Genomic DNA, 56,284 nt, shown 5'->3' with positions numbered 1-56,284 from the left:
CGTCGAGCACCAGCACGCGGGGCGACAGGGCGAGCAGCCGCGCGAGCAGGACCTTCTGCTGGTTGCCCCCGGACAGCGTCCCGACGGGGCGGTCCAGGTCGGGTGGCCGGATGTCGAGCGCGTCGACCCAGCTCGCGGCGAGCTCGCGGCGGCGCGCTGGCGGGATGCGGCGGAACACGCCGCGCTCCGACTGCAGCGCCAGCGTGATGTTGTCCACGACGCTGAGCTCGGCGACGATCCCGTCCCGGCGACGGTTCTCGGACGAGTAGACGACGCCGAGCGAGATGGCGTGGCGAGGCGAGTCGAGGCGCGCGTCGGTGCTCTCGATGCGGATCACGCCGGACTCGAGGTGCGCGACGCCCGTGAGCGCGTGCGCGAGCGAGGTGCGGCCCGAGCCGAGCAGCCCCGCGACTCCGAGCACCTCGCCCTCGGCGAGGTCGACGTCGGCGCCGGCGACGCCGTGCGCGACCGACACCCCGCGCGCACGGAGCACCGCCGCGGACCCGTCCTCGGCATCGTCCTCGGAGACGCGGCCCCGCGCGCGGACCTCCCCGATCTCGCGGCCCAGCATCTTCTGGACCAGGTCGATGCGCAGCAGCTCGCCCGTGAGGTACTCCCCCACCAGCTCGCCGTCGCGCAGCACGGTGATGCGGTCCGCGAGCTCGTACACCTGGTCGAGGAAGTGCGACACGAACAGGATCGCGACGCCGCGCGCCTTGAGCTCGCGGATCACACGGAACAGCTCGGCGACCTCGTCGAGGTCGAGGCTCGACGTGGGCTCGTCGAGCACCAGCACGCGGACGTCCGCCGAGATCGCTCGCGCGATCGCCACGAGCTGCTGCACCGCCACGGAGTGCGTGCCCAGGAGCGAGGCGGGGTCGAGCGTGAGGCCCAGGTCCTCGAGCACGGCCGCGGCGCGCTCGCGCATGAGGCGCCGGGACACGACCCCGCCGCGGCGCGGCTCGCGTCCCAGGAAGACGTTCTCGGCCACGGAGAGGTTGGGCAGGAGCTCGATCTCCTGGTAGACGGTGCTGATCCCGGAGGCCTGCGCCTCGTGCGGCGTCGCGAAGGAGACCCTCTCTCCCGCGAGACGCAGCTCGCCCTCGTCCATCGCGAGCGCGCCCGTGATCGCCTTGATGAGCGTCGACTTGCCCGCGCCGTTCTCGCCCATGAGCGAGTGCACCTCGCCGGGGTAGAGCCGGAAGTCGACGCGATCCAGCGCCGCGTCGGCGCCGAAGCGCACCGTCGCGCCGGTGAGCTCGAGCAAAGGCCGCACCTCGTCCACGCGCCCATTATCGGGGCGAGGACGAGGTGCGGCGTGCAACGTGGCTGGAAGAGGGCTAACGACGACCCTCCGCACGCGCCACGATCGCGCGCTGGACCACGATGAAGAGCAGCAGGAGCGAGCCCACGATGATCTGCATCCACGCCTGCTCGGCACCCATGAAGTTGATGATCGTCTTGATGGTGCCGTACACGAACACACCGATCATCGACCCGAGCACATACCCCCGCCCGCCGGTGAGCAGCGTGCCGCCGATCACCACCGCGGCGATGGCGTCGAGCTCCGTGCCGATGCCGTTGCGGGGGTAGCCCGCGTTCGAGTACGCCGTGAGCAGCAGCCCGGCGAGGCCGGCGCAGGTGCCGGAGATCACGTACGCCGCGATCTTCGTGCGTCCCACCTTGAGGCCCATGAGGCGCGCCGACTGCTCGGACCCGCCGATCGCGTAGATGGTGCGCCCGAACCGGGTGAGATGCAGCACGAAGGCCGCGATCGCCACCGTGATGAGCGCGATGATGCCCGTCGGGGTGATGACCCAGTCGCCCACCTTGATGCGGGTCGACTGGAGCCACAGGACCGCCGGGTCCTCCACCTTGATGGAGTTCAGGCTCACGATGAAGGCGAGCCCGCGTCCCAGGAACAGGCCTGCGAGCGATGCGATGAACGGTTGCACCCCGAAGTACTGCACCAGGATGCCGATGAACAGGCCGATCGCGGCTCCGCCCAGCAGCATCGCGGGCACGGCGATCCCGACGGGCAGCCCGTCCGCGAGGAGCTTGGCCCCGAGCATTCCGGTGAAGGCCATGACCGACCCGACCGAGAGGTCGATGCCTCCCGTGAGGATCACGAAGGTCATGCCGACCGCGAGGACCAGCAGGTACGCGTAGTTGATCAGCAGGTTCGAGATGGTGAGCGGCTTGATGAAGTCGCCGCGCAGGAAGATCTCGCCGCCGATGAACAGGAGGATCAGGATCGCCACCGCCGCGAAGGTCGGCATCATCCCGCCGTGGCGGCTCAGGAACGTCTGCACCACGGACGGCCTGCCCTCGCTCGGGCCGCTCTTGGGCCGCGCCGTCGTCATCGCGGCCATCACGCCACCTCCACCTTGTCGTCGTTGCGGGCCCCTGGTCCGCGTGATCGCATCCTGCCGCTCAGGGCGGCCAGGCCCTCCCTCATGCGCGGCGACTGCACCACCACCACCAGCGCGACCACGAAGCCGAAGAACACCGGGCTCTGCGCCGACGAGACGCCGAGGAACAGGATGGACGACTCGAGGGTCTGGATGATGAGCACGCCGACCACGGTGCCGGCGATCGAGAACTTGCCGCCGTTGAGCGAGGTGCCGCCGAGCACCACCGCGAGGATCGCGTACAGCTCGATGAACACGCCCGCCGCGTTCGCGTCGGCCGCCCTGATGTTCGAGGCGTAGATGAGCCCCGCGACGCCGGCCAGCACGCCGCTCACCATGTACGCGCCCCAGATGATGCTGCGGGAGCGCACGCCCGCGAGGCGGCTCGCCTCGGGGTTGATGCCGACCGCCTCGGTGAGCACGCCGAGAGCGGTGCGCCGCTCCACCAGCGACATCACGACGATCGCGACCACGCCGATGAGGAACGCGAAGGGCAGCGCGACGAGGTAGCCCGACGCGATGAACGCGAACGGCTCCGAGTTGACCGTGGTGATGAAGCCGCCCGTGATGAGCAGCGCGACGCCGCGTCCGGCGAGCATGAGCACGAGCGTCGCGATGATCGGTTGGATCCCCACCACCGAGACGAGGAAGCCGTTCCAGGCGCCCAGGACCAACGACACGAGCAACGCGACGACGCACGCGGTGAGCACCGTGCCGAGGTTGCCGGGGTCGCCCGAGCCGTCGATGATCGTGAGCGCGACGGCCCCGGACACCGCCATCGTGGCGCCCACCGACAGGTCGATGCCGCGGGTGGCGATGACGATGGTCATGCCGAGCGCGACGAGCATGAGCGGCGCCGACTCGCGCAGGATGCTGATGAGCGGCCCGTAGAGCTCGCCGTCGCGCATCGTGATCTTGATGAACTGCGGCCTCGCGATCGCGTTGATCGCGATGAGCGTGATCAGCGAGACGATCGGCCAGAACAGCCGATGCTTGTAGACGGCGGTCATGCCGCGCTCCCCTCACCCGCGTTGGCGATGTAGTCGATCAGGTCGTCGAGGTCGGTGGTCGCCGCCTCGAGCTCGCCGATCTTCTTGCGATCCCTGAGTACCACGACGCGCTGCGCCATGCGGAGCACCTCCTCGAGCTCCGACGAGATGAAGATCACGGAGAGGCCCTGGGCCGACAGCTCGGCGACCTTGCGCTGGATGTCGGCCTTCGCCCCCACGTCGATGCCACGGGTGGGCTCGTCGAGCACCAGGAGCTCCGGCGCCGTGGCGAGCCAGCGCGCGAGCAGCACCTTCTGCTGGTTGCCGCCGGAGAGGTTGCCCACGAGCGCGTTGGGGTTCGCGGGGCGCACCCCGAGCGCCTCGATGTACTCCTGCACCACCGCGTCCTGGTCCTTCTTGGGGATCTTGCGCAGCCACCCCTGGCGCGCCTGCATCCCGAGGACGATGTTCTCCGCGACGGTGAGGTCCGCGACCACACCCTCCTCGCGGCGGTTCTCCGAGGACAGCGAGATGCGGTGCTCGATCGCTTGGCGCGGCTGGTGCAGACGCACGTGCCTGCCATGCACCTCCACCGTGCCCTCATCGGCGCGGTCGGCGCCGTACAGGAGGCGGACGAGCTCGGTGCGCCCGGACCCGAGGAGGCCCGCGATCCCCACGACCTCGCCCTCGTAGATCTCGAGGTCGGCGGGCTCCAGCACGCCGCGCTTGCCCAGCCCGGTCGCCTTCACCACCGGCGTGCCGGTGCGGTCGATGTCGCGATGCGAGGTGCTCGCGATGGAGGCGAGGTCCTCGAGCTCGCGACCGATCATCTTGGTGACGAGCGCATCGCGCGGAAGCTCCGCGATCGGGTGCTCGCCCACCAGGGCCCCGTTGCGCAGCACCGTGATGCGGTCGGAGATCTCGTAGACCTGGTCGAGGAAGTGCGAGACGAAGAGGATCGCGACGCCCTTGTCGCGCAGGTCGCGCATGATGCCGAACAGCTGCTCGACCTCTCCTCTGTCGAGGCTCGACGTCGGCTCGTCGAGGATGAGCACCTTCGCGTCGAGCACCATCGCGCGGCTGATCGCGACCAGCTGCTGGATGGCGATCGAGTGGCTCGCGAGGATCGACCGCGTGTCGAGCGTGAGGCCCAGGCTCGCGAGGTGGCGAGCCGCCTCGGAGTGCGTCGCCTTCCAGTCGATGCCGGTGCTGCGACGCTTCTCGTGGCCCAGCATGACGTTCTCGCCGACGCTGAGGTTCGCGCAGAGGTTGACCTCCTGGTACACCGTCGAGATGCCGGCGTCCTGCGCATCGGCCGCGGTGGAGAAGGTCTGCCGCTCACCCACGATGGAGATCGACCCCGAGTCGATCGCGTAGACGCCGGTGAGGGCCTTGATGAGGGTCGACTTCCCCGCGCCGTTCTCGCCCATGAGCGAGTGGATCTCGCCGGGTCGCAGCGTGAAGTCGACGTTGTCCAGGGCGAGCACGCCGGGGAACCGGATGGTGATCCCGCGCATCTCGACGATCGGAGGGACGTCGGTGTCCGCATTCATGAGGGTGCAGCTTTCTGCTCGGTGCCGCGGGACCCCTGCGGGGGCCGGCCTGAGCCGACCCCCGCAGGGGGAGCCCGCGCCTACAAGGTCATGATCCCGGCAGGATCAGTACTTGCGGTCCGGCAGCGCCGCCTCGGCCGCGGCCTGGTCGAACGCCAGGTCCTCGACGTACTGCACCGCCTCGACCTCCTCGCCGTTGACGACGGCGGAGACGGCCGCGGCGACCAGGTCACCGAGGAGCGGGTTGCACTCGACGATGTAGTTGATCTCGCCGTCGACGAGCGCCTGCATGCCGTCGTGCACCGCGTCGATCGAGATGATCTTGATGTCCTCGCCCGGCACCGCGCCGGCCGCCTTGATCGCCTCGATGGCGCCGAGCGCCATGTCGTCGTTGTGCGCGTACACCAGGTCGATGTTGTCGACGCCGTAGTTCTGGATGAAGCCCTCCATGACGGACTTGCCGCCGTCACGGGTGAAGTCACCGGTCTGCGAGTCGATCTTCTCGATCATGGTGCCCTCGATGGCCGCATCGAAGCCGGTCGCGCGGTCGTTCGCGGGAGCCGAGCCCGTGGTGCCCTCGAGCACCACCATCTTGGTCTCCTCGCCGCCGTACATCTCGGCGGCCCACTCGCCCGCCTTGACGCCCTCCTGCTCGAAGTCGAGGCCGATCCAGGCCGCGTAGAGGTCGTCCGATGCGGAGACCGTGCGGTCCTCGAGGATCACCGGGATGTCCGCGTCCGCGGCCTCCTGGAGCACGTCGTCCCAGCCGTCCTCGACGATCGGCGCGATGACGATCGCGTCGACGCCCTGGCTGATGAAGCCGCGCACGGCCTCGATCTGCGCAGCGGTGTCGTTGTCGGCCGCGTTGAAGATGAGCTCGAAGCCGTTCTCCTCGGAGAACGCGGTCTTCATGGACTCGGTGTTGGCCGAGCGCCAGCCCGACTCCGAGCCGGTCTGAGCGAAGCCGACGACGATGGTGTCGCCGCTGCTGCCGCCGTCACCGGATGCGTCGCCGCTGCTGCCGGCGTCGCCGCCGTCCGAGGAGCATGCGGTCAGTGCGAAGGCCGCGGCCCCCGTGAGTGCCATGCTGGTGAGAAAACGCTTCTTCATTGCCAGAACCTCCCTGTCCTGCCCGGCATCGTTGCCGGATCGAGCGCGTTGCCCCACGGTGCCCACGTTGGCACCGTGCATTCGCATATTAGCGCTCACAATGTGAGGGTTCACAAGCACGCCAGGGTCACGTTTCCGTAACAGAAGCCGTGATGTGGACCGCTGAGGCATCGTCCCAGGTCACCATGGTGGCACGCGGAATGTGAATGCTCACTTTTCGCGGCGCTGAGGGGGACGCGACGGGCCCGCGCATCGTCGAGGGGGGACGATGCGCGGGCCCGTTCGTGTGTCCGCGCGGGGCGGCGGCCGGTCAGGCGCGGGTGGGCGCCCTGCGGATCACCAGCCATCCGAGAGCCGCGAGCGCCGCGCTGAGCGGCAGCGTCCAGGCCATCACGACCTCGATCGGGTTGTCGCGGAAGAACGCCACCAGCGAGTCCCCCGCGTCGAGCGCCCACCACACGAACGCCACCACCGCGAGCGCGAGCCCGGCGAAGTACAGGTACAGACCCGCCGCGCGCCACCTCACGAACAGCGCCCCGATGAGCGCGCCCATGGCCGTGAACAGCAGGTACAGCGCGAGGTAGTGGAACGCGATCACCGCGTAGGGCTCGTCGTAGAGGTACGCCGGCGCATAGAAGGAACCGTCCAGGCCCCACCCGTCCGTCGCACGCTCGACCATCGCGAGCACCCCGAGGCCGAGCGCGTAGACCACGGCCATCGCCGCGAAGAACGCGACGGTGCCCGCGTAGTAGTCGCGGCGCGTGGCGGAGAAGCCCATCGCGAAGCGGAACCCGGCGTTCATGGCCTGGATCGCGATCACCATCATGTAGATGACGAGCCAGGACACCCCGCCGGCGTAGCGGAACGCGTCCGGTTCGAGCGAGTCGCCCGCGTAGTGCGTGATGAGCGCCCAGATGGACCACGTGATCCCGTGGACCCCGAACAGCACGAGCCACGGCAGGATCGCGGTGGGCCACGGGTTGGCCACATGGATCCGCATCACGGACGCGATGCGGCGCGGAGCGGGGATCTCTGCGGTGAGGGCGGTCATGACGCCACCTCCTCGTGGACGGGCGCACCGGTGCGGTGCACGATGAGCTGCTGGAGCGAGACCGGGGCGACCTCGAGCCCGGACGATGCGGCGCGCGCCCGGTCCTGCGCGTCGAGCCCCGCGACGGTCGCGGAGGCGATGCCCGCGATCGACTCGCGACCCAGCACCTCGCGGCCCGCGACGAAGGCCTCGACGTCCGCCGCGCGCCCCACGAGCGTCGCGGCGGTCCCGCGCAGGTCCTCGGTCGCGGCGTCGATGAGGAGGCGACCCTGGTGGATGACCAGCACGTGGTCGAGCAGGTCCGCGGCCTCGTCGATGAGGTGCGTCGACAGCACGATGGTGCGCGGGTGCTCGGCGTAGTCCTGGAGGAGGCGGTCGTAGAAGACGTGGCGCGCCACGGCGTCCAGGCCCGCGTACGGCTCGTCGAGCAGGGTGAGCTCGGCGCGCGACGCGATTCCCACGATGGCCCCGAGCGCGGAGCGCTGGCCTCGCGACATCTTCTTCACCATGCGGTTGACCGGCACATCGAAGTCCTCGACCAGCTGCGCGGCGAGCGCTGCGTCGTACCGCGGGAAGAAGTGCGGGGCCATGGCGAGCACGTGGCGCCCGCGGTAGGCGTCCGGGTAGCTCTGAGACTCCTTGATGAAGCACGTGCGGGTGAGCACGCGCGCGTTCTCGACGGGGTTCTCGCCGTCGACCCGCACCGTGCCGGAGGATGCGAAGTCCTGTCCGGTGATGAGGTTCATGAGCGTGGTCTTGCCGGCGCCGTTGCGGCCCAGCAGTCCCGTGATGCTCCCCTCCTCGACGGCGAAGGTGACGCCGTCGACTGCACGGACGGCGCCGAAGCGTCGGCTGAGGTCCGTGGCCTCGATGATGGCGGTCACTGTGCCGCCTCCTTCCTGATCATCTCGATGAGCTGCTCGGGGGTGATCCCGAGCGTGACGGCCCGCGACACGAGCGGGCCGATGTAGGCGTCGTGGAACTCGTCGCGTCGCGACGCGAGCAGCGCGGCCCGCGCCCCCGTCGCGACGAACATCCCGATGCCTCGGCGCTTGTAGAGGACCCCGGCGTCGACCAGGCGGTTCACACCCTTGAGCGCGGTCGCGGGGTTGATGCGGTGGAACGCGGCGAGCTCGTTGATCGACGGCACCTGGGCCTCCTCCGGCATGGAGCCGTCGAGGATCCTCTCCTCGAGCTGCTCCGCGATCTGCTGGAAGATCGGCCGACCGTCGTCCACGACACCTCCCTGGTTCCCCGCTCAGTTCCTTGGTTAGTTACTTCACCAACTAACCAACCATCCTTGGGCGAGCCTGTCAACCCCTCGCCCCACCCGTGTCGCACCGCGTCGGTAAGGTGTGGGCCATGACCGACACCCCTCTCGTCTGGATCGACTGCGAGATGACGGGCCTCGATGTGGGCAGCGACGCCCTCGTCGAGGTCGCGTGCCTCGTCACCGACTCGGACCTCAACATCCTGGGCGACGGAGTCTCCGTCGTGATCAAGCCCTCCGAGCAGGCGCTTGCCGGCATGGGCGACTTCGTGCGCACCATGCACGAGACCTCGGGCCTGCTGCCCGAGCTCGAGCACGGCACCACCATGGAGGACGCGCAGCAGCAGGTGCTCGCCTACATCAAGGAGCATGTCCCCGTCGCCGGCAAGTCGCCCCTCGCGGGCAACACCGTCGGCATGGACCGCATGTTCCTCGAGCGCGACATGCCCGACGTCATCGGCCACCTCCACTACCGCGTGGTCGACGTGAGCTCGCTCAAGGAGCTGGTGCGCCGCTGGTACCCCCGCGTGTTCTTCCAGGCGCCGGCCAAGACCGGCGGCCACCGCGCGCTCGGCGACATCCGCGACTCGATCACGGAGCTGCGCTACTACCGCGAGACCATCCTCGTACCGCTGCCCGGCCCGGACTCGGATCAGGCCAAGGCAGCGGCGGGTCGTGTGACGCCCGACGCGTCACCGACACCCTCGTAGACCCGGTACACTGGTCTCCGTCCCGCGAGGGACGATGGTGGCTATAGCTCAGTTGGTAGAGCACCGCGTTGTGGTCGCGGGGGCCGCGGGTTCAAGTCCCGTTAGCCACCCTGAGCACGAAGGCCCCGACGTCATGGACGGCGGGGCCTTCGTCGTTCCCGCGCAGACTATCCTTGCGAAGGCGCCGCGGCTCGGCGCCCCCTGGAGGAGGACACATGCTCGCAGCTCTCACCGGCGCCGGACTGGCCGCCGCAGCGGGGCTCAACGCGTTCATCCCGCTCGTGCTGGTGGGGCTGTTCGCCCGCTTCACCGACTTCATCGTGCTGCCGGAGCAGCTCGACTGGCTGCAGTCGTGGCCCACCATCATCATCGGCCTGCTGCTGCTCGCCGCTGAGCTGGTGCTGGACAAGATCCCGGGCGTCGACCACATCAACGACCTCCTCCAGTCGCTCGTGCGACCGGTGGTGGGCGGCGTGATCTTCGCCGCCACCGCGGCCGCGCAGGTGATCGACGAGAGCAGCTTCTGGCAGGAGAACCCGCTCATCGCGGGCATCATCGGCGCGATCGTCACCGCCGCCGTCCACACCGCGAAGTCCGCCTCACGGCCGTCCGTGAACGCCGCGACCGCGGGCACGGGCGCGCCCGTCGCCTCGTTCGCCGAGGACGCGACCGCCGTCGCGCTCAGCCTCATCGCGATCTTCGTGCCCATCCTCGTGGTGGTGGTGCTCATCGCGATGGGCTTCGTGTTCTACCGCATCGTCACCACCGGGCGTCGGCGACGCCGGCGCCGCGCCCAGCTCGAGGCGGAGGAGCGCGCCGAGCGCGAGGAACGCGCCGCCGCGGGCTTCAAGACGCCATGGTGGCGGGGCCGCTGGCGGTAATGCCGCATCAGGCGGCGCGGCGGCGCGGCTGGCGCTAGCCGCTCAGGCCGCCGGCGCCTCCCCGAAGTCCGCGAGGAAGTCGGCGACGAAGTCGTTGGCGGGCTCCTGCGTCACCTCGGCGGGGGTCCCGTGCTGCTCGAGCACGCCGCCGCGCGACAGCACCGCGATGCGATCCGCCAGCAGGACGGCCTCGCGGATGTCGTGGGTCACCATCACCACGGTGGTGCCGAGCTCGCGCTGCAGCGCCTGGAACTCGCGCTGCAGGCGACGGCGACCCTGGGGGTCCACCGCGCCGAAGGGCTCGTCCATGAGCATCACCGGCGGGCGCGTCGCGAGCGCCCGCGCGACGCCCACGCGCTGACGCTCGCCGCCCGAGAGCTCGTGGGGGTAGCGAGCGCCGTATGTCGCGTGCGGGAGGCCCACCAGCTCGAGCAGCTCGTCGACGCGGGCGCGCGTGCGCTCCTTGTCCCAGCCGACCAGGCGCGGCACCGTCGCCACGTTCTGGGCGACCGTCCGGTGCGGGAACAGGCCAACGTGCTGGATCACGTAGCCGATGCTCCGGCGCAGCTCGACCGGGTCGCGGCCCATGACGTCCTCGCCGCCCACCAGGATCCGGCCGGACGTGGGCTCGACCAGGCGGTTGATCATGCGCAGCGTGGTCGACTTGCCGCAGCCCGAGGGGCCGACCAGGGCGAGCACCTCGCCGGCCCGCGCCTCGAGGTCGAGCGCGCCGACCGCGACCGTGCCGTCCGGATAGACCTTGTGCACCTGCTCGAGGCGGATCCCGCTGGAGTCCATCGGTCCACCGTAGCGTGACCGCCCCAGGGCCCGTCGGACCCGCCGTGTACGGTCGAAGGGTGGATAACCCCTGGCTGTCGCTCGACTACCTGCGCCGCAGCGGCGGCGAGGTCTGGGAGCATCTCCAGATCCACGCGACGCTCACGGTCGAGGCGATGCTCATCGCGATCGCGCTCGCGCTGCCCATGGCGATGCTCGCGCGCCGCTCGCCGCGGCTGTCCGGCCCCATCCTCGGGCTCACCGGGGTGCTCTACACGGTGCCGTCGTTCGCGCTGTTCGCGCTGCTCGCGCCCTTCACCGGGATCGGACGCACCACGGTGCTCATCGGCCTGGTCGCATACGCGCTGCTCGTGCTCGTGCGGAACACGCTCGTCGGTCTCCAGGGGGTCGACCCCGACGTTGTCGACGCGGCGCGCGGGCTGGGCTACTCCCCCACCCGTCTGCTGCTCACCGTCGAGCTCCCCAACGCGCTGCCCAGCATCGTCGCCGGGCTGCGGATCGCCACCGTCTCCACCGTCGCGCTCGTGACCGTGGGTGTGGTGGTGGGCTATGGCGGGCTCGGTCAGCTGATGTTCCGGGGCATGCAGTCGAACTACCGCGCGCAGATCGCCACCAGCGCGCTGCTGTGCCTCGCGCTCGCGCTCGTGCTCGACCTGCTCCTGGTGCTGGCGGCACGGTGGGCGATGCCGTGGGCGCGCTCGCGCGCGAGGAGCGCCGTCGCATGAGCAGCATCGGCGACGCGTGGGAGTACCTCACCGACCCCGTCAGCTGGACGGGCGCGCACGGCATGTTCGGCACCAACCTCGACGGCTCCCCGCGCTTCCAGCAGGACTCGATCATCGCGCTCGCGATCGAGCACCTCTACATGTCCTTCGCGGCCGTCGCGATCGCGGCCGCGCTCGCGCTGCCGCTGGGCCTGTGGCTGGGGCACATCCGCCGAGGCGGCGGGGCGACCACCGTGATCTCGAACGTGTCGCGCGCCATGCCCACGCTCGCGCTGCTCACGCTGTTCTCCGCCTCCGCGATCGGCTTCGGGAACCGCGCGGTGATCATCGCCGCCGCGATCTTCGCGTTCCCGCCCATCCTCACCAACACCTTCACCGGCATGGCCGGCGTCGACGCGGACGTGCGCGAGGCGGCGTTCGGCCAAGGGATGACACGTCGCCAGGTGGCGCTGCGCGTCGAGCTGCCGCTCGCGGTGCCGCTCATCGCGGCGGGCCTGCGCACCTCCACCACGCAGACCGTCGCCACCGTGCCCCTCGCCGCGCTGGTCGCGGGCGGCGGGCTGGGCGTGATCATCAACACCGGCGTCGCGACGCAGCGCTACGGTCAGGTGCTCGCCGGGGGGATCCTCATCGCGGCGCTGTGCCTCGGGATCGACCAGCTGCTCAGCCGGGCCCAGCGCGTCGCGACGCCCCTCCCCCTGCGCGCGACCACGGTCGCCGCCGCCTGACCCACGCATCGTCCTGTTCCGACCCATCCGCCCTCGCGGACGCGGCGAATGGTGAATAGCCTGGAAGCCGGGTCACGGGGGAACAAACACCCTCGCACCCCGGTTGCGCACCATGGACAGACCCCCACCGGAGGAGCGACATGAGAAGCACGAACGCCATCCTTGCGGGCACCGCCACCGCGGTCCTGCTGCTCGCCGGCTGCAGCTCCGGCTCCGACACGCTTCCACTGGAGAGCAACGACGCCTCGACCATGGGCTCGACCTCCGGCGGTTCCATGGCCCAGGAGTGCCAGCCCGTGCCGGGAGACACGCTCGTGGTCCTCGAGGACGATGCGATGCTGCAGAACGCCGACAACGTGATCCCGGCGATCAACGGGGACGCCGCGACCCCCGAGCTGATCGCGGCGCTCGACGCGGTGTCCGCGGTGCTCACCACGGACGACCTGATCGCGCTCAACAAGGCGGTGGACATCGATCGCGCGACCTCCCAGGAGGCGGCGACGCAGTTCGTCGCGGACAACTCGATCGCGGCACCCGACGAGGGCTCCGGATCGATCGTCATCGGCGCCGCGAACTTCTCCGAGAACATCACGGTCGCGGAGATCTACGCCGCCGTGCTGGACGCCGCCGGCTGGGACACGGAGGTGCGGACCATCGGCTCCCGCGAGACGTACCTGCCCGCGCTCGAGAGCGGCGAGATCCAGGTGGTCCCGGAGTACGCGGCGACCGTGACGGAGTACCTCAACCTGGCCGCGAACGGCGCGGACGCGGAGCCCGTGGCTTCGGGCGACGTCGACGCGACCGTCGCCGCGCTCGAGCCGCTCGCGACCGACGCGGGGCTCGTCTTCGGCGCCCCCTCGGCCGCTCAGGACCAGAACGCATTCGCCGTCACCACCGCGTTCTCGGAGGAGTACGGCGTCACGTCCCTCACCGGGCTCGCGGAGACCTGCGGCACCATCTCGCTCGGCGGGCCTCCCGAGTGCCCCGAGCGCCCGTTCTGCCAGATCGGGCTCGAGGAGGAGTACGGCCTCGAGGTCGCGCAGTTCGACTCGCTCGACGCGGGCGGGCCGCTCACCAAGAACGCGCTGCGCCAGGGCCAGGTGATGGTCGGTCTCGTGTTCAGCTCGGACGGCGAGCTCGGCTGAACCGCCACCTCCCGACGACGAGGCCCCGGTCCGCTGGACCGGGGCCTCGTGACGTCGGGGGCGGCGCGTCCGTCAGGCCGCGGCCTCCACATGCACCGGCTCGAGGTAGTACTCGGCAGCCTGGCGGCGAGTGGCCTCGGCCGCGGTCGCGCCCTCGTCGACGCTGCGCACCCAGTCGACGATCCGCTCGGCGGAGCGGCGCAGGTCGAAGGCGTGGTGCCAGTCGAGCAGGTCCGCGGCGCGCGAGCCGTCGAGCCACAGCAGCTTGTCCTCGGGGAAGCCGCACACGTCGCGCTCGGGGCTGATGAGCGCCTCGTCACCCCAGGCCCGCGCGAGCTCGAAGACCATCTCGCCCGCGGTGTGGCCCGCGGTCGGCGGCGCGAAGTTGAGGGCGTGCACGTCCTCCTCGGTCGCGGTCAGCAGCCGGGCGCCCAGGCGCACGAACCCGTCGACCACGTCGAGCACGTGCTGGAAGGGTCGCACCGCGAGCGGGTCGCGGACCGCGAAGACGCGGTCGTCCTGGAACACGCGGATGCAGTTGGGGACCAGGCGGTCCGCATCGTCGCCGCCGCCGATCACGTTGCCCAGGCGGACCGAGCCGGCGCGGTGCGGGGCACCGCCCAGGCGGGGCAGGTCCATGAACTCGGCGAACATGCTCTCGCACATCGACTTCGAGGCCGAGTACGGGCTGTGCCCGCCGATGGGGCTGTCCTCGGTGAGCATGCCGCTGTCCGCGGACATGGGCACGTAGCACTTGTCCGAGGTCACGTGCACGAGCGACGGGATGAGCCCGATGCGCTCCGCCTCGAGGATGTTGAGCGAGCCGTTGAGGTTGACGTCGAAGGTGAGGTGAGGGTCGTCGAAGCCGCGACACAGGATCGCCTGCGCCGCGAGGTGGAAGACGACGTCCGGCCGCGTCACCTCGAGCGCGGCGAAGAGGCGGGAGCGGTCGCGGACGTCACCGACGATGCGGTGGACGCCCATCTCCTCGAGCCACACGGCCCGTTCCGCCGAGGAGGGGTCGTCGTCGATCGAGTAGCCGACGACGTTCGCTCCCAGGTGGTCGAGGACCGTGGCGAGCCACGCTCCGATGAATCCGCTGTGACCCGTGATGAACACGGTCTTCCCGGAAAAGGTCGAGCTGTCGCCAGCCCTCTCAGCGTTGCCCATCACGTACCCCCGTGTTGTGATCCCCCCTGGACGGCGCGCGCACCGGCCGACAGCGCTCACCGCGCCACAGACCAGGAACCCTCGCCTCGCGGACCCTTGCAGGATTCCGGCGTACCGAATGGTCCGCCTTCGTCCCTTTTGTCCACGCCTCTACTTGTAGCGCACCGATGCGCGCTTGGCCAGTGTTGATCGCGACGGAATGCGTGATTCGGCGGAATCGGGCGCGGAATCGTGCGTGCGCCGGACGGGGATCGGCATGCCGACGTCCGCCGGGAACGACGAAGGCCCGGTCCATCCGGACCGGGCCTTCGTGTGTGGTACGCCCCCAGGGACTCGAACCCTGAACCCGCTGATTAAGAGTCAGCTGCTCTGCCAGTTGAGCTAGAGGCGCATCGCTCCGCTACCGCGGCGCGAGAGAAAACACTACCTGACTTCTACGCGAAAGTGAAATCGGCACGGGGACGCCTCCGGCATCCCGGCTCACCTGAGCTGGCGCAGCCGATCGTAGGCGACGGCGAGCCCGAGCAGCACCGCGCCCACGGCCGCGAAGGCGATCCAGCGGGGCAGCTCGGGGTCGGGCACCGCGACCTGGACGAGCGCGAGGGCGACGGCCGTCGCGGCCGCGGCGACCGCGGGCGCGAGCCACCTGGTTCGGACGCTCACGATCGCGAGCGCCGCCACCGCAAGCGTGAGCCCGACGGTGCGCACGAGCGCGCCCGGCTGCACCGCGATCGCGACGAGGCTCGGCACGATCGCGAGCGCGAGCCCGCCGCCCAGCGCGGTGGTGCTCGCCAGCTCAGGATCGCGCCGCATCCATGCGACACCCTCGGCCAGCGCCCACGCCGCCGGCACGATCGTGTACGCCTCGAGCGCCTCGATGCCGGCGCCGCTCAGGACGAGCCCGACACCGAGCGTCGCGCCGATCGCCGCGCCCACCCGGGCGGGCAACGGCGCCGGCTCGCGCAGCGCGAGCCAGCCCGCGGACACCACCAGCATCCCGAGGCCGGCCGCCGTCGCATCGTCCGCGACGATGCCCGCGGCCAGGACCAGGATCGATGCGGCCGCACCCGCCCGTGCCACCGCGACGGCAGGGATCCAGTCGAGTCGCGCAAGCGCCACGATGCCCGCGAACGCGACGCCGGCGAGCGCCGCCGTGGCGACCTCCTCCCCGCCGAGCTCGCCGACCGCGAGGCGCGCCGCGATGGCGCCCGCGGCCACCGCGACCAGCCCGCCGACCTCGCGCCACGCGACCAGGCGTCGCGCGATCAGCACAAGCACCGCGGCGACCACCGCGTGCGCCGCGACCTGCGCCCACGGGTGCATCCCCGCCATCAGCACCGCCGCGAGGGCGATCATCACGGGATGCCAGGGGCCGACCGTCCAGCGTCCGAGCACCGCGAGCCCGGCGACGGCGACGGCCGCGACCACGATCGCCGACCACGGCGTCGGGACGGCCGCGGCGGCGAGCACGCATGCCGCCCCGACGATGGTCGCGGCGTCGACTCGCAGCCGCCGTGCCGCGAGCAGCCCGGCCGCCGCGACAGCGGCGGCGGGGACGGCGAGCGGGTCGACGGGCGTCCCGGCGCCGGTCCCCTCCCACGCATCGGACACGGCACGCAGCCAGGCGACCGCGGTCGAGGCGAAGCCCGGCAGCGCCCACAGCGCGACGGGCACGAGCCCCCACCGGCCCGCGGCGGCAGGGCGCTCGCCGAGCACACGCAGCAGCCACGCGGCGCCGGCGGCCGACGTCGCCCCAGCGAGCGCGACCGCCACGGGGCCGCCGCCCTCACCGCTCACCCAGGCGGGCGCCACCAGGGTGGCGATCGCCACCGCGGGCGCGGTCGCGAAGCGCGGGACCAGCAGAGCGGCGAGCGCGAGCAGGCCGGCGATCCCCAGCACCACCGCCGCGCCCGTCACGGGCGGGACCAGGCCGAGCGCGATGCCCGCGACCCCTCGCAGGGCGAGCGCCGTCACCCACGCGATGGCGCCGATCTGCGCGACCGCCCGGGCCTGCGCGTCGCGCCACCACCATCCGGTGGCTCCCGCAGCCGCGGACAGCACGAGCGCCGCGCCCATCGTGGCCACCTCGCCCGCGCCCGCCGACGCGACCGCCGCCGTCCCGACGGCTGCGCATGCGGTCGCGAGGACCGCTCCGGCGGTCTCGCCGAGCCGTGCATGGTCACCGTCGCCGATCGCGCGCCCTCGGATCGCCGCCGAGGCCACCACGCCCGCGAGCAGCGTCAGCCCGCAGGCCAGCAGCCAGCTGCGAGGCCCCGCGGCTCCCTCGAGGCGGAGCACGTCGATCGCCGCGACACCACCCCACGCGAGTGCGACCACCAGGAGGACCGCCGCGGGCGCGAGGCCCCCGAGCGCCCACCGCGCGGCCGCGGGGGCGACGCCCGCGAGGAACCACACGAGCGCCGCCGCGGCGGCCACCAGGGCGGCACCTGCCCACACCTCCGTGCCGCCGAGGCGGAGCACGGTGGCGGCGGGAGCGAGCGTCAAGAGCAGCACGTTGAGAGCGCCGAGCGCCCGGGGCGCCCGACGGACCGCCGCCAGGGCGAGGGCGAGCGGGACGGCGGCACCGGCGAGCGTGAGCCACGGCCACCGGTCCCCGGGCGATGCCCACGCCGCCATGCCCACGAGCGCACCCCCGGCGCCCGTGGCCACCCCCGCGAGCGCGACGGTGAGGCGCGCCGGCCCCGCGGGCCACGCGCGCGCCGCACCCGCGAGCAGCGCCGCCACGGACGCCGCGGCGAGGGCGATCGCGGCTCCACCGCCGGGCGGAGGCGCGAGCGCGAGCACGGCGGGCACGGTCGCGGCGGCGACCATCGCAGCGCCGGTGGTCAGGACGGCGCGCGCGTGCTCCGCATCCTCCCAGCGCCGCGCGACGATGCTCGCGGCGCCGATCGCGGCCAGGCCCGCAGGCCACGCCCATGGTGCCGCCGCTGCGGCGCCGCGCGCGTCGATCGCGATACCCAGGCCTGCGACCGCGGCGACGACGGCGGCGATGCCCGCGGGGACGAGCCCCCACGCGACGGCCCGCTGCAGCGCGGGCTCGCGGGCGCCGGCCGCGAGCGCCAGCGCGCCGATCGCCGCGACCACGAGCAGCGCGAGCGCCGGCTCGCTCAGCAGCGGAGCCATGCCCGCGCCCGCGGACGTCGTCGCGACCACCGCGGCGGTGACGCCGATCCCGCGCCAACGGACCGCCGCGCCGACCGCCGCGACCGCAGGAAGCCAGACCCACCAGATCTTGCCGGGCTCGAGGTCCGCGAGAGCGTAGGTCGCGACCACGGCGAGAGGTCCGAGCGCCGCGACCGCGTAGCGCTGGAGCTCCGCGCCCATGCCGTCGAACCACCGCTCGCCCGCGACCATGAGCAGGCCCACGGCCACCGCGGCGGACAGCGCGAGGCCCGCGGCCCCCGACTCCGCGCTGGCGCCCGCCACCGCGATGAGGGCCGCGACGGGGACGGTCGCGGCCGCGGCGAGCGACAGCCACGGCACGTCGCGGCGCGCAAGGAACGAGGCCGTCGCCGCGGCGACCACGAGCGCGGCCGGCGTGGTGAAGACCCCGAGCACGTCCGCCGTGCGCTCGAGCGCGACCACGGACGTGCCCGCGAAGGCCGCCGAGACGACGCCGATGGCACCGGCGGGCTCGGGCATGCCCCGGCGGAGCACCCAGCGCGCGAGCACGCCCACGGCCGCAGCGATGGCGAGCAGGATGACCGCCTGGAGCGCCGGGAGGATCGTCTCCCACGTCACCGCGACGAACACGATCGCGGACGCGATGAGCAGCGCGGCGCCCGCCATCCCCAGCAGCACCGGGGCCGTGAGCGCGGTCCGCAGGCGTGCCGTGCGGACCCGAGGGGCGCGTGGCGCCCGGGGCCGGTACGGTCCCGGGACCGCGAAGACGTCGCGCGGTGCGGAGGCGGCGGGCGGCGCGACGGGCGCATCCTCGCGGGGCGCATCGTCCTCCGGACCCAGGCGCCGCATCCTGAACCTGGTCGCGCCGAGCTCGACCCGGGCGCGCTCGCGCGCCGCGAGATCGCGATCCAGCTGGACCCGCGCGGCATCGTAGGCCGCCTGCGAGAGCGCCACCGCAGCCACGGCCTCTCGCAGGCGCTGCGCCGCCGGGTCGCCCAGATCGGCACCGCAGCCCGGGCACGCGCCGCCGGGCTGGTCAGACGCGGGATCCCCGCACAACGGACACGCCGAATCCCCTGCTACGACCATGAACGCCCCCTTGGGCGCGAGTGTAGCGACGCGAGACGCGCTTCGGCACGCACCGACGCACGGCGGTGGAATCGTGTCCCCCGCGCTAGCGTTGGAGGCATCATGAACGACACCCGACTCGCCGTGGGCGACACCGCGCCCGACTTCACCGCATCGACCGACTCCGGCACGTTCCGCCTCGCGGACCTGCGCGGCCGCAAGGTCATCCTGTACTTCTACCCCGCCGCCATGACGCCGGGCTGCACCACGCAGGCGTGCGACTTCCGCGACTCGCTCGACCGCCTCCACGCCGAGGGCTACGAGGTGGTCGGCATCTCGAAGGACTCGCCGGAGAAGCTGGCGAAGTTCCGCGAGGCGGAGGGCCTGACGTTCACGCTCGTGTCCGACGAGGACCGCGCGGTGCAGGACGCCTACGGCGCGTGGGGCCTCAAGAAGCTCTACGGCAAGGAGGTCGAGGGCTCGATCCGTTCGACCGTCGTGGTGGACGAGGACGGCAAGGTCGCGCTCGCGCAGTACAACGTCAAGGCCACCGGCCACGTCGCCAAGCTGCGCCGCGACCTCAAGATCGACTGACACCGCCGCGGGCGTGGGCCGGGCGCCGTCGCGCGCCCGTATCCTGGACCCCGCGCGCGAGTGGCGGAATTGGCAGACGCGCTGGATTTAGGTTCCAGTGCCCTCGGGCGTGGGGGTTCAAGTCCCCCCTCGCGCACTCTCGGATCCCGCACCGGCCCGCCGGTGCGGGATCTGTCGCGTCAGGCCAGGTGCATGCCACGATGTCGCCGTGACCCACGACCTCCTCACGCTCGCCGCGGCAGGGTTCGTCGCGGGGCTCGCGGTGGCGATGCCGCTCGGCGCGATCGGCGTGCTCATCCTGCGCGAGGCCATGCTGCAGGGGCTCCGCACGGGCCTCGCCGCCGCCGCCGGGGTCGCCACGGTGGACCTCGCGTACTGCGCCGTCGCGGTCGGGCTCGGCGCGTATGCGGCGGACGCCCTCGCGCCGTGGGGCTCCACGATCGCGGTCGTGTCGGGCGTGGTCCTCATCGGCATCGGGCTCGTGCTGCTGCGCGGCGCCCTGCGGCCGCCCGCGCCCGCCGCGGAGCTCGTCCGGGGCCGCCCGCTCCGCGTCTACGCGCGCTTCGTGGCGCTCACCTCGCTCAACCCCGCGACCGTCGTGTACTTCGTCGCGCTCGCCGGCGTCGTCACCACCGTGACGACGGCCGCGGCCGGCCCGCTCGTCTTCGTGATCGCGGCAGGGCTCGGCTCGCTGCTGTGGCAGGCGGGGCTCGCGATCGTGGGATCGGCGGTGGGCGCGCGCGTGTCGCCGCGCGTGGTCCGCGTGCTCGGCATCGTCGCCGCGGGCGCCGTCATCGCGCTGGGCGTCGTGGCCCTCGCGGCCGCCCGCAGCCTCTGATCCGGAGCGGCGCCTGGAGGCCGGGCATGCAGAGGGCCCGGCCCTCCCCTGCGGGAGGACCGGGCCCTGTGAAGCCGTCTCAGCCCTGCGCGGACTCGTGCTCGGCGATCTTGGTGCGGACCTCGTCCATGTCGAGGCCCTCGACGGCGCCGATCAGCTGCTCGAGCGCCGGGCCCGGCAGCGCGCCGGCCTGGTTGAAGACCATGATGCCGTCGCGGAACGCCATGAGCGTGGGGATCGCGGTGATCCCGTACTTCACGCTGAGCTCCTGGTGCGCCTCGGTGTCGACCTTGGCGTGCACGATCTCGGGCTTGACGTCCGAGGACTGCTCGAAGATGGGCGCGAAGCGCTTGCACGGGCCGCACCATTCGGCCCAGAAGTCCACGAGGACGATGCCGTCCTTGCTCACGGTCTCATCGAAGGTGTCGGTGGTCAGCTCGACAGTTGCCATTGCTTCCTCTCTTCGGCAGTAATACCCCGGGGGGTATCCTATCACTTCCCTGCGTGCGGGCTTTCGGTATCCAGGTTGTCACGTCACGGCGCGGTTGACGGGCCACGCGCAGACTCGGGGTAGAAAAGACTCATGACCGATATGGCCGAGCTCCCTGACGAACCCACCGGCTGGCTGTCCGACCGCGAGCTGCAGCACGTCCGTTCCGAGCTCCCGTTGGTGTACGTCAACGTGATCCCCGTGCGGATTAATCCCATGGGCGAGATCACCGAGGTGGGCCTGCTCCTCAGGGCCATCGACGGCGCGATGTCCCGCGCGATCGTCGCCGGGCGCGTCCTGCTGCACGAGCGGATCCGCGACGCCATCGTGCGCAACCTCGAGAAGGACCTGGGGCTCGCGGCGATGCCGCAGGTGCCCCTGTCGCCGGTGCCGCTCGCGGTCGCCGAGTACTTCCCGACCAAGGGCGTCACGCCGTTCCACGACTCCCGCCAGCACGCCGTCGCGCTGGTCTACGTCGTGCCCGTCGAGGGGCACTGCGAGCCGCAGCAGGGCGCGCTCGACCTCACCTGGCTCACGCCCGAGGAGGCCGCGAGCGAGGATGTGGCCGCGGAGATGGCCGGCGGCCAGCACGTGCTGGTCCGTCAGGCTCTCGCGCACTGCGGCGCCGCGATCTAGGGCTCCCTCTCGAGGACGCGGGCCAGCTCCGCCCACCAGTCGAGGCGGCTCGGTCGGCCGTCGTAGTGGGCGCGCCCCTGGTTGCGCCCGCTCGGGCTTGGGAGAACGAACACGCGCGCGCCCGCGAACGACCAGTCCTGGGCACCGAGCCCCGGCCGCGGCCGCCCGAGCCAGCGTGCGGCCTGCGCGCCGGCCTCCTTCGACGTGAAGGCGATCCACCGGGGACGATGCGCGGCGACCTTCGCGGCGAGCGCCGGGACGTCGTACGGGAGGCCGCGATCGTGGCTCTGCGCCATGGTCTTCACCAGGTCGGTGAGGCCGATGCCGAACCGGGCGACCCGCGCATCGTCCCCCGGGGCGAGCGGCTCGGGGACGATGCCGGCCTCCCCCAGGTACTGCCAGAAGCGGTTGCCCGGGCCGGCGTAGTAGTGCCCGCGCGCCGCCGACGCCAGCCCCGGGGCGGTGCCGCAGAACACGACGCGCAGCCCGGGCCCGAGGCGGTCCGGCAGGACGGGAGTCCCGCGCACGGCCCCCGCGTCCGGATCGGAGGACTGAGCGTCCCGAACCGGGCGGGGCCTGGTCATCTCAGGCCCGGAGCGCCTCGGCCACGTGAGGGGCGAGGGCGCGGAACGCCTTGCCGCGGTGGCTGATCTGGTTCTTGCGCTCGGCGGTGAGCTCCGCGTTGGAGACGGACTCACCCTGCGCGCGGAAGATCGGGTCGTACCCGAAGCCGCCCTCGCCTGCGGGCGCGCGCAGCAGCTCGCCGCGCAGGATCGAGCGGCACACCTGCTCGCGGCCGTCGGGCATCACCAGCACGGCGGCGCACACGAACTCGGCGCCACGGTGCTGGTCCGGGATGTCCGCCATCTGCGCGAGGAGCAGCTCGAGGTTCTCCTGGTCCTGCCCGTGCGCGCCCGACCACAGCGCGGAGAAGATGCCCGGCGCGCCGCCCATGATGTCGACGCCGATGCCCGAGTCGTCGGCGATGGCGGGCAGCCCGGTCGCGGCGGCGAGCGCATGCGCCTTGATGAGCGCGTTCTCCGCGAACGTGGTGCCGTCCTCGACGGGGCTCGGGGCGCCGAGCTCCTTGGCGGAGGCCACGTCCTCGCGCGTGAGCCCGGACAGGGAGGGCGCGAGGATCGCCCAGATCTCGTCGACCTTGTGGGCGTTGTGCGTCGCGATCGCGAGACGCGCCATCAGTCCTCCAGCGCCATCGCCTGGAGCACCGCGAGGTCCGCGTTGCCCTGGGTCGCGAGCGCGAGCAGCGCGTCGAGCTCCTCCTTGGAGAACGGCGCGCCCTCGGCGGTGCCCTGCACCTCGACGAAGCCGCCGACCCCGGTCATCACCACGTTCATGTCCGTCTCGGCGCGGACGTCCTCGACGTACGGCAGGTCGAGCATCGGGACACCGTCGATGATGCCCACGCTCACGGCGGAGACCGAACCGCTGAGGGGCTGGGCGCCGGGCTTGATGGCGCCGTGCTTGCGTCCCCACTCGATCGCGTCCGCGAGCGCGACGTACGCGCCGGTGATCGCGGCGGTCCGGGTGCCGCCGTCCGCGTCGAGCACGTCGCAGTCGAGCACGATGGTGTTCTCGCCGAGCGCCTTGACGTCGATGATCGCGCGCAGCGAGCGGCCGATGAGCCGGCTGATCTCCATGGTGCGGCCGCCGATCTTGCCGCGCACGGACTCGCGGTCGTTGCGCGTGTTGGTCGCGCGCGGGAGCATCGCGTACTCGGCGGTGACCCAGCCCTCGCCGGAGCCCTTCTTCCAGCGCGGCACGCCCTCGGTGAAGGACGCGGAGCACAGCACGCGCGTCCCGCCGAACGTCACCAGGCACGAGCCCTCGGCGTTGCGCTGGAAGCCGCGCTCGAAGGAGATGGGGCGGAGCTGGTCGGGGGTGCGGCCGTCGGCACGGGTGATCGTCATGGTGACGAGCCTATCCGCCCCCTGACAGCAGCAACGGAGCTGGTCCCGACCCGCCGTGGGTGGGATCGGTCACGGGCCGCGACACGCCGCACATCCGGGACTCGCTCCGTTGCGGCTGTCGGACGGGCGCGGGTCAGAGGATGTGCGTCTCGCCCGGGACCGCGTGGGTAACGGGCGCGCCGTACGCCACGGTCGCGAGCTCGAGCGTGCCGGCGGGATCCACCCACGAGGCGATGTGCGTGACGATCAGCTCGCCCACGCCCGCATCGCGCGCGAGCGTGCCCGCCTGCGTGCCGTTCATGTGGATGCCCTCGGGGTTGACACGTGAGTGCGCCCAGCCGGCCTCGGCGAGCAGGGCGTCGGCGCCGCGCGCGAGGCCCAGGACCTCGTCGCAGCGATCCGTGTCGCCCGTGAACACCAGGGATGTCGGCCCGTCCGCGAGCGCCGACGGCCCCGCGACGCGCACCGCGACGGCCGGGACGGGATGCCAGGCACGCGCGAACGTGAAGGAGAACGGCCCGACGGCGGCGGTGTCGCCGTCGCCCACGGCGGTGAAGTCGAACGTCGCGAGCGCGGTCAGGTCCTCGGAGCCCGCGATCTGGACGATGCGCTGGTCGAGCCCCTCGGGGCCGAGCAGGATCAGCGGCGGGAGGTCCTCATCGGCCGCGGGCCCGTAGCGCCGCAGCACCGAGAGCGCCGCGAGATCGGCGCAGTGGTCGGGGTGCCCGTGCGACACCACCACGGCGTCGACGCGCGCGGGGTCGCAGTACCGCTGGAGCGGCCCGATGGCACCCGACCCCAGGTCGAGGACGATGCGCCACGTGCGGCCGTCCGCATCGTCCGCCTCGACGAGGTAGCAGGAGGCGGGCGCGTCGGGGCCCGCGGTCGAGCCGGCGGAGCCGACGATGGTGAGCCTCACTGGGCCGCCTCCACTTCGGGAAGAGGTTCCACCTGCGTCACCACGGGACCAAGGAAGCGCTGGGCGAGCGCCTCGAAGCGGTCGCGCGGACCGGTCGCGTAGAAGCGGTGGCTGGGCGCGGTGTGCGCCTCGCGCTCGAGCCCGTTGGCCGCGAGCACGCGGTAGACGTCGCGCGCGGTCTCGGAGGCGGAGTCGACCAGGGTCACGTCCGGGCCCATGACATACGCGATCGCGCCGGCGAGCAGCGGGTAGTGCGTGCACCCGAGGATGAGCGTGTCCACGCCCGCCTCCTGGAGCGGCGCGAGGTACTCGCGGGCGACGCGGATCACCTCGGGACCGGTGGTCTCCCCCGCCTCGACGAGCTCGACGAACCGTGGGCAGGCCTGGCTGGTGATGGTGAGGTCCGGCGCCCCCGCGAGCGCGTCGTCGTACGCCCCGGACGTCACCGTCGCGACCGTGCCGATCACGCCCACGTGACGCGAGCGCGACAGCGACGCGGCTCGGCGCGCGGCGGGCAGGATCACCTCGACCACCGGGATCCCGCGCTCGCGCGAGAACCTCTCCCGCGCGTCCCGGAGCACCGCGGCGGAGGCCGTGTTGCACGCGATGACGAGCGTCTTGACGCCGTCGGCGACGAGCGCGTCCATGATGTCGAGCGCGTGCTGGCGCACCTCCGCGATCCCGAGCGGTCCGTAGGGCCCGTGCGCGGTGTCGCCGACGTAGTGCACCGACTCGTGCGGCATCGTGTCCATGATCGCGCGGGCGACGGTGAGGCCGCCCACGCCCGAGTCGAACACGCCGATGGGCGCGTCGTTCATCCCTGTCCTCCTAGCGACACGGACACCAGCGATTCCTGGAGCCACGTGAGGGCGTCGTAGAGCATCCCGAGCCAGACGCGCTCGGGGTCGATGGCCGGCTCCGGCGAGGCGTCCGACTCCATCGCCTCGCCCGCGCGGGCGATGTCCGCGTGCAGCGCCTCCGCATCCGCGTCGCTCTCGAGCCCGAGCCGGGAGGCGATGACGAGGCGCACGTCGGTGAGCGCGGCGGCGGTGGGCATCACGTGGTCCGCGGGCACCACCCACTCGTCCGAGTCCTGGCTCAGCTCCTCCCACATGCGGCGCAGGCGCGCGAGCTTGGTCGCGCGCAGGTCCTCCTCGGTGAGGCGGCGGAACTCGTCCGCGACCTCGCGCTCGCGCGGCGCCGCGTTGGGCAGGAGCCGCAGGAGCGCCGGGTCGTCCGGCTCCGCGGGCGCGTCGGCGAGCTCGTCGAGGAAGCGCAGGCTCTCCGCGAGATCCTCGCGGTGCGGGAGCGTCGAGTGCGGCGCGCTGCCGAACGACTCGCCACCCAGGAGAAGGCCCACATCGGCCACGATGCGCGCGATGACCAGGCGCTCGTCCTCGTCGAGCGCGGCGACGGCCGCGCCGTCGCGGGCCGCGAAGGCCCTCACGCGTCGGCCCGCTCGAGCGTCGCCCACAGCCCGTAGGAGTGCATCGCCTGGACGTGCACCTCCATCTGCTCGCGGCTCCCGCTGCTCAGCACCGACCGGCCCTTCTCATGCACCTCGCGCATGCGTGCCTCGGCCTCCTGGCGCGGCAGGCCGAAGTACTCCTGGAACACGCGGGTGACGTAGCTCATGAGGTTGACCGGATCGTTCCAGACGACCGTGACCCAGGGCTCGCGCACGCGCGTGCGCACGCTTGCGCCCGGCTCGAGCCGCTCCTGGGTACCCACGCGCTCAGCGTAAGGCCGCAGGGCGCCCCCGCGCGGCTACTCGTCGCCGTCGGGACCGAATACGCCGTCGATGATCTCCTTGCATGCGGGGCACACGGGGAAGCGGTTCGGGTCGCGCCCGGGGACCCACACCTTGCCGCACAGGGCGATCACGGGCTCGCCGCTCATCGCGGACTCGAGGATCTTCTCCTTCTTGACGTAGTGCGCGAACCGCTCGGCGTCGCCGGGCTCCACCAGCTCCTGGGTGTCGGTGCGCTCGATCGTCGCGGTGCCGCCCTGCGGCTGGGTCATCGGCTCAAGGGTCTCGCTCATGCGCACCATGGTACGCGCGGGCCATCGCTATGCCACGGACGCCAGGAGCCGTCCCGAGCGCGCGTTGTAGACGGCCCCCGCGGCGCGCACCCCGCCGGCGTAGGCGCCGATCCCGGTCGCGATCCCCAGCACGCATGCGACCACGCCCCAGCCCGGCGCCTCGGCCACCAGCGCGACCACGAACGGCACCACGACGAACGGCACGAGCAGCAGGAGCACGAGCGACGACACGAGCTGCGCGACCAGGCCCGCGCCCACCGCGCCGACCTCCGATCCGAACGGGCTCGCTCCCGGCGCGGGCGCACGGTAGGGCACGAGCACCGCGCTCAGCGCCGCGACCCCGAGGCTCACCCCGAGCACGCCGACGCACGTCCCCAGCAGCCCGGGGGCATCGGCCCAGCGCCCGCCCCACGCGACCGTCGCGAGCGCGACGACGACGATGAGCGGGAGCGCCCACGAGGCCGTCGCCGCGAGCCTCCCGCGCAGCACCGCCTGACCCAGCCTGCCCGACACGACGTCGAGCCACAGCGCGGTCGAGTCGAAGGCGACGTCGTTGTGCCGGCCCCACCCGATGGTCACGGCGAGCACGATCGGCACCAGGTAGGCCCATCGCCGGTCGAGGTCGAACACGGGCATCACCAGCGCGAAGAACGTGACGGGAAGGAGCATCACGCCCACCAGGGACGACAGGTAGCGGGGATCGCTCACCCACGCCCGGACGAGCCGCGCGTGCACCGCCGCCGTCGCGCCGTCGCGCGGGTGCACGAGCCCCCGTACCGGGTCCAGGATCCGGTCGTGGCGGCGACGCGCTCCTCCCCCGCGCCCCAACGGCGCCACGAGCTGATGCGCGACGTTGACGCGCCACACCCCATGCACCAGGAGCAGCCACACGGCCTGCATCGCGATCCGCCAGCCCGCTCCCGCCCAGTCGCCCGCCGCTGCGTACGCCGGCGCCGCGACGCCCGCGCCGAGCGGCGTGGTCCCGAGCCTGTCGAGGAGGACCTCGACGTCCGCGCCGATGACCGCCGTGAGCCCGTCGCGGAAGAGCACGAGCGCCACGGGCGCCGCGGCGGCGAGCGCGAGCGCGAGCACCGCGAACGTCGCGAGCTTGGCCCGCCTCGAGGACAGCACGCGCGCCGCCCACGCCGCGCTGACGCGCGCGCCGAGCACCATGGAGCCGTACGCGAGCGCGAGCCCGAGCGCCGCGACGGCGAGCACCCCGGCCCCGCTGCCCCGCCACGAGAGCCCGAGCAGCCCGAGCGCGAGGGCGAAGAACGCGGCCGGCATCGTGAGGAACGCCGCGACGGTGAGGCCCGGCATGATCGTCCGCGCCGACACCCCGAGCGTGCGGAAGCGCGCCGGCTCGAGCGTGTCGTCGAGCCCGGCGACCATGAGCGGCACCACGGTCCAGCCGATCGACAGCACGGCGACCAGCCCCACGAGCAGGTCGGCGCGGACATCGTCGCTCTGGCGCGCGAGCGCCGCGCCGCCCCACACGAGCCACGGGAGCATCGTCAGCATCCAGGTCACGCCCAGGCCGGCGACCAGCAGGCGCCACCACTCGCGGCGTGCGAGGTGCCACGCCGCGCGCAGGCGGATCGCTACGACTGTCGCAACCACGTGAGGTCCCGCCGTTCGCGCTCGTCGCCCACGAGCGCCACGAACCGCTCCTCGAGGTCGAGGGCGCCGCCGCGGACCTCCGCGAGGGTTCCCGCGGCGAGGACGCGCCCGCGGCCGACGACGGCGACGTGATCGCAGAGCCGCTCGACCAGCGCCATCACGTGCGAGGACAGCACCACCGTGCCGCCCGTCGCGACGTACTCCTCGAGGATGCGCCGGATCGCGCCGGCGGACACCGGGTCGACGGCCTCGAAGGGCTCGTCGAGCACCAGCAGACGCGGAGCGTGCACGAGCGCGCACGCGAGGCCGATCTTCTTCGCCATGCCCGCCGAGTAGTCCATCACGAGCGTGCGACCCGCGTCCTCGAGGTCCAGCGCCGCGAGGAGGTCGTCCCGTCGGGCGCGCACCACCTCGCGGTCGAGGCCCCGCAGGCGTCCGGCGTAGGAGATCAGCTCCCCGCCGGTGAGCCGGTCGAACGTGTGCAGGCCGTCCGGCAGGACCCCGATGAGCGGCTTGGCCGCCTCGGGCGAGGACCAGAGGTCGATCCCGAGCACGGCCACCGTGCCCGCGTCGGGCTGGAGCAGCCCGGTCGCCATCGACAGCGTGGTGGTCTTGCCCGCGCCGTTGGGTCCGACCACCCCGTAGAAGGACCCGGCCGGGATGTCGAGGTCGATGCGATCCACCGCGAGCGTGTGGCCGAAGCGCTTCACGAGCCCGCGCAGGGACAGCGCCGGGGCGGGGACCGTGGTCATGGCGCCAGGGTATCGCCGGAGTTCCAGGCGCGTTGCGCGAGGCGGTGGACCGCTCCCCGCCCACCACGCTATAGTTGCCACGGCAACCAATACGCAGGGAAGAGGGATGAGCATGGACGGCGCGCGCGGAGACCGCATCGCAGACGGGACGACGATGGGGCCGGTCGAGCTCCACGTCGAGGACCTCGACACGATGCTCGCCTACTACCGCGACGTGCTCGCGCTCGAGCAGATCCGCGTCGACGGCGATCGCCATGTGCTCGGCCGCGGCGGCGTCGACACCGTGGTGCTCACGCCCACGCGCGGGCTGCCCCGCTTCGACCGGCGCGGCGCGGGGCTCTTCCACACCGCGGTCCTCTTCGATTCGCGCGAGGGGCTCGCGGCCGCCGTGTTGCGCGTCGCGCAGGCCGCGCCCGGCTCGTACACCGGCGCCGCCGACCACCTGGTGAGCGAGGCCTTCTACTTCGACGACCCTGAGGGCAACGGCGTCGAGCTGTACGTCGACCGGCCGCGCGAGGCCTGGACGCGCGACGCCACGGGCCGCCCGCTGATGGGCACCGAGCACATCGACGTCAACGGGTTCCTCACCACGCACCTCACGGAGGCCGAGGTGGCCGCGCCGACCGTCGCGGCGAGCGTCGGCCACGTGCACCTCCAGGTGGGCGACATCCCCACCGCGAAGGAGTTCTACGTCGGCACGCTCGGCTTCGACGAGGTTCTCGACATGGGCAGCGCGCTGTTCGTCTCCGCCGGCGGCTACCACCACCACGTCGGGCTCAACACCTGGAACTCGCGCGGCGCGGGCCCGCGCGCGGCATCCCTGGGCCTGGGCACGATGGACATCGTGCTGCCGTCCGCGGACGACCTCGGCGCACTGCGGGAGCGCCTCGCCCACAGGGGCGCCGCGGTCGCGGACGATGGCCGCACGGTCACGGTCGCCGATCCGTGGGGCTCGCAGATCCGCGTGACCGTCGCGGGCTGAGGCGCCGCCGGGCGAGCGTTGACGATCCGCTGCGCCCCGTGCGAGGCTCCGCGCAGAGCCGGAGGGGGATCCAGCCATGACCCGTGCACTGCGCATTGCTCTCTCCGCCCTCGCTGCCGCCGCGGTCGCCGCCTGCTCGGCACCGAGCGCGGCGTACATCGACGATGCGACCCTCGAGCCCGCGACATGCTCACCCGCGCGCGAGGGCGTCGAGTGCTTCGACGCGGTCGTCGCCGCGACGGGGGATGCCGGCGACGTGGTCACGGCGTCATGCGCGGTCGTCGCGCTCGACACGGAGACCGAGCCGATGCCGCTCACAGGCCCCGACAAGGCGGCCGTCGCCGCGGTGAACGCGGACCCGAACCTGGGACTCGAGTCGCTCGAGGTGACGGTGGGCGTGCCCGTCACCGTGGCCTCACTGGCCCTGCCCCTCGCATCGGACCCGGCCTTCCTGCGATGGCATCTCTCCTGCGACCCCGGCGCCGAGGGCTGACCCGGACGTCGCGGCAGGCCCGGGCGGACAGCGTCATCGCAGGTGCGGGGCGGTTCCGCGTGTGAACCGTGACACCGAACCTACGGCACCGTAGGGTAGGCGCCATCCGCATGACGAGCATCGCCGCTCAGCCCGACTGGGAAGTCACCCGCCACGACCCCGGAGAGGCATGATCCCGGCCCAGCCCCCTGCATCGTCCCTGCCCGTCAACCACGTCACCCGCCGCTTCGCGGCGCTGTCGGCGACCATCCGCGACACCGGCCTCCTCGAGCGCGCCTACGGCTTCTACGCCATCTACGGCGCTGCGCTCGCGCTTGCGCTGGGCGGCGTCGTCACCGGGATGATCCTCCTGGGCGACTCCTGGTTCCAGCTGCTCATGGCGGCCGCGCTCGCCATCGTGTTCACGCAGATCGCGTTCCTCGGCCACGAGGCGTCGCATCGCACCGTGCTCGCCTCGGGCCCGGCCAACGACCGCCTGGGGCGCTTCCTCAGCACGCTGATGGTCGGCATCAGCCACCAGTGGTGGATGCACAAGCACACCCGCCACCATGGCAACCCCAACCGGGTGGGCAAGGATCCCGACATCGACATGGACACCATCGCGTTCCGCGAGGAGGACGCCGCGAACGCACGCGGGCTCCTGCGGTGGATCAACGCGCGCCAGGGTTGGCTGTTCTTCCCGCTCCTCACGCTCGAGGGGATCAACCTCCACTACCAGTCGATCCGCTCGCTGGTGACCTCCGGGACCCGCCGTCAGCGCTGGCAGGAGATCCCCGCGATCGCCGCGCACTTCGTGCTGTACCTGGTGCCGCTGTTCTGGTTCCTGCCGCTCGGGATGGCGTTCGCGTTCCTCGGCGTGCAGATGGCCGTCTTCGGCGTGTACATGGGCGCCTCGTTCGCGCCGAACCACAAGGGCATGATGATCGTCCCCGCGGACATGAAGATGGACTTCCTGTCCAAGCAGGTGCTCACCAGCCGCAACATCCGGGGCGGTTGGACCATGTCCATCCTCATGGGCGGGCTCAACTTCCAGATCGAGCACCACCTGTTCCCGTCGATGGCGCGCCCGCACCTGGGACGCGCCAGGGAGATCGTCCGCGAGCACTGCGCGAACGTGGGCGTGCCCTACACGGAGACCAGCCTGCTCGAGTCGTACGCGATCGTGGTGCAGTACCTCAACCGCGTCGGGCTCGCCGCGCGCGACCCGTTCGACTGCCCCGAGCGCGTCGCGATGGGGCGGTAGCTCAGCGCGCGGTCGCGTCCTCGAGCACCGCCTCGGCCTCCTCGACCGGGTCCTGGGCCGGCGCATCGTCCGCGTCCGGGCGCGCCTTGCCGGCGACGAAGGCGTAGGCGAGACCGATCACCACGGCACCGCCGACCAGGTTCCCCAGGCCCACGCACACCATGTTGGTGCCGAAGTCCGCCCACGTGACGTCGCCGCCGCTGATGAGGCCGATGCCGAACGTGGTCATGTTCGCCACGACGTGCTCGAAGCCCGAGGCGATGAAGGCCAGCACGGCCCAGAAGATGATGACGGCCTTGGCGACCTCGTTCTTGAGGCGGGCCGCGGCCCAGATCGCGACGCATACGAGCACGTTGCACATGACGCCGCGCCAGAACAGCTCCGCGGGCGTGTGCGAGATCTTGCCCGCGAGCGTGTCGGCGGCGAACTCCCCTGTCGCGCCGTGCCCGAGCACCCCGGTCTGGATCATGACCCACGCGAACGCGAACGCGCCGATCATGTTGGCGAAGAAGATCGCGAGCAGCACGCCCGCGGCCTGGAACCAGGAGATGGTGCGACGGATCGCGCCGAGCGGGAGGATCATCATCGCGCTCGTCGCGAGCTCTGAGCCGGCGAAGACCACGATGGTGAGCGCGGCGGCGAACACGCTGCCGGCGACGAGCTTCTCCATCGGATCGCCCGCGACGTGGAACGGCCCCGCGGCCGACCACATGAGGACGTCGCCGACGCCGATCCACATGCCGGCGAGCATCGCCGAGACGAGGAGGCGCAGCGGGGTGCGCGAGAGCTTCACCTTGGCCACGGCGGCCTTGGCATGGACGTCGACGGTTTCGGGGAGAGTCAGCACGTATCGAAGGTAAGGGGCGATACGGCGTGCGAGCAGGTACGGAGGTCCCGACGATCAGCCGCCCGCGGTGCCGATGAGCACCGCCGTGTAGGCGATCCAAGCCGCCAGGAGCGCCGCGCCCTCGAGACGGTTGATGCGCCCGTCGGCGCGCGGCCGGAAGCCCATGATCAGCAACGCGAGCGTGAACGCGAGGAGCACGGGGAGGTCCCGCGTGAGCGCCTGCGGCTCGACGGCGGAGGGCGCGATGAGCCCCGCGAGCCCCACCACCGCGAGCGTGTTGAACAGGTTCGAGCCGATGACGTTGCCCAGCACCAGGTCCGTCTCGCGGCGCCGCGCGGAGACGATGGCCGCGGCCAGCTCCGGCGCCGAGGTGCCGATCGCGACCACCGTGAGGCCGATGACCAGGTCCGACCACCCGAGGCGCTCCGCGATGCCCACCGCTCCCCAGACGAGCACGCGCGAGGCCGCGACCAGCAGCACGATGCCGCCGATGGTCCACGCCCACGCCGCCCGGTACGACATCCCGGCGGCGGCCTCCCGCGCCTCGATCTCGCGCGCGAGCTCGTCCTGGGGCTCGCCGGGTGGCCGGCGCCGGGTGCCGGTGCGGACCGCCCAGACCAGCTGCGCGCCGAGCGCCATCACCAGGATCCCGGCGTCGATGCGGGAGATGCTCCCGTCGAGCAGCACGAGCGCGAGCAGGAGCGTCGCCGCGAGCAGCAGCGGCAGCTCGCGTCGGAGCACGCCGCGGTGGACCAGGACGGGCACGATGATCGCGGTGATGCCGAGGATCAGGCCGATGTTCGCGATGTTCGAGCCGAGCGCGTTGCCGAGCGCGATCTCGGGGTCGCCGCCCGCCGCGGCGAAGGCCGACACCACGAGCTCCGGGGCGGACGTGCCGAAGCCGACCACGACCATGCCGATGAGCAGCGGCGCCATGCCCAGGTGCGCCGCGACGGACGATGCGCCGGAGACGAAGCGGTCGGCGCTCCACGCGAGCGCGGCGAGCCCTGCCAGGGTCGCGAGGATCGCGAGCGTCATGGCCCGAGCCTAGTGACGCAGCTCGCGGGCGCGCTGGCGGGACATGGGTGCCGGATCCGGCCCGGATCCGGCACCCATGTCCCGCGGGGACGTACCGGAGCGGCGAGCGGGCGCGGCGAGCGCGGCTGCCGACGGGCGCGGCGGGCGAGCGCCCGGCGCCGGGCATGCGAAGGCCCCCGCACGCCGATGGGCGTCGGGGGCCTCGCGAGAGGTGGAGATGCCGGGAATCGAACCCGGGTCCGCATGTCCAAACCGAAGTCTTCTCCGGGCGCAGCCTGAAGAAGGTTTTCTCAGCCCCTCACCCACCATCAGGCAGGTGGTGAGCGGGCTCAGTCATCTAGAAGTCCCGCAGTCCCCGATGACGAAGGACTGAAGCAAGTTCCCTAGTCGACGCCAGGATCCAGGTCGGGAACGCCCCTGGGCTGACGGACTTCATGGCGCTCGCTTAGGCAGCGAGGGCGAAGTCGGTGCGCTTGGAATCGGCACCTATAGGTTGCAGAGGTCGTTTACGAGATAACTCTGCGTTCTCGGCCCGCTTCCCTCCGGAAGTAAACACACGTCGAAACCGATCATCCCCTGTGCAGTTATGACACCAGTCTACCGGAACGACCGACAGCGCCCAAGCACGCCTCCGTGCTCCGCCTCGGAAGCGCTCAGGCGCCCTCGCTGAGCACCGGCAGACCGAGCACGATGCTCCAGATCCAGCCGGCGGCCTCCGCGGCCGGGGGCCGGTCCTCGGCGAGCAGCCACTCCCCCACGACGCCCAGCACGAGGCCGGTCAGCCCTGCCGCCACGACGTCGACCGGAAGCCGCTTGCGCGAGATCTCGTCGACATCGGGAGCGAGGTCGCGGATCGCCTCGCGGCTGCGGAGCCGCAGCCGGGTCAGCACCGCGCCATAGCCGGGCTCTGTGAACACGCGGCGGTACAGATCGGCATGCGCCTCGACGTGCTCGAGGAAGCGCACCAAGGGCTCGGGCGGCGCCGCGCCGAGGATGAGCCCCGACATCCCCGCCCCCGCCTCCTCCGCGACGGCGTCGAGCGCGTCCGCCAGGAGCGTCTCCTTGTCGGAGTAGTGCTGGTAGAAGGTCGAGCGGTTGACCCCCGCCTCGGCCACGATGTCGCTCACCGAGATGTCGTCGAGCCCGCGCTCGCTCGCGAGCGCCACGAGCGCCTCCTGCAGGCGTCTCCGGGTCCTCACGATGCGCACGTCCACGGGGAGATTGTGGCACCGTCCGTGGACTTCACCAAGCGATAACCAACAGTTGTCGTGAAACTCGTCGGAGTTGTCCTAGACTTCTCTCAGACGTGCCTCCCGGCCCGGGCTCAGCCCGCGCGGCCGGACGGCACGCCAGGGCATCGTCGCCACCCTCCCCGGATCACCCCTGAGAAAGGTTCCCCTGTGGCCCACCTCCTGTACCGCATCGGCCGCGCGTCGGCCATGCGGCCGCTCATCGCGATCGTCGCGTGGCTGCTGGCGCTCGGCGTCGCCGGCGGCGCCTTCGTCGCGGTCGGCGGCACCCTCACCGACAGCTTCTCCATCCCCGGGCTCGAGACCGAGAAGGTCACGGACCAGCTGGTGGAGGAGATCCCCGAGCTCGCAGGCGGGTCCTCGCGCGCGGTCTTCCAGACCGAGAGCGGCGAGCCGTTCACGGACGAGCAGAAGCAGCAGGTGAGCGACGCGCTCGCCGCCGCGCAGGACGTCGACGCCGTCACCGGCGTGATCGACCCGTTCGCGACGCAGGCGCAGCTCGAGGAGCAGCGCTCGCAGCTCGAGGGCGCGCCCCAGCAGATCGAGGACGCGCGCACCCAGCTCGATGCCGGCCAGGAGCAGCTCGACGCCGGCCAGCAGCAGCTCGACGAGGCGCTCGCGCAGCTCGAGGAGGGCCAGCAGCAGCTCGACGCCGGCCAGGCTCAGCTCGACGAGGCGATCCAGCAGGCCAAGGACGCCGGCACCTACGAGTTCGCGGTCGCAGAGTTCGAGGCGCAGCAGGCGCAGATCGACGAGCAGCAGGAGCAGCTCGACGCGGGTCTCGCGCAGATCGAGGAGCAGCAGACGCAGCTCGACGACAGCCAGGCGCAGATCGACGACGGCCGCGCGGAGCTCGAGGCCCAGGAGGCGCAGCTCGAGCTCGGCGCCCAGCTCGCGGACGCAGCGGCGGGCATCCGCTCGGTGTCCGAGGACGGCACCACCGCGCTGGGTCTGATCCAGTTCGACACCAACGTCTACGAGGTGGTCCAGGAGGACAAGGACGCGGTCATCGCCGACGTCCGCGCCGCCACCCCCGACGGCATCACCGTCAACTTCTCGGCCGACATCGCGACCAGCGTCGAGGGCGTCATGGGCGCCGGCGAGGTCATCGGTGTCGCGCTCGCCTTCGTGGTCCTCATGGTGATGATGCGCGCGATCTGGCCGGCGCTCATGCCCATCGTCACGTCGGTGCTCGGCGTCGGCGTCGGTGTCGCCACCGCGCTCGCCTTCTCCGGCGTCGTGGAGATGTCCTCGGTCACCCCGGTGCTCGGCGTCATGCTCGCCCTCGCCGTCGGCATCGACTACTCGCTGTTCATCGTCAACCGCCACCGCGAGCAGTACAAGCGCGGCATGGACCTCCACGAGTCCATCGGCCTCGCGAACGGGACGTCCGGCAACGCTGTCGTCTTCGCGGGCTCGACGGTCATCGTGGCGCTGCTCGCGCTCAACATCACCGGTATCCCGTTCCTCGGCATCATGGGCACCGTCGGCGCGTTCTGCGTCGGCATCGCGGTCCTGGTCGCCGTGACCCTCACCCCCGCGGTGCTCGGTCTCGTCGGGCACCGCGTCCTGGGAAAGAAGGCACGCGCGACCCGCGGTGCCGCCGAGCACGCCGAGGCACCCGTCGAGCCGATGCGCACGGGCCTCGCGCTGCTGCGCTTCTTCGGCGCGGTCGTCGCGCTGCTCATCATCGCGATCCCAGCGTTGTCGATGCGCCTGGGCCTGCCCGACGGCACCCAGGAGCCCACCGACTCGACGCAGTACATCGCGTACAAGACCGTCGACGAGAAGTTCGGCGAGGGCGTCAACGGCACCCTCCTGGTGACCGCGGAGCTGCCCGAGGCGGTCTCCGACGACGAGCTCCTCGCGGCCCAGGTCGCCGTGGCGAACGTCCTCATGGAGAACGAGGACGTCGCCGCTGTCGCCCCGGCCGGCGCGTCCGAGGACAACGGGTTCCTCGCGTTCCAGGTCATCCCGAACGAGGGCCCCGGCAGCGAGTCCACCGTCCAGCTGGTCGAGGACCTCCGCGAGCTCTCCCCACTCGAGGACGGCACCGTCATCGGCGTCGCCGGTGAGGCCTCAGGCAACATCGACGTCTCCCAGAAGCTCGACGAGGCGCTCCCGCTCTACCTCGCGATCGTGGTGGGCCTGTCGATCATCATCCTCATCGTCGTGTTCCGCTCGCTGGTGGTACCGCTCATCGCGACGCTCGGCTTCGTGCTGTCGCTGTTCGCGGCCTTCGGCATGGTGACCGCGGTGTACCAGTGGGGCTGGCTGAGCTCGCTCTTCGGCGTCCACGACCCGGGCCCGGTGCTGAGCTTCCTGCCCATCATCCTCACGGGCATCCTGTTCGGCCTCGCGATGGACTACCAGCTGTTCCTCACCACCGGCATGCGCGAGGCGTACGTCCACGGTCTCGATGCGCGCCGCTCGGTGGTCTCGGGCCTGCGCCACGGGCGCGCCGTGGTCACGGCCGCCGCGATCATCATGGTCTCGGTGTTCGGCGGATTCGTGTTCTCGCACATCGCGCTGATCCGGCCCATGGGCTTCGGCCTCGCGATGGGCGTGCTGTTCGACGCGTTCGTGGTCCGCATGGTCATCGTGCCGTCGCTCATGCACCTCGTGGGCGAGAAGGCGTGGTGGCTGCCGCGCTGGCTCGACAAGATCCTCCCCAACGTGGACGTGGAGGGCGCGGCGCTCGAGCGCGAGCATCCCGTGCCGCACACCGAGGAGACCGACGAGGAGCCAGCCGCGCAGGCCTGACCCTCAACGCCGCGAGAGGCCCGCACCCCTGCTGGGGTGCGGGCCTCTCCGCGTTCCGTCTCACACGGCTCCGCCACACACGGGCCGCGTGCCGCGCCCGGAACGGGGCGCGATGGTCGCGGCTCGCCGATGACACGCCGGCACACGTGTGGCGGAGCCGTGGATCGGTGTGGCGGAGCCGCAAGGGGCGCGCGCGACGGCGGCTCACCAGCCGCCGCCACCACCGCCTCCGCCACCACCGCCGGAGAAGCCGCCTCCGCCGGAGAAGCCCGACCCTCCGGACGAGCCCGGTGTGGGCGCGCTGATCGCCGCATCGGCCAGCGCCGTGAACTCGCCCATGCGATGCCCGAAGCCCGCGGCGTGCGCCCAGAACAGGCCGTAGCCGAAGCCGTAGCCGCGGTACCAGGTGGGCTCGGCGAGCCGCTCCCCCTGCGCCGCGAGCTGCTCGAACTTCTTGGTCCACGCCTCGGCGTCCCCGAACGCGATCGCGTACGGCAGGTACCTGCTGAAGAGGTCGTGCCCCTCCTCGACCCGCAGCTGCGCCGCCTCGGCGGTACGGAGGTAGAGCTCGAAGCCCTTGGTCTGCGCGAGGATCCGGCTCCCCTCGGGCGTGCGCGCGGGCGCGATCGCGAACGTCGCGACCATGACGATGCCCACCACCACGAGCGCGAGCGGGATCAGCGCGAGCGAGGACACGTTCGCGAGCCCGACGGTCGCGAGCACGCCCGCGATGAGGACCGCGACGCCCGTCCCGGCCCACGCGCCGCGCGCATGCGTGGGGTTCGAGCGGAACCAGCCGTTGGTGGTGACGTTGCGGTAGAGCTGCGCCTGGACCTTCGCCATGTCGGCGTGGAAGGTGGTCTTGAGGTCGTCGAGCGTGACGCGGTCACGTCCGGTGAAGATCGCGTCGAAAAGCATCTGCTCGTACGGATGCAGGGCGCCGTCGGCCTCGCGCTGCTTGACCAGCGTGTACCCGTCCTCGCCCGTCGCCTCGATCACCAGGTAGCCGCGGACGGCGAGGTCCACCATCGTCGCGGTGACGTCGCGGACATCGGCCTTCTCGTCGATCAAGGTGCCCAGCTGGCCCGGGCGCAGCCCGTCCGGCGGCGCGAAGGCGACCGCGACGGGAGCGCGCTTGTCGCGCTTGCGCACGGCGGCGGCCTCTCCCCCGGCCGGGCCGACGCCGGGCGTGAAGTCGGCGTACTCGTGATCCGCCCCGGTGGTGCGGATGCGACGCACCACCAGCGCGAGGCCGCCGAGCAGCAGCACCAGGAAGCCGCCCACCGTCCAGGGCGTGATCCGGAACGCGTGAGCGAGATCGCTGCTCTCGCGCAGCACCGGCTCCGTCGAGTAGGTCCCGGCGGGGTACGCCACCGCGACGGACATCGGCTCCCCCGGCCCGAGCGAGGCCTGCGTGAACTCCGCGCCGACCCCGCCGAAGTCCACGCCGTCGCACGCGGTCGTCCCACCGGCGGGTCCCGCGAAGCATGTCGCGTCGGTGACGTCGGCCTCGCCGGTCACCGTCACCAGGATGTCGGCGATGGGCGTCTCCCACCCGTCGCCGATGACGTTCCAGTAGAACTCGTCACCGGCGTCCGTCGCGTTCATGACGTCGTGAACGGTATAGGTGAGCACGTAGGTCTGCACGCCCGAGACGTCGTCCACGTCCTCGTCGCCCACGCGCACCACGAGCCAGTCGTCGCCCTCCTCGAGGTAGACCTTCGCAGGCGCGCCCGTCGGGGACGATGCACCGACGTCGGTGATGTCGTAGACGCGGTCGTAGTCCGGATCGTCGGTCGCCTGGCGGATCGGCAGGGTCCAGTACGGACCGTGGCCGGGCTCGTTCCCGAAGTCGAAGTCGATCTCGACCGTGACGTCGACAGAGCCGTCCCCCTGCAGCGTGTACCCCGCCTCCCACCGCTCGACGCTCCGGCCGCCGTCGGGCGCATCGGCGTGCGCGACGACCGGCACCAACGCGGCTACCAGGGCTGACAGAACGGAAAGGACGATGCGGGCCATGGGTCCATCATGCCCACCCCAGCGCTCGTGGAATGACGCGACCCGCGCATCGTCCCGCCGCAGGGGTGCGGTCAGCGGTTGATGCCGCGCTGCGTGCCGAAGGCCCGCTCGGCCTCGCGCTTGTCCTGCTTCTCCCGCAGCGTCTGACGCTTGTCATGCATCTTCTTGCCTCGGGCGACGCCGATCTCGAGCTTCGCGCGCCCATCGAGGAAGTACAGGCGCAGCGGGACGATCGTGTAGCCCTTCTCGCGCGTGCGCTGCTGAAGGTCCTCGATCTCGTGCCCGTGCAGGAGCAGCTTGCGCTTGCGCTTGGGCGCATGGTTGGTCCACGTGCCCTGGGAGTACTCGGGGATGTGGAGGTTCTCCACCCAGGCCTCGCCGCCGTCGACGTAGACGTAGCCGTCGCCGATCACGGCGCGGCCCTGGCGCAGGGACTTCACCTCGGTGCCCGTGAGGACGATGCCCGCCTCGAGGACGTCGTCGATGAAGAAGTCGTGGCGCGCGGCGCGGTTGGTCGCGATCACCTTGATGCCGCTCTCACCCATGTGCCACCTCCTCGGCCCTTCCCGGCTCGCCCGGCCGATCGTCGGCGGGCGCGACGCACCAGTCTAGCGGTGCGTGCACCGCCGCTCAGCCGATGTACTTCATCGGGTCCGTGGTGTCGCCGTTGACGTAGACCTCGAAGTGGAGGTGGCACGCCGCGGAGGTGCCGGTGTTGCCCGAGTAGCCCACCAGCTGGCCCTTGGTCACGTACTGGCCCGCGCTCACCACGGAGCGGGTGAGGTGGTTGTAGCTGGACATGAGCGACTTGCCCTCGATGTAGCCGTGGTCGAGCAGGACCGTGTTGCCGAGCCCGGCGCGCCACATCGCCCACTGCACCTTGCCCGCGCGCGCCGCGTAGATCGGGGTGCCGCAGTACGCGCGGATGTCGGTGCCGGCGTGCAGGCGCCAGTAGTGCAGGATCGGGTGGAACCGCATGCCGTAGCTCGACGTGACCACGTGGTACGGCGAGGGCCAGCCGAGCAGGCCCTTGCTCCACGTGCTGGTCGAGCCGCCGGAGCCCGACGAGCCGCCCGAGCTCGAGGACCCGCCGGAGCTCGACCCCGAGCCGGAGCCGTTGCCCTTGGCCGCCTCCTCGGCGGCCTTGCGCGCGGCCTCCTCGGCCGCCTTGCGGGCAGCCTCCTCGGCCGCCTTGCGGGCAGCCTCCTCCTCGGCGAGCTTCTTCTTGACGAGGTCCTTGATGGTGTCGCGCACGGCCTGCTGCTTGGCCTCGAGCTCCGCCTGACGCTCGAGCTCCTCGGCCTTCTTCGCCTCGAGGTCCGCCTTGAGCTTCTGCTGCTCCTCGACCAGCTCGTCGAGCGCGGCCTTCTTGGCGGCGGCCTGCTCCTGGAGGCGCTCGGTCTCGACGACGAGCGCATCGGCCTCCGCCTTGAGCTCGACGATGTAGTCGCGCACCGCCTCCTGACGGGCGCCGCGGTTGCGGTTGACCGCCGCGATCTCCTCGACGTCCGCGAGCGCGTTCGACTGCACGCGCGAGGCGTTGTGCTCCGCCGCGAACTTGTCGATGAACTCCTGGGAGGTGCTGGCGCCGAACACGAGGCTCAGCGCCTCGTCATCGCCCACACCCTGGTACTGCGCGCGGGCGAGCGCCGCGACGATCTCCTCGAGCTCGACGATCCGCGCCTCGTCCTCGGCGATCTGGTCCGAGATCGCCTTGTCCTGAGCCTCGGCGGCAGCGAGCTTGTCGGCGGTGAGCTTCTGCTGGAGCAGCGCCTCGTCGACCCTCTCGTTCGCCTTGTCGAGCGCCTCCTGCGCCGCGGGCAGCTTCGCCTCCGTCGCCTTGAGCTTCTTGCTCGCGGCGATGATCTCCGCGCTCGTGTCCTCGAGCGCGCCCTCGAGGTCCTCGAGCTGCTCGTCGTACGAGTCCGACTTGTCCTGCGCACGCTCGATGTCGTCGTCGTAGCTCGAGTCGTAGCGGATGCCGCCCTCGGCGCCGGCGCCCGTCACCAGGGTGCCCGTGAGCACCGCGACGAGCAGCGTCGCCGTCGCGGCGAGCAGGGGCGTGCGGAGGTGACGGATCATGCGCGCGTGTACCTCCCGAGCGTGACGATCGACGCGACGGCCGCGAGGCCCACCGCGATCACCAGGAGCCAGGGAGCGACGTTCAGGACATCCGAGGTGCCGATGTACTGCACCCACGTCACCGAGCTCTTGAGCCAGTCCTCGATCAGGTAGCGGACGCCGAAGAACAGGCCGCCGATCGCGAGGACGGCGCCGGCAGTGGCAGCGACCGCGCCCTCGAGCATGAACGGCATCTGGATCAGCGAGCGCGAGGACCCGACCATGCGCATGATCTGCGTCTCGCGCCGGCGGCTGAGCGCGCTGAGCCTGATGGTGGTGGTGATGAGCAGCATCGCGGCGATGAGCATGACGGCGGCCAGCGCCGCGGCGATCACGGTCGCGGCGTTGAGGAAGCGGAACAGCTCGGAGAAGATCTCGCGCTGGTCGCGGACCACGTCGACGCCGGGAAGCCCCTCGGTCGCGTCCGCGACCACCTGGTACTGCTCCGGGTCGGAGAGCTTCACACGGAAGCTGGGCTGCATCTGCTCGGGCGTGAGGTACGACCAGATGCCCTCGTCGTCGTTCGCGACGAACTTCCCGTAGGCCTCCTCGCGCGACTCGTAGTAGACCTTCTGGACCAGGTCGCTCAGCGCCCCGTCCTCGAGGACCGCGCGGATGTCCTCCTCCTGCGCGGCGGTGACCGCGCCCTCGGCGCATCGTTCGTTGCGCGAGCTCTCGGGGCACAGGAAGATCGCGATCTCGACCTTGCCGTACCAGTCGTCCTTGAGCTGGTCGATCTGCATCTGCGTAAGCGCCGCGGCGCCCACGAACATGAGCGACACGAACGTCACCAGGACCACGGACAGCGCCATGGTCGTGTTGCGGCGGAGGCCGTTGAAGACCTCGCCGAAGATGAACCGGAGCCTCACACGCGCTCCAGCCCGTAGACGCCGCGGTCCTGGTCGCGGACCAGCTCGCCGCCGCGCAGCTCGATGACGCGCTTGCGCATCTGGTCGACGATCTCGTCGTCGTGCGTGGCCATGAGCACCGTGGTGCCCGTGCGGTTGATGCGATCCAGGAGCCGCATGATGCCGACGGAGGTCCCCGGGTCGAGGTTTCCGGTCGGCTCGTCGCACAGCAGGATCGGCGGGTGGTTGACGAAGGCGCGCGCGATGGCGACGCGCTGCTGCTCGCCGCCCGACAGCTCGTGCGGGAAGCGCTTCTCCTTGCCCGACAGGCCCACCAGGTCGAGCATCTCGGGGACCGTCGACTGGATGTGGTGGCGGCTCTTGCCGATGACCTGGAGCGCGAACGCGACGTTCTGGTACACGGTCTTGTTGGGGAGCAGGCGGAAGTCCTGGAACACCGCGCCGATCTCGCGGCGCAGGTGGGGCACGCGCCACGCGGACAGCTTGTTGAGGTGGCGCCCCGCGACGTAGACGTCGCCGCCGGTGGGCCTCTCCTCGCGCAGGATGAGCTTGAGGAACGTCGACTTGCCCGATCCGGACGAGCCCACGAGGAACACGAAGTCGCCGCGCTCGATCTCCACGGAGACGGAGTCGAGCGCGGGACGGGCGCCCCGCTTGTAGACCTTGGTGGCGTTGTCGAGTCGAATCATGAGTGCTGCGCGCGCGAGGGGTAGGACCCGCGCCACCTCAGCATGGTAGGAACGCGCTCACCCGGGTTCGGGGAGGCGCGCCGCGCCGCGCGTGTCCTGTTCGTCACGTCGTGACAGTTGACGATGCGCGAAGCAGTGCCGCTCGCGGCTCCGCCACACGGATCTGCGGCTGCGCCACACGCCGCTCGGCGTGTCGTCGGTGTGTCGTGGCAGCGGACCACTCGATGGTGCCGCCGAGAGCTCTCCTGTGTGGCGGAGCCGCAGGGCGGACCGGGGCTCGATTACTCGGCGGCGGCCTTCTGCTCCGCGCGACGCCAGCGGATGCCCGCGTCGATGAAGCCGTCGAGGTCGCCGTCGAACACGATCTGCGGGTTGCCGACCTCGTAGCCGGTGCGCAGATCCTTGACCAGCTGCTGGCCGTAGAGGAAGTACGAGCGCATCTGGTCGCCCCACGAGGCCTTGATGTCGCCCGCGAGCTCCTTCTTCTGCGCCGCCTCCTGCTCCTTCTTCAGCAGCAGCAGGCGCGACTGGAGCACGCGCATGGCGGCGGCGCGGTTCTGGATCTGCGACTTCTCGTCCTGCATCGACACGACGATGCCGGTGGGCAGGTGCGTGAGGCGCACGGCGGAGTCGGTGGTGTTGACCGACTGGCCGCCGGGGCCCGACGAGCGGAACACGTCGACCTTGATCTCCGACTCGGGGACCTCGATGTGGTCGGTCTGCTCGATCTCGGGGATCACCTCGACCGCGGCGAACGAGGTCTGACGCTTGTCCGCGGAGCCGAACGGGCTGATGCGCGCGAGTCGGTGCGTGCCGGCCTCGACCGACATGGTGCCGTACGCGTACGGCGCGTTGAGCTCGAAGGTCGCGGACTTGATGCCGGCGCCCTCGGCGTACGAGGTGTCGAGCACCTTGGTGCCGTAGCCGTGACGCTCGGCCCAGCGCAGGTACATGCGCAGCAGCATCTCGGCGAAGTCGGTCGCGTCGTCGCCGCCGGCGCCCGAGCGGATGGTCACCACCGCGTTGCGCTCGTCCCACTCCCCCGTCATGAGGGTGCGGACCTCCATGGCAGACAGGTCGGCCTTGAGCTTCGCGAGGTCGGCGTCCGCCTCGGCGAGCGTGTCCTCGTCCTCGCCCTCGATGCCCAGCTCGACCAGCACCTCGAGGTCGTCGATGCGCGCGCCCATGCGCGCGACGCGCTCGAGCTCGGCGTTCGCCTGGCTCAGCTGGCTGGTGACCTTCTGGGCGTTCTCCTGGTCGTCCCACAGGTCGGGCGCCGCGGCCGCCTCCTCGAGCTCGGCGATGCGCGCCTTGAGCCGGGTCGGGTCGGTCACCGCCTCGATCTGGGAGAAGGTCGAGCGGAGCTCCTGGATCTCGGTCGCGAAGTCGGTGGCCACGAGCGTCAAGTCTAGTGGCGCTCGTGCGGGACCTCGCGCGCGATGCGCGGGATCAGCCGCCGGTGACCGCGTCGACCGCGTCCTTGACGTCCTCGACCTTCTGCTTCGTCTCGTCGATCGTCTGCTTCGCGTCGTCGACCTTCTGCTGGACCTCGTCGGCCTTCTGCTTGACCTGGTCCTTGACGTCGTTCGCCTTCTCGATCGCGTCCTTGGCGCCGGAGGTGGCCTCGGTGAGCGCGTCCCTCGCGTCGTCGCAGCCCGAGAGGACGGTGGCGAGCGTGGCGGCGGCGACGAGCGTGGCGGCGAGGCGGCGATTCATGCCGACCATCATGGCGCACCCGCGCATCGTCCCGGAACACGCACAGGGCCCCGACACCGGAGGGGTGTCGGGGCCCTGAGGGAGGGTCTCACGGGGTCACGAGGACCCCGGGAGCCAGCTTGTTCAGGCCTTCTTCGCAGCGGCCTTCTTGGCCGGGGCCTTCTTGGCGTCGGCGACGATGGCCTCGGCCTTGCGGTTGGCCTTCACCTCGTCCCAGGTGATGCCGTAGTACGCGGCCTCCATCATCACCTTCATGTCCTCGAGGATCGGCAGGCGCGGGTTGGCCGGCGCGCACTGGTCGGCGTAGGCGTTCATCGCGAGCGTGTCGAGCGAGGCCATGAACTCCGCCTCGTCCACGCCGAGCTCCTTGAAGGACTTCTCGACGCCGCAGGCGGTGCGCAGGTCCTCGACGGCCTTCGCGTAGGACTCCACGCCCTCCTCGGGGGTCGAGGCCGGGAGACCGAGGTGCTTCGCGATCTCCTGGTAGCGCTCCGGCGCGACGTACGACTCCGCCTTGGGCCACGAGGCCGGCTTGGTCGGGACCTTGCCGTTGTAGCGGATCACGTGGGGCAGGTACACCGAGTTGGTCCGGCCGTGGGCGATGTGGAAGGTGGAGCCGGTCACGTGCGACATGGCGTGCACCAGGCCCAGGAACGCGTTGGCGAAGGCCATACCGGCGATCGTCGCGGCGTTGTGCATCTTCTCGCGGGCCTTGACCGCCTGGCCGCCCTCCTGCACCGACTGGGGCAGGTACTCGAAGACCATCTTGATGGCCTGCAGGCACAGGCCGTCGGTGTAGTCGTTCGCGTAGACCGAGACGAAGGCCTCGGTGGCGTGGGTCAGGGCGTCGAGACCGGAGTCGGCGGCGACGCGCGACGGGAGGTTCGCGGTGAGGACCGGGTCCACGATCGCGACGGTCGGTGTGAGCGCGTAGTCGGCGAGCGGGTACTTGCGGCCGCTCTCCGGGTCGGAGATCACGGCGAACGGCGTCACCTCGGAGCCGGTGCCCGACGTGGTCGGGATGCAGACCAGCTTGGCCAGCTCGCCCAGCTTCGGGAACTGGAAGGCGCGCTTGCGGACGTCGAAGAACTTCTCCTTGAGGTCGGCGAAGTCGATGTCCGGGTGCTCGTACAGCAGCCACATGACCTTCGCGGCGTCCATCGGCGAGCCGCCGCCGACCGCGATGATCGTGTCGGGCTTGAAGGCGCGGAGGGTCTCGGCGCCCTTGCGGACGGTCGCGACGCTCGGCTCGGGCTCGACGTTGTCGATGATCTGCACCGAGATCGGGTTCTCGCGACGGTTGAGGACGTCGAGGACCTTGTCGACGATGCCGATGCGGGTCATGGTCGCGTCGGTGACGATCGTGACGCGGTTGACGCCGTTCATGTCGTGCAGGTACTGGATCGCGTTGGGCTCGAAGTAGGTCTTGGCCGGAACCTTGAACCACTGCATGTTGTTGTTCCTCCGGCCGATGCGCTTCACGTTGATGAGGTTGACCGCGGTGACGTTGTTCGAGACCGAGTTGTGGCCGTAGGAGCCGCAGCCGAGGGTGAGCGACGGCATGAACGCGTTGTAGATGTCGCCGATGCCGCCGTGGCTCGAGGGCGAGTTCACGATGATGCGGATCGCCTTGCAGCGCTTGCCGAAGTCCTTGATCAGCGCGTCGTCGGTCGCGTGGATCGCGGCCGAGTGTCCGAGGCCGTGGAACTCGACCATGCGCTCGGCGTAGTCGAGGCCCTGCTCGGTGGACTCCGCCTTGAGGACGGCGAGGACCGGGCACAGCTTCTCGCGGGTGAGCGGCTCGCTCTCGCCGACGGTCGAGACCTCGGCGAGGATGATCGAGGTCTCCTCCGGGACGGAGAAGCCGGCCTGCTCGGCAATCCACTGCGGCGACTTGCCCACCACGTTCGGGTTGAGCTTCGCGCCGGCGCAGTTCTGGCCGTCGGCGGTGACGCCGAAGATGAACTCCTCGAGCATCTTCTTCTCGGCAGGGGTGACCTTGTACGCGTGGAGGCGGTCGAACAGCTCGAGGGCCTTGTCGTAGATCTCGGCGTCGAGGATGACGGCCTGCTCCGAGGCGCACACCATGCCGTTGTCGAAGGCCTTCGAGATCACGAGGTCGTTGATCGAGCGCTCGAGCACGGCCGACTTGTGCACGTAGGCGGGGACGTTGCCCGCGCCGACGCCGAGGGCCGGCTTGCCGCACGAGTACGCGGCCTTGACCATCGCGTTGCCGCCGGTCGCGAGGATGAGCGCGACGCCGTCGTGGTTCATGAGGAGGTTGGTGGCCTCGAGCGAGGGGGTCTCGACCCACTGGATGCAGTGCTCGGGGGCGCCGGCCTTGATCGCGGCGTCGCGGACGATCTTGGCGGCGGCGACGGACGACTGCTGCGCGCTCGGGTGGAACGCGAAGATGATCGGGTTGCGGGTCTTCAGCGCGATGAGCGACTTGAAGATCGCGGTCGAGGTCGGGTTGGTCACGGGGGTGACGCCGGCGACGACGCCGACGGGCTCCGCGATCTCCGTGATGCCCTTGATCGGGTCCTCGTGGATGATGCCGACGGTCTTCATCGGGCCCATCGAGTGCGTGACGTGCTCGCACGCGAAGATGTTCTTGACGGCCTTGTCCTCGAAGACGCCGCGGCCGGTCTCCTGGACCGCGAGGACGGCGAGCTCGCCGTGCTGGTTGAGGGCGGCCACGGAGGCCTTCTTGACGAGGAGGTTGACGTCGTCCTGCGTGAACACGCTGTACGCGTCGAGCGCCTCCTGGGCGTTGGCGACGAGCTTGTCGATGGCGGTCGCGACGTCGGTGGTCGCGCTCTCCGGGACAGTGGTAGTCATCTTTGTCTGGCTCCTAGTGACGGGTGCCGGCCCCCTCCGGGCCTCGATCCCCATGACCCTCACGGTAGGCGCGGGCCAGGGGGATCTCGCGGGGCAGAGGTCCCGGGGACCATAGGCCCACTACCAGGCATTTTATGCCCTAGGGGGTATAGGATCCAGGGACTTTCACGTGCTTTCGCGGGGACGATGCGGCCGGCCAGGAGGTCCGGAATGGTCCCGCCCGAGCACTTGACGCCGGCCGGAACGCCGCCGCGGCGGGCAGGCATGGGACCATCGACCCCGTCCGCGACCCCGGCGGCCGGTGCCAGACTGAGGGCATACGCCAGGGGGTATCCCGACGCCGAGGAGGAAGCCATGACCACCGACACCGCCGCATCGTCCACGGCGCCTCCGGCGCGCAGCCTCGCCCACCTCCCGGTGGGCATCTTCGCCGTCGCGATGGGAGTGGGCGGGACCGCGGTCGCGTGGTACCGCCTCGAGGAGGCCTTCGAGCTGTCGCTGCCGGTGAACGACATGCTCGCGGGCCTCGGGCTCGCGGTCGTCGCGGTCGCCCTCGTGGCCTACGCGGCCAAGGCGATCCGCCACCCGGGCGCGGCCCGCGCCGAGTGGACGCACCCCGTGAAGTCCGCGTTCGTGGCCACGCTGCCGGTCTCGCTCATGGTGCTCGCGACGGCGTTCGCACCGATCGCCGAAGGCGTCTCCGCGGCGCTGTGGTGGCCCGGCGCGGCGCTGCAGTTCATCGCGACCGTGCTCATCATGCGCGCCTGGATCGCGGACGCGCGCGTCGAGGCGGTGCACGTGCACCCGGCGTGGTTCATCCCGATCGTCGGCAACCTGGTGGCACCGCTCGCGGGCGTCGCGCACGCGCCCACGGAGATCAGCTGGTACTTCTTCGGGGTCGGCGCGCTGTTCTGGCTCGGGCTGCTGCCCATCGTGCTGGGCAGGCTCTTCCTCGAGGGCACCATGCCGTGGCGCCTCGCGCCCACGCTCGCGATCCTCGTCGCCCCGCCTGCCGTTGCCTCGCTGTCCTGGGTGCGCCTCGGCGGATCGTGGACCGACCCGATCGCGATGATGCTGCTCGGCGTGGTGATCTTCCAGCTCGCGCTGCTCGCCTCGCAGGCGACCTACCTGCGCAAGGTGCCCTTCGCCGTGAGCGCGTGGGCGTACACGTTCCCCCTCGGCGCGGCCGCGTCCGCGCTGCTCGCGGCCTACGAGAGCGGCGCGACCGCCTTCGCGGCCTGGGTCGGGGTGGCGGCGCTCGCCACGGCAAGCCTGCTGGTCCTCGGGCTCGGGTGGCGCACCGCCGTGGCTGTCGTCCGCGGCGAGCTGCTGACCGCGGAGGGTTGAGCCCGCCCCCGGCGCGCAAGCGTCGACCACGACGGAAGGTGCCCGCCACGAGCTCGTGGCGGGCACCTTCCGTCGGTCGTGAGCGCGGCGCGGCCGCGAGCCGCGGTCCGTCAGCCGGCGACGACGTCCCCCGACCAGGCGCCGATGCCGCCCTCGAGGCCCACGGTGTGCTCGACGCCCCCCGCGGCCATCTGCTCGATGGCGACGCCCGAGCGGTTGCCGGATCGGCAGTACACCGCGTACTCGCCCTCGGGGTCGAGCCCGGCGACCTCGGAGTCGAAGGTCGACGCGGACACGTCGATGTTGACCGCGTCGGGCAGGTGGCCCTCGGCGTACTCCTCGGGGGTGCGGACGTCGATCACCACGACGCCGTCGGTGGCGACGGCCTCGGCGAAGCGGTCGGCGGAGACGTGCTCGCCGTCGAAGGCGACGGGGCCGGACTCCGTGGGCGAGCAGGCGGCGAGCGTCGCCGCGAGGACAAGGGCGGTGGCGGCGAGGGCGCCGCGGCGGATGCTGATCATGCGGGACAGCATACCCCAGGGGGTATTGGCGCGCGCCGGTCGGCCCCGGACACGACGACGCCCGACGGCCACCCAGGAGAAGGAGGCGGCCGCCGGGCGTCGATGGGTCAGGCGATGCGGATGAGCTTCTTGTTGACGAACTCGTCCGCGGCGAGGAGGCCCATCTCGCGCGAGGTGCCGGAGCGCTTCACGCCGCCGAACGGCAGCTCGGGGCTGTCAGCGAGCACGCAGTTGACGTAGACCATGCCGGCCTCGATCGCGTCCGCGATGCGCTCGGCCTGCTCGGGGTCGGTCGTGTAGACGTACGAGCCGAGGCCGAACGCCGTGTCGTTGGCCAGCGCGACCGCCTCCTCCTCCGAGGCCACCTTGTACACGGCCGCCGCGGGCCCGAAGAGCTCCTCGCGGTAGACGTCCATGTCCTTGGTGACGCCCGTGAGGACGGTCGGCTCGAAGAACGCGCCGTCACGGGTGCCGCCTGCCACCAGGGTCGCGCCCTGCTCGACCGCCTTGGACACCTGCGCGTCGAGGCGCTCCGCCGCGGCGAGCGAGGACAGGGGCCCGATGACGCTCTCCTCCGCGAACGGGTCGCCCGCGGTGCACGCGACCATCGCGGCCGTGAACTTCTCGAGGAACTCGTCGTAGAGCGAGTCGATGATGATGAAGCGCTTGGGCGCGTTGCAGGACTGGCCCGAGTTGTCCATGCGGGCCTCGACGGCGCCTTCCACGACGGCGTCCAGGTCGTCCGTCGACAGCACGATGAACGGGTCCGAGCCGCCGAGCTCGAGCGCCACCTTCTTGAGGTGCTGACCCGCGAGCGACGCGACGGCGGACCCGGCACGCTCCGAGCCCGTGACCGAGACGCCCGCGATGCGCGGGTCGGCGATCATCGTCGCGGCCTGCTCGTTCGAGGCGTAGACGTTGACGTAGACGCCCTCGGGGAAGCCCGCGTCGCGGTACATCTGCTCGATCGCGGCGGCCGACTCGGGGCACTGCGGCGCGTGCTTGAGCACGATCGCGTTGCCCACCACGATGTTCGGCGCCGCGAAGCGTGCCACCTGGTAGTAGGGGAAGTTCCACGGCATGATGCCGAGCAGCGCGCCCAGCGGGCTGCGGCGGATCACCGCGGTGCCCTCGCCCAGGATGTCGATGGGGGTGTCGCCCGTGACCTTCTCCGCGTTGTCCGCGTAGTACTCGGTGATGTCCGCGGCGAAGTCCACCTCGCCCAGCGCGTGCGAGAGGGGCTTGCCCATCTCGCGCACGATGATCGCCGCGAGCTCCTCGCGACGCTCACGGTGCAGCTCGGCGACGCGACGCACCAGCGCGGCACGCTCCTCGACCGTGGACGAGCGCAACCACCCCCGGTACGCGCCGTCGGCGGCCGCGAGCGCGGTCTCGACGTCCGCCTCGGACATCGTCGGGTAGTCGGCCAGGCGCTCGCCGGTGGCCGGGTTCACTACTGCGTAGCCGGACATGTGTCTCCTTGCGTTGCTGGTGGTGGGTGGACGATGCGGCGGTTCAGCCCGCCGGGATCAGGGTGTACTTGGTCGACAGGTACTCGTGGATGCCCTCGAGGCCGCCCTCGCGGCCGATGCCGGACTGCTTGACGCCGCCGAACGGCGCGGCCGCGTTGGACACCACGCCCGCGTTGAGGCCCATCATCCCGGTGTCGAGCCGATCGATGAGGCGGTGCCCGCGCGCCAGGTCCTGTGTGAAGGCGTACGAGACCAGGCCGTACTCGGTGGCGTTCGCGAGCGCGATCGCCTCCTCCTCGGTCTCGAAGGTCGCGATCGCGAGCACGGGCCCAAAGATCTCGGTGGTGAGGATCTCGGAGCCCGGCTGCACGCCCGTGAGCACGGTCGGCTCGACGAAGCTGCCTGGCCCGTCGACCGCCTTGCCGCCGGCGGCGACAGTGGCGCCCTTGGCCACCGCATCGTCCACCAGGGCGAGCGACGTCGCGACGGCGCGGTCGTCGATGAGCGGGCCGATGGTGACGCCGTCCTCGGTGCCGCGGCCCACCTTCATCCCCGCGACGCGCTCCGCGACGCGGCGCGCGAACTCGTCGGCGACGGAGGCGTGCACGATGAACCGGTTGGCGGCCGTGCAGGCCTGACCGATGTTGCGGAACTTGGCCATGAGGGCGCCCTCGACGGCCTTGTCCAGGTCCGCGTCCTCGAACACGAGGAACGGAGCGTTGCCGCCCAGCTCCATCGACACACGCAGCACGCCGTCGGCGGCCTGCTTGAGCAGCGCGCGACCCACCTCGGTCGACCCGGTGAAGGAGAGCTTGCGCAGGCGCGGATCGGAGATGATGGGCTCCGAGACGGCCCCCGAGCGGGAGGTGGTCAACACGTTGACCACCCCGGCGGGGACGCCCGCCTCCTCGAGCACCGAGGCCAGCAGCAGCGTGGTGAGCGGCGTGAGCGCGGCCGGCTTCACGACGACGGTGCAGCCCGCGGCGAGCGCGGGGGCGATCTTGCGCGTGGCCATCGCGAGGGGGAAGTTCCACGGGGTGATGAGGTAGCTCGGCCCCACGGGGCGCTGCGAGACGACCATCGTGCCGGTGCCCTCGGGGTTGGGGCCGAAGCGCCCGGTGATCCGGACGGCCTCCTCGGAGAACCACCGCAGGAACTCGTTGCCGTAGGCGACCTCGCCGCGCGCCTCGGCGAGCGGCTTGCCCATCTCGAGCGTCATGAGCAGCGCGAAGTCCTCCGCGCGCTCGCGCACCAGCTCGAACGCCTTGCGCAGGATCTCGCCGCGCACGCGGGGCGCCGTCGCGGCCCACGCGCCCTGCGCGGCGACGGCCGCGTCGAGTGCGCGCCGCGCATCGTCCGGCGTCGCGTCGGCGATGCTCGCGAGCACCTCGCCCGTCGACGGGTCGGCGACGTCGAGCGTCGCGCCGGACGACGCCTGGGTCCACTCCCCCGCGATGTACAGGCCGGTGGGGACGGAGTCGAGCAGCGCGCGCTCGGCGACGGCGGTCATGCGGACACCTCCGCCGCGAGCGCGGCCGCGACCACGTCGAGGCCCTCGGACAGGAGCGCGTCGCCGATGGTGAGCGGCGGCAGGAACCTCAGGACGTTGCCGTACGTGCCGCACGTGAGCACGATGACGCCCTCGGCGATGCAGCGCTTGGCCACCGCGCCGGCGAGCGCGGCGGCGGGCGCCTTGGTCGCGGGGTCCACGAGCTCGATCGCGATCATCGCGCCGAGTCCGCGGATGTCGCCTATGCGCGCGTCCGCCGCCTGCATGGTCTCGAGGCGCGCGAGCATCAGCGCCTCGATCTCCCGGGCGCGGTCGGACAGGTCCTCGGACTCGAACACCTCGATGCTCGCGAGCGCCGCGGCGCAGGCGATCGGGTTGCCGCCGTAGGTGCCGCCCAGGCCCCCGACGTGGGCGGCGTCCATGATCTCGGCGCGGCCGGTGACGGCGGCGAGCGGGAGCCCGCCCGCGATGCCCTTGGCGGTGGTGACCATGTCGGGCACGATCCCGAAGTGCTCGGAGGCGAACATCGCGCCGGTGCGCGCGAAGCCACTCTGCACCTCGTCCGCGATGAGGATCACGCCGTTGGCGGTGCACCACTCCGAGATCGCCGGGAGGAAGCCCTCGGCGGGCACGATGAAGCCGCCCTCGCCCTGGATCGGCTCGATGATGACGGCCGCGAGGTTGTCCGCGCCCACCTGCTTCTCGATGACCGAGATCGCCTTGGCCGCCGCCTCGGGGCCGGTGAGGCCGTCGCGGTACGGGTACGACATGGGCGCGCGGTACACCTCGGAGGCGAAGGGTCCGAAGCCGCTCTTGTAGGGCATCGACTTCGCGGTGAGCGCCATCGTGAGATTGGTGCGGCCGTGGTACGCGTGGTCGAAGGCCACGACGGCCTGGCGGCCGGTCGCCTTGCGCGCGATCTTGACCGCGTTCTCGACGGCCTCCGCGCCGGAGTTGAACAGCGCAGACTTCTTGAGGAAGTCGCCCGGCGTGAGGCGGTTGAGCGCCTCGGCGACGGCCACGTAGCCCTCGTAGGGCGACACCATGAAGCACGTGTGGGTGAACTGGGCGGCCTGGCGCTGGACGGCCTCGACCACCTTGGGATGGGCGTTGCCCACGGAGGTCACGGCGATGCCCGATCCGAGGTCGATGAGCGAGTTGCCGTCGGCGTCGACGACCACGCCGCCGCCCGCGGCCACGGCCGCGATGGGCGCGGTGTGGCCCACGCCTGCGGCGACGGCTGCCGACTTGCGGTCGAGCAGCTCCTGCGAGCGCGGACCAGGGATCGCGGTGACGAGCCGGCGCTCCTGCGTGAGGGCCGGTCCGCCGGCGGTCGCGGCGGAGGTGTCGATGAGGGTCATGAGTGCGACGCTAGGCCCGCGACCGTGGACGCCGCACTCGCCGCCGCGTACAGCCTCTTGCTCAGAACTGTCCACGGTGGCAGGCTCGGCTCATGGCTTCGCCGACCATCCGCGCGCTGCTCGCGCGACCCGAGCTCCACCTGCGCCTCGCCACCCCCGAGGCCGCGATCCCCGAGGGCGCGCTCGACGCGACCGTCCGATGGATCCACAGCTCCGACCTCGCCGACCCCACCCCCTTCCTCGCGGGCGGCATGGTGCTGCTCACCACGGGTACGCAGTTCCGCGACGCGGGTGACGACCCCAAGCCGTATGCGGCCTACGTGAAGCGCCTCGCGCGCTCGGGGATGATCGGCCTGGGATTCGGCACCGAGGTCGAGCGGGAGGGCATCCCCGAGCCCCTGGTGAAGGCCTGCCGCGAGGCGCGCCTGCCCCTGTGGGAGGTCCCGTACGACACCCCGTTCATCGCGCTCGCACGCGCCAACGCCGAGGCGCTGGCCGCCGTCGCCTACGAGCGCCGGACGTGGGCGCTCGAGGCGCAGCGCGCGGTGGCGCTCGCGGCGCTGCGCCCTGACGGGCTGCGCTCGATGCTCGCCGAGCTCGCGCGCCGCCTCGGCGCCTGGGTGGGGCTGGTCGACGGCGATGCGCTCATGCACGAGCACCCGGGCGGCGGCGTCGATGCCGCGAGCGTGGCGGAGCTGCGCCGGCACGCGGCGGCGATGCTGGTGCGCGGCGTCCAGGCCACCTCGGGCGTGACGGTGGGCGATCAGGTGTTCCAGCTCCAGACGCTCGGCCAGCGGGGCCGCCTTCGCGCCGTGCTCGCGATCGCGGCGGAGGACCTCGACGAGCAGCACCGCGCGGTGGTGACCACCGTGGTCGCGATGGCCGCGCTCGCGCTCGAGCAGCGCCAGGACCTTGAGCAGGCGCGGGAGGCGCTCGCGGAGGGCGTGCTCGCGGCGCTCCTGCGCGGCGACGTGGCCCTCGCGGCCGGGGTCGCGCGCGCCTCGGGATCGCCGCTGCCGGACCCGCCCGTGGTGGTCGCGGTCGCCGACCAGAGGCTCGCCGAGGCGGGCGGGATCGGGCGCTGGCTCGACACGCGAGGCGTCGCGATGCTCCACGCGATCGACCACGGCGACCTGGTGGTGGTGCTTGCGGAGGAGGACACGGCGCTGGTCGACGAGCTCGTGCTGCGCCACGGCGGCACGGTGGGGGTGTCGGCGCCCATGCGCCTCGACGCCGTGCCCGAGGCGCTCGGGCAGGCGCGGACCGCACGCGAGCGGAGGCTCTCCCCCGTCACGCGCTTCTCGGACCTCCCGGGCGCCGGGGTGCTGGCGCTGCTCGAGACCGGCGAGGCGCGCATCGTCGCGCAGGCCTCTCTCGAGCCCCTCACCGCGCATGACGAGCGGCAGGGCTCGGCGCTGGTCGCCACGCTCGCGGCCTGGTTCGCGGCGGACTGCGCCCACGATGCCGCGGCACGCGCGCTCGGCGTGCACCGGCACACGGTCCGCGCACGCCTCGCGGCGGCCCAGGAGCTGCTCGGGCAGGACCTGGGATCGGTCGCGGGTCGCTCGCAGGTGTGGGCCGCGATGCGTGCGGCGGGGCTGCTCGCCTGAGAGACCTGACGGGCGCAGCAGCCCGGGCTAGTCTTTGTCGCGCCGTGCCGTCCGTGCCGATTCGTGGCCCGCACGCCTCGCGGCGGAAGGGGCGCGCGATCGGCGATGGACAAGACGATCTGGATTCTCTGGCTTCAGGGCTGGGACGATGCACCGCGCCTGGTGCAGTCGTGCGTCGAGAGCTGGCGTCGAGCCAACCCGACGTGGACCGTCCGCACCATCGACCGCAGCGATGTCGCAACCCTGGTGCCCGACCTTGCGATCGACCCCGGTGTGAAGCCCGCGGCCCAGTCTGACCGCATCAGGTTGGCCCTGCTGGACCGCTTCGGCGGCGCCTGGGCGGATGCGACGACGTTCTGCATGGAACCGCTCGACTCGTGGCTGCCCGACCCGCTTCCCACCGGCTTCTTCGCCTTCCGCGCGCCGCGCCCGGGCCGGGCGCTGTCGTCGTGGTTCCTCGCCGCTGAATCGGGCTCGCCGATCATCGCCGGTTGGCACGCGGCCTCCGAGCGGTACTGGAGCGAGCGGAGTCGGGCGAGCGGGTACTTCTGGCTGCACGAGCTGTTCGGGGAGCTCATCGCCACCGATCCCATCGCGCGCCGCGCCTGGGAGGAGGCGCCGCGTATCTCCGCACGCGGACCCCACTTCTTCGGCCCGTACCGCGATCGCTTCTACGGCCCGATGCCGCGCGACGGCGCCGCGCACGTCGCGTCACGGCGCACGCCGGTGTACAAGCTCACCAACGCGGCACTGCCCGATGAGCCAGATCCGACCTCGGCATACTCGCTGTTCGCATCCGGCCACGTGCCGGCGCCGGTCAGCAGCCACCGCTTCGGTCCGATGGCACGATTCCGCGAGCACCGACGCCAGAACACGATCGACGCCGAATGGCGGCGCCGCGAGCGCGAGGCGGCCGCGCGGGCAGCGCGGCCACGCCCGACGGCAGGCGAGAGCTGAGCCTCGCCGCCTCGCCCTGACCACCGGAAGCGCGCCACGAGGTGCTCGGTGCTCGATCACGG

General features: G+C 71.7%; 52 protein-coding genes, 3 tRNA genes and 1 other RNA gene (1 of these 56 cut by a window edge). 17 read left to right on the top strand and 39 right to left on the bottom strand.

All coding sequences use genetic code 11. From position 1 onward, the window contains the following. The 8 genes from AOM06_RS13245 to AOM06_RS13210 all read right to left on the bottom strand — a co-directional run. On the bottom strand, positions 1-1,285 hold the 5' portion of the coding sequence (locus tag AOM06_RS13245; RefSeq protein WP_062307614.1) for a sugar ABC transporter ATP-binding protein. The gene continues 239 nt to the left of window position 1, outside the view; only the first 1,285 of its 1,524 coding nucleotides appear in the window; it begins with the start codon at positions 1,283-1,285; its stop codon lies beyond the left edge, outside the window. A gap of 55 nt (positions 1,286-1,340) precedes the next feature. Beyond that, positions 1,341-2,372: an ABC transporter permease subunit gene (locus AOM06_RS13240; RefSeq protein ID WP_062307611.1), complete on the bottom strand. Its 1,032-nt coding sequence runs from the start codon at positions 2,370-2,372 to the stop codon at positions 1,341-1,343. After that, positions 2,372-3,421 carry an ABC transporter permease gene (locus tag AOM06_RS13235; RefSeq protein ID WP_062307607.1) on the bottom strand — a complete coding sequence of 350 codons (1,050 nt, stop codon included), beginning with the start codon at positions 3,419-3,421 and terminating at the stop codon, positions 2,372-2,374. Before AOM06_RS13235 ends, AOM06_RS13240 begins: the two co-directional genes overlap by 1 nt. Beyond that, positions 3,418-4,953, bottom strand: coding sequence for a sugar ABC transporter ATP-binding protein (locus AOM06_RS13230; RefSeq protein ID WP_062307603.1), 1,536 nt, complete (start codon positions 4,951-4,953; stop codon positions 3,418-3,420). Before AOM06_RS13230 ends, AOM06_RS13235 begins: the two co-directional genes overlap by 4 nt. Before the next feature lie 105 nt (positions 4,954-5,058). Beyond that, positions 5,059-6,063: an ABC transporter substrate-binding protein gene (locus AOM06_RS13225; RefSeq protein ID WP_062307594.1), complete on the bottom strand. Its 1,005-nt coding sequence runs from the start codon at positions 6,061-6,063 to the stop codon at positions 5,059-5,061. Positions 6,064-6,373: 310 nt separating this feature from the next. Then, positions 6,374-7,114, bottom strand: a complete 741-nt coding sequence (locus AOM06_RS13220; RefSeq protein ID WP_062307589.1) for a hypothetical protein — start codon at positions 7,112-7,114, stop codon at positions 6,374-6,376. Then, positions 7,111-7,998 carry an ABC transporter ATP-binding protein gene (locus AOM06_RS13215; RefSeq protein WP_062307583.1) on the bottom strand — a complete coding sequence of 296 codons (888 nt, stop codon included), beginning with the start codon at positions 7,996-7,998 and terminating at the stop codon, positions 7,111-7,113. Before AOM06_RS13215 ends, AOM06_RS13220 begins: the two co-directional genes overlap by 4 nt. Beyond that, complete coding sequence (locus tag AOM06_RS13210; RefSeq protein WP_062307578.1) at positions 7,995-8,351, bottom strand: GntR family transcriptional regulator; 357 nt, start codon at positions 8,349-8,351, stop codon at positions 7,995-7,997. The genes AOM06_RS13215 and AOM06_RS13210 overlap by 4 nt, the downstream gene beginning before the upstream one ends. A gap of 125 nt (positions 8,352-8,476) precedes the next feature. Between AOM06_RS13210 and orn the strand changes: the two genes are divergently transcribed. The 3 genes from orn (at position 8,477) to AOM06_RS13195 (ending at position 9,975) form a co-directional block, all read left to right on the top strand. Beyond that, the gene (gene orn, locus AOM06_RS13205) at positions 8,477-9,094 is read left to right on the top strand and encodes an oligoribonuclease (protein WP_062307573.1); all 618 of its coding nucleotides are present in this window, start codon (positions 8,477-8,479) and stop codon (positions 9,092-9,094) included. A gap of 37 nt (positions 9,095-9,131) precedes the next feature. Next, positions 9,132-9,204, top strand: a tRNA-His gene (locus AOM06_RS13200). A gap of 105 nt (positions 9,205-9,309) precedes the next feature. Continuing rightward, positions 9,310-9,975, top strand: coding sequence for a DUF4126 domain-containing protein (locus AOM06_RS13195; RefSeq protein WP_082096938.1), 666 nt, complete (start codon positions 9,310-9,312; stop codon positions 9,973-9,975). Positions 9,976-10,017: 42 nt separating this feature from the next. Here AOM06_RS13195 and AOM06_RS13190 read toward each other — a convergent pair whose 3' ends face one another. After that, positions 10,018-10,773 (bottom strand): ABC transporter ATP-binding protein, encoded by a 756-nt coding sequence (locus AOM06_RS13190; protein WP_082105582.1) that lies wholly within the window; start codon positions 10,771-10,773, stop codon positions 10,018-10,020. 59 nt (positions 10,774-10,832) lie between these two features. On the opposite strand from AOM06_RS13190, the gene AOM06_RS13185 reads away from it, so the two are divergent. The 3 genes from AOM06_RS13185 to AOM06_RS13175 all read left to right on the top strand — a co-directional run bounded on the left by AOM06_RS13185 (position 10,833) and on the right by AOM06_RS13175 (position 13,371). Further along, positions 10,833-11,498 carry an ABC transporter permease gene (locus tag AOM06_RS13185; protein ID WP_228372958.1) on the top strand — a complete coding sequence of 222 codons (666 nt, stop codon included), beginning with the start codon at positions 10,833-10,835 and terminating at the stop codon, positions 11,496-11,498. Next, positions 11,495-12,226, top strand: coding sequence for an ABC transporter permease (locus AOM06_RS13180; protein WP_062307778.1), 732 nt, complete (start codon positions 11,495-11,497; stop codon positions 12,224-12,226). Before AOM06_RS13185 ends, AOM06_RS13180 begins: the two co-directional genes overlap by 4 nt. Positions 12,227-12,366: 140 nt before the next feature. Continuing rightward, the gene (locus tag AOM06_RS13175; protein ID WP_062307567.1) at positions 12,367-13,371 is read left to right on the top strand and encodes a glycine betaine ABC transporter substrate-binding protein; all 1,005 of its coding nucleotides are present in this window, start codon (positions 12,367-12,369) and stop codon (positions 13,369-13,371) included. Positions 13,372-13,443: 72 nt separating this feature from the next. Here the strand turns inward: AOM06_RS13175 and AOM06_RS13170 are convergent, their stop codons facing one another. The 3 genes from AOM06_RS13170 to AOM06_RS13160 all read right to left on the bottom strand — a co-directional run bounded on the left by AOM06_RS13170 (position 13,444) and on the right by AOM06_RS13160 (position 18,648). Next, complete coding sequence (locus AOM06_RS13170; RefSeq protein WP_082105581.1) at positions 13,444-14,541, bottom strand: NAD-dependent epimerase/dehydratase family protein; 1,098 nt, start codon at positions 14,539-14,541, stop codon at positions 13,444-13,446. Between the two features lie 315 nt (positions 14,542-14,856). Next, a tRNA-Lys gene (locus tag AOM06_RS13165) sits at positions 14,857-14,932 on the bottom strand. A gap of 89 nt (positions 14,933-15,021) precedes the next feature. Further along, positions 15,022-18,648 carry an SCO7613 C-terminal domain-containing membrane protein gene (locus AOM06_RS13160; RefSeq protein ID WP_062307556.1) on the bottom strand — a complete coding sequence of 1,209 codons (3,627 nt, stop codon included), beginning with the start codon at positions 18,646-18,648 and terminating at the stop codon, positions 15,022-15,024. 228 nt (positions 18,649-18,876) lie between these two features. On the opposite strand from AOM06_RS13160, the gene bcp reads away from it, so the two are divergent. The 3 genes from bcp (at position 18,877) to AOM06_RS13145 (ending at position 20,185) form a co-directional block, all read left to right on the top strand. Continuing rightward, the gene (gene bcp, locus AOM06_RS13155) at positions 18,877-19,347 is read left to right on the top strand and encodes a thioredoxin-dependent thiol peroxidase (RefSeq protein ID WP_062307550.1); all 471 of its coding nucleotides are present in this window, start codon (positions 18,877-18,879) and stop codon (positions 19,345-19,347) included. A 54-nt stretch (positions 19,348-19,401) separates the two neighbouring features. After that, positions 19,402-19,483 (top strand) — tRNA-Leu (locus AOM06_RS13150). 72 nt (positions 19,484-19,555) lie between these two features. Continuing rightward, positions 19,556-20,185 carry a LysE family transporter gene (locus AOM06_RS13145; RefSeq protein WP_062307544.1) on the top strand — a complete coding sequence of 210 codons (630 nt, stop codon included), beginning with the start codon at positions 19,556-19,558 and terminating at the stop codon, positions 20,183-20,185. A gap of 79 nt (positions 20,186-20,264) precedes the next feature. Here AOM06_RS13145 and trxA read toward each other — a convergent pair whose 3' ends face one another. Next, positions 20,265-20,636 carry a thioredoxin gene (gene trxA / locus AOM06_RS13140; RefSeq protein ID WP_062307540.1) on the bottom strand — a complete coding sequence of 124 codons (372 nt, stop codon included), beginning with the start codon at positions 20,634-20,636 and terminating at the stop codon, positions 20,265-20,267. A gap of 132 nt (positions 20,637-20,768) precedes the next feature. Here trxA and AOM06_RS13135 point away from each other — a divergent pair, with 132 nt between their 5' ends. Further along, positions 20,769-21,311, top strand: coding sequence for a DUF4916 domain-containing protein (locus AOM06_RS13135; RefSeq protein ID WP_156163710.1), 543 nt, complete (start codon positions 20,769-20,771; stop codon positions 21,309-21,311). On the opposite strand, the gene AOM06_RS13130 is transcribed toward AOM06_RS13135, so the two are convergent. From AOM06_RS13130 to AOM06_RS13085, 10 genes are all read right to left on the bottom strand, one after another. Beyond that, complete coding sequence (locus AOM06_RS13130; protein ID WP_228372957.1) at positions 21,308-21,838, bottom strand: mismatch-specific DNA-glycosylase; 531 nt, start codon at positions 21,836-21,838, stop codon at positions 21,308-21,310. The genes AOM06_RS13135 and AOM06_RS13130 overlap by 4 nt on opposite strands. A 58-nt stretch (positions 21,839-21,896) precedes the next feature. Further along, positions 21,897-22,508, bottom strand: coding sequence for an RdgB/HAM1 family non-canonical purine NTP pyrophosphatase (gene rdgB / locus AOM06_RS13125; RefSeq protein WP_228372956.1), 612 nt, complete (start codon positions 22,506-22,508; stop codon positions 21,897-21,899). Next, a complete protein-coding gene (rph, locus tag AOM06_RS13120) occupies positions 22,508-23,239 on the bottom strand; it encodes a ribonuclease PH (protein WP_174447475.1) in 732 nt (243 codons plus the stop codon). The genes rdgB and rph overlap by 1 nt, the downstream gene beginning before the upstream one ends. Before the next feature lie 133 nt (positions 23,240-23,372). Then, a complete protein-coding gene (locus tag AOM06_RS13115; protein WP_062307525.1) occupies positions 23,373-24,158 on the bottom strand; it encodes an MBL fold metallo-hydrolase in 786 nt (261 codons plus the stop codon). Continuing rightward, complete coding sequence (murI, locus tag AOM06_RS13110) at positions 24,155-24,976, bottom strand: glutamate racemase (RefSeq protein WP_062307518.1); 822 nt, start codon at positions 24,974-24,976, stop codon at positions 24,155-24,157. The genes AOM06_RS13115 and murI overlap by 4 nt, the downstream gene beginning before the upstream one ends. Continuing rightward, the gene (locus AOM06_RS13105) at positions 24,973-25,605 is read right to left on the bottom strand and encodes a DUF2017 family protein (protein ID WP_082105591.1); all 633 of its coding nucleotides are present in this window, start codon (positions 25,603-25,605) and stop codon (positions 24,973-24,975) included. Before AOM06_RS13105 ends, murI begins: the two co-directional genes overlap by 4 nt. Then, the gene (gene clpS / locus AOM06_RS13100) at positions 25,602-25,889 is read right to left on the bottom strand and encodes an ATP-dependent Clp protease adapter ClpS (protein ID WP_062307511.1); all 288 of its coding nucleotides are present in this window, start codon (positions 25,887-25,889) and stop codon (positions 25,602-25,604) included. Before clpS ends, AOM06_RS13105 begins: the two co-directional genes overlap by 4 nt. A gap of 36 nt (positions 25,890-25,925) precedes the next feature. Continuing rightward, positions 25,926-26,201, bottom strand: coding sequence for a DUF3039 domain-containing protein (locus tag AOM06_RS13095; protein ID WP_082105590.1), 276 nt, complete (start codon positions 26,199-26,201; stop codon positions 25,926-25,928). A gap of 27 nt (positions 26,202-26,228) precedes the next feature. Continuing rightward, positions 26,229-27,821: a hypothetical protein gene (locus tag AOM06_RS13090; RefSeq protein ID WP_062307500.1), complete on the bottom strand. Its 1,593-nt coding sequence runs from the start codon at positions 27,819-27,821 to the stop codon at positions 26,229-26,231. Continuing rightward, the gene (locus AOM06_RS13085; protein ID WP_062307493.1) at positions 27,803-28,573 is read right to left on the bottom strand and encodes an ABC transporter ATP-binding protein; all 771 of its coding nucleotides are present in this window, start codon (positions 28,571-28,573) and stop codon (positions 27,803-27,805) included. Before AOM06_RS13085 ends, AOM06_RS13090 begins: the two co-directional genes overlap by 19 nt. Before the next feature lie 106 nt (positions 28,574-28,679). Between AOM06_RS13085 and AOM06_RS13080 the strand changes: the two genes are divergently transcribed. The 3 genes from AOM06_RS13080 to AOM06_RS13070 all read left to right on the top strand — a co-directional run bounded on the left by AOM06_RS13080 (position 28,680) and on the right by AOM06_RS13070 (position 31,291). Further along, positions 28,680-29,555, top strand: coding sequence for a VOC family protein (locus AOM06_RS13080; RefSeq protein WP_369401418.1), 876 nt, complete (start codon positions 28,680-28,682; stop codon positions 29,553-29,555). 76 nt (positions 29,556-29,631) lie between these two features. Next, on the top strand, positions 29,632-30,048 hold the full coding sequence (locus tag AOM06_RS13075) for a hypothetical protein (RefSeq protein ID WP_062307482.1): 417 nt from the start codon (positions 29,632-29,634) through the stop codon (positions 30,046-30,048). Positions 30,049-30,217: 169 nt separating this feature from the next. Then, positions 30,218-31,291, top strand: coding sequence for a fatty acid desaturase family protein (locus tag AOM06_RS13070; RefSeq protein ID WP_062307479.1), 1,074 nt, complete (start codon positions 30,218-30,220; stop codon positions 31,289-31,291). Position 31,292: 1 nt separating this feature from the next. Here AOM06_RS13070 and AOM06_RS13065 read toward each other — a convergent pair whose 3' ends face one another. The 4 genes from AOM06_RS13065 to AOM06_RS13050 form a co-directional block, all read right to left on the bottom strand. Then, positions 31,293-32,138 carry a formate/nitrite transporter family protein gene (locus AOM06_RS13065; RefSeq protein ID WP_082105580.1) on the bottom strand — a complete coding sequence of 282 codons (846 nt, stop codon included), beginning with the start codon at positions 32,136-32,138 and terminating at the stop codon, positions 31,293-31,295. A 54-nt stretch (positions 32,139-32,192) separates the two neighbouring features. Continuing rightward, positions 32,193-33,176, bottom strand: a complete 984-nt coding sequence (locus AOM06_RS13060) for a calcium/sodium antiporter (RefSeq protein ID WP_062307476.1) — start codon at positions 33,174-33,176, stop codon at positions 32,193-32,195. A 209-nt stretch (positions 33,177-33,385) separates the two neighbouring features. Further along, positions 33,386-33,753: a transfer-messenger RNA gene (ssrA, locus tag AOM06_RS13055) on the bottom strand. 76 nt (positions 33,754-33,829) lie between these two features. Continuing rightward, entirely contained in the window at positions 33,830-34,390 is a 561-nt protein-coding gene (locus tag AOM06_RS13050; protein WP_062307471.1) for a TetR/AcrR family transcriptional regulator, read from the bottom strand. Positions 34,391-34,576: 186 nt separating this feature from the next. On the opposite strand from AOM06_RS13050, the gene AOM06_RS13045 reads away from it, so the two are divergent. Further along, positions 34,577-37,189 carry an MMPL family transporter gene (locus tag AOM06_RS13045; protein ID WP_062307467.1) on the top strand — a complete coding sequence of 871 codons (2,613 nt, stop codon included), beginning with the start codon at positions 34,577-34,579 and terminating at the stop codon, positions 37,187-37,189. Positions 37,190-37,393: 204 nt separating this feature from the next. Here AOM06_RS13045 and AOM06_RS13040 read toward each other — a convergent pair whose 3' ends face one another. The 8 genes from AOM06_RS13040 to adhE form a co-directional block, all read right to left on the bottom strand. Beyond that, entirely contained in the window at positions 37,394-39,208 is a 1,815-nt protein-coding gene (locus AOM06_RS13040) for a DUF2207 domain-containing protein (protein WP_082105579.1), read from the bottom strand. A gap of 71 nt (positions 39,209-39,279) precedes the next feature. Further along, the gene (gene smpB, locus AOM06_RS13035; protein ID WP_062307456.1) at positions 39,280-39,753 is read right to left on the bottom strand and encodes an SsrA-binding protein SmpB; all 474 of its coding nucleotides are present in this window, start codon (positions 39,751-39,753) and stop codon (positions 39,280-39,282) included. 85 nt (positions 39,754-39,838) lie between these two features. Then, complete coding sequence (locus tag AOM06_RS13030) at positions 39,839-41,290, bottom strand: M23 family metallopeptidase (RefSeq protein WP_062307451.1); 1,452 nt, start codon at positions 41,288-41,290, stop codon at positions 39,839-39,841. Next, positions 41,287-42,198 (bottom strand): permease-like cell division protein FtsX, encoded by a 912-nt coding sequence (ftsX, locus tag AOM06_RS13025; protein WP_062307445.1) that lies wholly within the window; start codon positions 42,196-42,198, stop codon positions 41,287-41,289. The genes AOM06_RS13030 and ftsX overlap by 4 nt, the downstream gene beginning before the upstream one ends. Further along, positions 42,195-42,887, bottom strand: coding sequence for a cell division ATP-binding protein FtsE (gene ftsE / locus AOM06_RS13020; RefSeq protein ID WP_062307444.1), 693 nt, complete (start codon positions 42,885-42,887; stop codon positions 42,195-42,197). Before ftsE ends, ftsX begins: the two co-directional genes overlap by 4 nt. A gap of 281 nt (positions 42,888-43,168) precedes the next feature. Then, on the bottom strand, positions 43,169-44,284 hold the full coding sequence (gene prfB / locus AOM06_RS13015) for a peptide chain release factor 2 (protein WP_082105589.1): 1,116 nt from the start codon (positions 44,282-44,284) through the stop codon (positions 43,169-43,171). A gap of 52 nt (positions 44,285-44,336) precedes the next feature. After that, entirely contained in the window at positions 44,337-44,603 is a 267-nt protein-coding gene (locus AOM06_RS13010) for a hypothetical protein (protein WP_156163709.1), read from the bottom strand. A 123-nt stretch (positions 44,604-44,726) separates the two neighbouring features. Beyond that, the gene (gene adhE, locus AOM06_RS13005; RefSeq protein WP_062307429.1) at positions 44,727-47,444 is read right to left on the bottom strand and encodes a bifunctional acetaldehyde-CoA/alcohol dehydrogenase; all 2,718 of its coding nucleotides are present in this window, start codon (positions 47,442-47,444) and stop codon (positions 44,727-44,729) included. Positions 47,445-47,798: 354 nt separating this feature from the next. Here adhE and AOM06_RS13000 point away from each other — a divergent pair, with 354 nt between their 5' ends. After that, positions 47,799-48,791, top strand: a complete 993-nt coding sequence (locus AOM06_RS13000; RefSeq protein WP_062307424.1) for an SLAC1 anion channel family protein — start codon at positions 47,799-47,801, stop codon at positions 48,789-48,791. Positions 48,792-48,901: 110 nt separating this feature from the next. Here the strand turns inward: AOM06_RS13000 and AOM06_RS12995 are convergent, their stop codons facing one another. From AOM06_RS12995 to gabT, 4 genes are all read right to left on the bottom strand, one after another. Continuing rightward, positions 48,902-49,312 carry a rhodanese-like domain-containing protein gene (locus AOM06_RS12995; protein WP_062307419.1) on the bottom strand — a complete coding sequence of 137 codons (411 nt, stop codon included), beginning with the start codon at positions 49,310-49,312 and terminating at the stop codon, positions 48,902-48,904. A 107-nt stretch (positions 49,313-49,419) separates the two neighbouring features. Then, entirely contained in the window at positions 49,420-50,784 is a 1,365-nt protein-coding gene (locus AOM06_RS12990) for an NAD-dependent succinate-semialdehyde dehydrogenase (RefSeq protein WP_062307414.1), read from the bottom strand. A gap of 43 nt (positions 50,785-50,827) precedes the next feature. Then, positions 50,828-52,294 (bottom strand): NAD-dependent succinate-semialdehyde dehydrogenase, encoded by a 1,467-nt coding sequence (locus AOM06_RS12985; RefSeq protein ID WP_062307407.1) that lies wholly within the window; start codon positions 52,292-52,294, stop codon positions 50,828-50,830. Then, entirely contained in the window at positions 52,291-53,655 is a 1,365-nt protein-coding gene (gabT, locus tag AOM06_RS12980; protein WP_062307403.1) for a 4-aminobutyrate--2-oxoglutarate transaminase, read from the bottom strand. Before gabT ends, AOM06_RS12985 begins: the two co-directional genes overlap by 4 nt. A 92-nt stretch (positions 53,656-53,747) precedes the next feature. On the opposite strand from gabT, the gene AOM06_RS12975 reads away from it, so the two are divergent. Both AOM06_RS12975 and AOM06_RS12970 read left to right on the top strand, forming a co-directional pair. Then, positions 53,748-55,265 (top strand): PucR family transcriptional regulator, encoded by a 1,518-nt coding sequence (locus AOM06_RS12975; protein ID WP_062307398.1) that lies wholly within the window; start codon positions 53,748-53,750, stop codon positions 55,263-55,265. Between the two features lie 105 nt (positions 55,266-55,370). Then, positions 55,371-56,222 carry a capsular polysaccharide synthesis protein gene (locus AOM06_RS12970; protein ID WP_062307394.1) on the top strand — a complete coding sequence of 284 codons (852 nt, stop codon included), beginning with the start codon at positions 55,371-55,373 and terminating at the stop codon, positions 56,220-56,222. The last annotated feature ends 62 nt before the right edge of the window (positions 56,223-56,284 follow it).

This window comes from Demequina subtropica (genome assembly GCF_000971235.1).
Lineage (GTDB): Bacteria > Actinomycetota > Actinomycetes > Actinomycetales > Demequinaceae > Demequina > Demequina subtropica.
Note: the sequence above shows the minus strand (reverse complement) of the source record. Positions and strands in the feature narration are given on the sequence as shown.

Excerpts from the sequence above, each read along its gene's own strand:
- AOM06_RS13240 (WP_062307611.1), bottom strand. The coding sequence starts at position 2,372 with ATGGCCGCGATGACGACGGCGCGGCCCAAGAGCGGCCCGAGCGAGGGC.
- AOM06_RS13235 (WP_062307607.1), bottom strand. The coding sequence starts at position 3,421 with ATGACCGCCGTCTACAAGCATCGGCTGTTCTGGCCGATCGTCTCGCTG.
- AOM06_RS13230 (WP_062307603.1), bottom strand. The coding sequence starts at position 4,953 with ATGAATGCGGACACCGACGTCCCTCCGATCGTCGAGATGCGCGGGATC.
- AOM06_RS13225 (WP_062307594.1), bottom strand. The coding sequence starts at position 6,063 with ATGAAGAAGCGTTTTCTCACCAGCATGGCACTCACGGGGGCCGCGGCC.
- AOM06_RS13220 (WP_062307589.1), bottom strand. The coding sequence starts at position 7,114 with ATGACCGCCCTCACCGCAGAGATCCCCGCTCCGCGCCGCATCGCGTCC.
- orn (WP_062307573.1), top strand. The coding sequence starts at position 8,477 with ATGACCGACACCCCTCTCGTCTGGATCGACTGCGAGATGACGGGCCTC.
- AOM06_RS13195 (WP_082096938.1), top strand. The coding sequence starts at position 9,310 with ATGCTCGCAGCTCTCACCGGCGCCGGACTGGCCGCCGCAGCGGGGCTC.
- AOM06_RS13190 (WP_082105582.1), bottom strand. The coding sequence starts at position 10,773 with ATGGACTCCAGCGGGATCCGCCTCGAGCAGGTGCACAAGGTCTATCCG.
- AOM06_RS13180 (WP_062307778.1), top strand. The coding sequence starts at position 11,495 with ATGAGCAGCATCGGCGACGCGTGGGAGTACCTCACCGACCCCGTCAGC.
- AOM06_RS13175 (WP_062307567.1), top strand. The coding sequence starts at position 12,367 with ATGAGAAGCACGAACGCCATCCTTGCGGGCACCGCCACCGCGGTCCTG.
- AOM06_RS13170 (WP_082105581.1), bottom strand. The coding sequence starts at position 14,541 with ATGGGCAACGCTGAGAGGGCTGGCGACAGCTCGACCTTTTCCGGGAAG.
- bcp (WP_062307550.1), top strand. The coding sequence starts at position 18,877 with ATGAACGACACCCGACTCGCCGTGGGCGACACCGCGCCCGACTTCACC.
- trxA (WP_062307540.1), bottom strand. The coding sequence starts at position 20,636 with ATGGCAACTGTCGAGCTGACCACCGACACCTTCGATGAGACCGTGAGC.
- AOM06_RS13135 (WP_156163710.1), top strand. The coding sequence starts at position 20,769 with ATGACCGATATGGCCGAGCTCCCTGACGAACCCACCGGCTGGCTGTCC.
- rdgB (WP_228372956.1), bottom strand. The coding sequence starts at position 22,508 with ATGGCGCGTCTCGCGATCGCGACGCACAACGCCCACAAGGTCGACGAG.
- rph (WP_174447475.1), bottom strand. The coding sequence starts at position 23,239 with ATGACGATCACCCGTGCCGACGGCCGCACCCCCGACCAGCTCCGCCCC.
- murI (WP_062307518.1), bottom strand. The coding sequence starts at position 24,976 with ATGAACGACGCGCCCATCGGCGTGTTCGACTCGGGCGTGGGCGGCCTC.
- AOM06_RS13095 (WP_082105590.1), bottom strand. The coding sequence starts at position 26,201 with ATGAGCGAGACCCTTGAGCCGATGACCCAGCCGCAGGGCGGCACCGCG.
- AOM06_RS13085 (WP_062307493.1), bottom strand. The coding sequence starts at position 28,573 with ATGACCACGGTCCCCGCCCCGGCGCTGTCCCTGCGCGGGCTCGTGAAG.
- AOM06_RS13080 (WP_369401418.1), top strand. The coding sequence starts at position 28,680 with ATGAGCATGGACGGCGCGCGCGGAGACCGCATCGCAGACGGGACGACG.
- AOM06_RS13075 (WP_062307482.1), top strand. The coding sequence starts at position 29,632 with ATGACCCGTGCACTGCGCATTGCTCTCTCCGCCCTCGCTGCCGCCGCG.
- AOM06_RS13070 (WP_062307479.1), top strand. The coding sequence starts at position 30,218 with ATGATCCCGGCCCAGCCCCCTGCATCGTCCCTGCCCGTCAACCACGTC.
- AOM06_RS13060 (WP_062307476.1), bottom strand. The coding sequence starts at position 33,176 with ATGACGCTCGCGATCCTCGCGACCCTGGCAGGGCTCGCCGCGCTCGCG.
- AOM06_RS13040 (WP_082105579.1), bottom strand. The coding sequence starts at position 39,208 with ATGGCCCGCATCGTCCTTTCCGTTCTGTCAGCCCTGGTAGCCGCGTTG.
- smpB (WP_062307456.1), bottom strand. The coding sequence starts at position 39,753 with ATGGGTGAGAGCGGCATCAAGGTGATCGCGACCAACCGCGCCGCGCGC.
- AOM06_RS13030 (WP_062307451.1), bottom strand. The coding sequence starts at position 41,290 with ATGATCCGTCACCTCCGCACGCCCCTGCTCGCCGCGACGGCGACGCTG.
- ftsE (WP_062307444.1), bottom strand. The coding sequence starts at position 42,887 with ATGATTCGACTCGACAACGCCACCAAGGTCTACAAGCGGGGCGCCCGT.
- AOM06_RS13010 (WP_156163709.1), bottom strand. The coding sequence starts at position 44,603 with ATGAATCGCCGCCTCGCCGCCACGCTCGTCGCCGCCGCCACGCTCGCC.
- adhE (WP_062307429.1), bottom strand. The coding sequence starts at position 47,444 with ATGACTACCACTGTCCCGGAGAGCGCGACCACCGACGTCGCGACCGCC.
- AOM06_RS13000 (WP_062307424.1), top strand. The coding sequence starts at position 47,799 with ATGACCACCGACACCGCCGCATCGTCCACGGCGCCTCCGGCGCGCAGC.
- AOM06_RS12995 (WP_062307419.1), bottom strand. The coding sequence starts at position 49,312 with ATGATCAGCATCCGCCGCGGCGCCCTCGCCGCCACCGCCCTTGTCCTC.
- AOM06_RS12990 (WP_062307414.1), bottom strand. The coding sequence starts at position 50,784 with ATGTCCGGCTACGCAGTAGTGAACCCGGCCACCGGCGAGCGCCTGGCC.
- AOM06_RS12985 (WP_062307407.1), bottom strand. The coding sequence starts at position 52,294 with ATGACCGCCGTCGCCGAGCGCGCGCTGCTCGACTCCGTCCCCACCGGC.
- gabT (WP_062307403.1), bottom strand. The coding sequence starts at position 53,655 with ATGACCCTCATCGACACCTCCGCCGCGACCGCCGGCGGACCGGCCCTC.
- AOM06_RS12975 (WP_062307398.1), top strand. The coding sequence starts at position 53,748 with ATGGCTTCGCCGACCATCCGCGCGCTGCTCGCGCGACCCGAGCTCCAC.
- AOM06_RS12970 (WP_062307394.1), top strand. The coding sequence starts at position 55,371 with ATGGACAAGACGATCTGGATTCTCTGGCTTCAGGGCTGGGACGATGCA.